Origin of the sequence: Granulicella sp. L60, assembly GCF_009765825.1 — a bacterium.
GTDB lineage: Bacteria > Acidobacteriota > Terriglobia > Terriglobales > Acidobacteriaceae > Edaphobacter.
Map to the genome: position 1 here is coordinate 437288 of NZ_LMUR01000010.1, position 57671 is coordinate 494958.

General features: G+C 53.9%; 31 protein-coding genes and 1 pseudogene (1 of these 32 cut by a window edge). 22 read left to right on the plus strand and 10 right to left on the minus strand.

Translation table 11 applies throughout. The features are described 5' to 3' along the window. The 13 genes and pseudogenes from GSQ82_RS05115 to GSQ82_RS05175 all read left to right on the plus strand — a co-directional run. Nucleotides 1–573: pseudogene (locus tag GSQ82_RS05115) on the plus strand (TonB-dependent receptor); the annotation flags it as partial. A 276-nt stretch (nucleotides 574–849) separates the two neighbouring features. After that, the gene (locus GSQ82_RS05120) at nucleotides 850–4845 is read left to right on the plus strand and encodes an IPT/TIG domain-containing protein (RefSeq protein WP_158790920.1); all 3996 of its coding nucleotides are present in this window, start codon (nucleotides 850–852) and stop codon (nucleotides 4843–4845) included. A gap of 273 nt (nucleotides 4846–5118) precedes the next feature. Then, entirely contained in the window at nucleotides 5119–7623 is a 2505-nt protein-coding gene (locus tag GSQ82_RS05125; RefSeq protein WP_254061433.1) for a glycoside hydrolase family 2 protein, read from the plus strand. 408 nt (nucleotides 7624–8031) lie between these two features. Beyond that, complete coding sequence (locus GSQ82_RS05130; protein ID WP_371417156.1) at nucleotides 8032–11658, plus strand: glycoside hydrolase family 38 C-terminal domain-containing protein; 3627 nt, start codon at nucleotides 8032–8034, stop codon at nucleotides 11656–11658. 438 nt (nucleotides 11659–12096) lie between these two features. Then, nucleotides 12097–13458 (plus strand): APC family permease, encoded by a 1362-nt coding sequence (locus GSQ82_RS05135; RefSeq protein WP_158790922.1) that lies wholly within the window; start codon nucleotides 12097–12099, stop codon nucleotides 13456–13458. Further along, nucleotides 13455–14387 carry a carbohydrate kinase family protein gene (locus GSQ82_RS05140; RefSeq protein ID WP_158790923.1) on the plus strand — a complete coding sequence of 311 codons (933 nt, stop codon included), beginning with the start codon at nucleotides 13455–13457 and terminating at the stop codon, nucleotides 14385–14387. Before GSQ82_RS05135 ends, GSQ82_RS05140 begins: the two co-directional genes overlap by 4 nt. Before the next feature lie 14 nt (nucleotides 14388–14401). Beyond that, entirely contained in the window at nucleotides 14402–15352 is a 951-nt protein-coding gene (locus tag GSQ82_RS05145) for an alpha/beta hydrolase (protein WP_158790924.1), read from the plus strand. 156 nt (nucleotides 15353–15508) lie between these two features. Next, nucleotides 15509–16663, plus strand: a complete 1155-nt coding sequence (locus GSQ82_RS05150; protein WP_158790925.1) for an ROK family transcriptional regulator — start codon at nucleotides 15509–15511, stop codon at nucleotides 16661–16663. Nucleotides 16664–17378: 715 nt separating this feature from the next. Beyond that, on the plus strand, nucleotides 17379–20774 hold the full coding sequence (locus tag GSQ82_RS05155) for a TonB-dependent receptor (protein WP_254061434.1): 3396 nt from the start codon (nucleotides 17379–17381) through the stop codon (nucleotides 20772–20774). Between the two features lie 45 nt (nucleotides 20775–20819). Next, on the plus strand, nucleotides 20820–21692 hold the full coding sequence (locus tag GSQ82_RS05160; protein WP_158790927.1) for a GntR family transcriptional regulator: 873 nt from the start codon (nucleotides 20820–20822) through the stop codon (nucleotides 21690–21692). A gap of 14 nt (nucleotides 21693–21706) precedes the next feature. Then, a complete protein-coding gene (locus tag GSQ82_RS05165) occupies nucleotides 21707–23758 on the plus strand; it encodes a beta-N-acetylhexosaminidase (RefSeq protein WP_158790928.1) in 2052 nt (683 codons plus the stop codon). Between the two features lie 420 nt (nucleotides 23759–24178). Further along, on the plus strand, nucleotides 24179–24397 hold the full coding sequence (locus tag GSQ82_RS24945; protein WP_254061435.1) for a tetratricopeptide repeat protein: 219 nt from the start codon (nucleotides 24179–24181) through the stop codon (nucleotides 24395–24397). Between the two features lie 13 nt (nucleotides 24398–24410). Next, nucleotides 24411–24758: a tetratricopeptide repeat protein gene (locus GSQ82_RS05175; protein ID WP_158790930.1), complete on the plus strand. Its 348-nt coding sequence runs from the start codon at nucleotides 24411–24413 to the stop codon at nucleotides 24756–24758. A gap of 134 nt (nucleotides 24759–24892) precedes the next feature. Here the strand turns inward: GSQ82_RS05175 and GSQ82_RS05180 are convergent, their stop codons facing one another. The 3 genes from GSQ82_RS05180 to GSQ82_RS05190 form a co-directional block, all read right to left on the minus strand. Then, the gene (locus tag GSQ82_RS05180; protein ID WP_158790931.1) at nucleotides 24893–26143 is read right to left on the minus strand and encodes a threonine/serine exporter ThrE family protein; all 1251 of its coding nucleotides are present in this window, start codon (nucleotides 26141–26143) and stop codon (nucleotides 24893–24895) included. Between the two features lie 48 nt (nucleotides 26144–26191). Beyond that, complete coding sequence (gene fumC / locus GSQ82_RS05185; protein WP_158790932.1) at nucleotides 26192–27610, minus strand: class II fumarate hydratase; 1419 nt, start codon at nucleotides 27608–27610, stop codon at nucleotides 26192–26194. Between the two features lie 80 nt (nucleotides 27611–27690). After that, a complete protein-coding gene (locus tag GSQ82_RS05190; protein ID WP_158790933.1) occupies nucleotides 27691–29391 on the minus strand; it encodes an NAD-dependent malic enzyme in 1701 nt (566 codons plus the stop codon). 259 nt (nucleotides 29392–29650) lie between these two features. Here GSQ82_RS05190 and GSQ82_RS05195 point away from each other — a divergent pair, with 259 nt between their 5' ends. Then, entirely contained in the window at nucleotides 29651–29875 is a 225-nt protein-coding gene (locus GSQ82_RS05195) for a hypothetical protein (protein WP_158790934.1), read from the plus strand. A gap of 252 nt (nucleotides 29876–30127) precedes the next feature. Next, nucleotides 30128–31759, plus strand: coding sequence for a glycoside hydrolase family 28 protein (locus GSQ82_RS05200; RefSeq protein ID WP_158790935.1), 1632 nt, complete (start codon nucleotides 30128–30130; stop codon nucleotides 31757–31759). 239 nt (nucleotides 31760–31998) lie between these two features. Here the strand turns inward: GSQ82_RS05200 and GSQ82_RS05205 are convergent, their stop codons facing one another. Further along, nucleotides 31999–35049 (minus strand): beta-galactosidase, encoded by a 3051-nt coding sequence (locus GSQ82_RS05205; protein WP_158790936.1) that lies wholly within the window; start codon nucleotides 35047–35049, stop codon nucleotides 31999–32001. Between the two features lie 410 nt (nucleotides 35050–35459). On the opposite strand from GSQ82_RS05205, the gene GSQ82_RS05210 reads away from it, so the two are divergent. Together GSQ82_RS05210 and GSQ82_RS05215 are read left to right on the plus strand one after the other, a co-directional pair. Further along, a complete protein-coding gene (locus GSQ82_RS05210) occupies nucleotides 35460–36485 on the plus strand; it encodes a LacI family DNA-binding transcriptional regulator (protein ID WP_158790937.1) in 1026 nt (341 codons plus the stop codon). A gap of 187 nt (nucleotides 36486–36672) precedes the next feature. Further along, nucleotides 36673–40185 carry a LamG-like jellyroll fold domain-containing protein gene (locus GSQ82_RS05215; protein ID WP_158790938.1) on the plus strand — a complete coding sequence of 1171 codons (3513 nt, stop codon included), beginning with the start codon at nucleotides 36673–36675 and terminating at the stop codon, nucleotides 40183–40185. A gap of 97 nt (nucleotides 40186–40282) precedes the next feature. Here the strand turns inward: GSQ82_RS05215 and GSQ82_RS05220 are convergent, their stop codons facing one another. The 3 genes from GSQ82_RS05220 to GSQ82_RS05230 form a co-directional block, all read right to left on the minus strand. Then, nucleotides 40283–41806 (minus strand): PD40 domain-containing protein, encoded by a 1524-nt coding sequence (locus GSQ82_RS05220; protein ID WP_158790939.1) that lies wholly within the window; start codon nucleotides 41804–41806, stop codon nucleotides 40283–40285. Nucleotides 41807–41899: 93 nt separating this feature from the next. Next, nucleotides 41900–42808, minus strand: a complete 909-nt coding sequence (locus GSQ82_RS05225; protein ID WP_158790940.1) for a sugar phosphate isomerase/epimerase — start codon at nucleotides 42806–42808, stop codon at nucleotides 41900–41902. Between the two features lie 286 nt (nucleotides 42809–43094). Then, the gene (locus GSQ82_RS05230; RefSeq protein ID WP_256370043.1) at nucleotides 43095–46592 is read right to left on the minus strand and encodes a TonB-dependent receptor; all 3498 of its coding nucleotides are present in this window, start codon (nucleotides 46590–46592) and stop codon (nucleotides 43095–43097) included. A 1125-nt stretch (nucleotides 46593–47717) separates the two neighbouring features. On the opposite strand from GSQ82_RS05230, the gene GSQ82_RS05235 reads away from it, so the two are divergent. The 4 genes from GSQ82_RS05235 to GSQ82_RS05250 all read left to right on the plus strand — a co-directional run bounded on the left by GSQ82_RS05235 (nucleotide 47718) and on the right by GSQ82_RS05250 (nucleotide 55294). Next, nucleotides 47718–47945 (plus strand): hypothetical protein, encoded by a 228-nt coding sequence (locus GSQ82_RS05235; RefSeq protein ID WP_158790942.1) that lies wholly within the window; start codon nucleotides 47718–47720, stop codon nucleotides 47943–47945. 911 nt (nucleotides 47946–48856) lie between these two features. Next, entirely contained in the window at nucleotides 48857–52090 is a 3234-nt protein-coding gene (locus GSQ82_RS05240; RefSeq protein ID WP_158790943.1) for a TonB-dependent receptor, read from the plus strand. 222 nt (nucleotides 52091–52312) lie between these two features. Further along, the gene (locus GSQ82_RS05245; protein WP_254061436.1) at nucleotides 52313–53863 is read left to right on the plus strand and encodes a sialate O-acetylesterase; all 1551 of its coding nucleotides are present in this window, start codon (nucleotides 52313–52315) and stop codon (nucleotides 53861–53863) included. A 150-nt stretch (nucleotides 53864–54013) separates the two neighbouring features. Next, nucleotides 54014–55294, plus strand: a complete 1281-nt coding sequence (locus GSQ82_RS05250; RefSeq protein WP_216847020.1) for a glycoside hydrolase family 27 protein — start codon at nucleotides 54014–54016, stop codon at nucleotides 55292–55294. A gap of 192 nt (nucleotides 55295–55486) precedes the next feature. Here the strand turns inward: GSQ82_RS05250 and GSQ82_RS25575 are convergent, their stop codons facing one another. Beyond that, on the minus strand, nucleotides 55487–55675 hold the full coding sequence (locus GSQ82_RS25575; RefSeq protein WP_158790944.1) for a hypothetical protein: 189 nt from the start codon (nucleotides 55673–55675) through the stop codon (nucleotides 55487–55489). Nucleotides 55676–55887: 212 nt separating this feature from the next. On the opposite strand from GSQ82_RS25575, the gene GSQ82_RS05260 reads away from it, so the two are divergent. Next, complete coding sequence (locus GSQ82_RS05260; protein ID WP_158790945.1) at nucleotides 55888–56079, plus strand: hypothetical protein; 192 nt, start codon at nucleotides 55888–55890, stop codon at nucleotides 56077–56079. Between the two features lie 650 nt (nucleotides 56080–56729). On the opposite strand, the gene GSQ82_RS05265 is transcribed toward GSQ82_RS05260, so the two are convergent. Further along, a complete protein-coding gene (locus GSQ82_RS05265) occupies nucleotides 56730–56885 on the minus strand; it encodes a hypothetical protein (protein ID WP_158790946.1) in 156 nt (51 codons plus the stop codon). Between the two features lie 184 nt (nucleotides 56886–57069). Then, nucleotides 57070–57671 carry the end of a DNA topoisomerase (ATP-hydrolyzing) subunit B gene (gyrB, locus tag GSQ82_RS05270; protein ID WP_158790947.1) on the minus strand. The gene runs 2065 nt beyond the window's last position, so the window shows 602 of its 2667 coding nt (coding positions 2066–2667); its start codon lies off the right edge, out of view — the gene reads right to left on this strand; its stop codon occupies nucleotides 57070–57072.

Consider the following 57671-nt stretch of genomic DNA (forward strand, 5'->3'; position numbering starts at 1 on the left):
CTGCCTGTGGGAAGGGGACGCCAGTTTCTCGGTCACGTAAACCGCCTCGTAGATGCAGCTATCGGTGGCTGGGAGGTGTCGACGATCGCCAGTTGGCAGACGGGCATGCCGTGGCAGCTTAACGGGAGCACAGACTTCACTGGCAATGTTCGAATCGACCGCAAGGTTACTCCCACAACGGTCGCTGGTGTGAATACTTCATGCGTGGCGCAGTGGGTGCAGCAAACAAATGGAACATACGCACTACAGTCCAAAGGAACCAGCAACAGTTGCGGAGGCGCCTACAACTTCATCGTGGCGCCATCGTACGGGATTCAACCGAATGTCAACTACACGGGAATCCGCAATCCTGGCACCGAAGATGTGGATGCAAGTCTATCGAAGAACTTCGAAATCTACGAACGGCTGCGCGCGCAGTTTCGGGTCGATGCATTCAATCTGCCGAATCATCCTACCTTCTCGGGGAACTATGACAATGGCCCGACAGACGGAACCTTTGGCCAGATCGTAAAGTCTTCCGGGCAAAGCAATCAACCACGCAACGTGCAGCTCACCTTCAAGGTTAGTTGGTGAGAGGCAGGTTGCGTCGGAAGCGCCGTGGTCTCTTGCCTTACCTGAAAGGTTGAGGTGAGGCAGGAGACAGCTATTTGAATGGATAGAATCCATCTCTGCCACTGTAGTTGCAACTACAGGTTCTGATCTGATTTGAAGGAGAGTGCCATGGGTCGCATACAAGAAACAGAAATATGCACATCAGAAAATATTAGGCAACGCCGTCTGTGCGTCAGCCTCTGCTTGTTCGCGCTCATGGTCGTCGCGTCTCTGACGGGTTGCAGCGGAGGATCCGCAGTGCCAGCGCCGATGACGATTACCTCCATGACACCAAATACCGTATACACAACCGGTGGTCAGGTCGTATTCGCAGGCACGAACTTCACTCCGGACATGAACGTCACGTTTGGCGGCGTCGCTGCTCAGAAGATGTATTTCCAGAGTTCGACTCTTGTGACGGCGATCACTCCAGTTGTTACAGCGGCTGCTACCGTCGACGTAGCTGTCAGCTCCTCCAATGGCGGTGCAATCACTCTGCCGAAGGCTCTGACTTATACTGTGCCTCCACCACCTGTACAGCCCGGGCAGTGTTCGACTCTGCCTTGTACCTACCAGGCAGCAAATCCCGCTAATACTCTACTGGGTACCGCAACTCAAGCGGTATGTGCCGGGTGCACAAATGGCGAAAAGGTTGGGAGTCTTGGATTTGGCGGATGGGTCATCATTAATAACATCTATGTCCCGGCTGACGGTAACTACACCTTAACGATTATTGGTTGTGAAGGTGCGGGTACCCAAACTTACAAAGTGCTCGTCAATGGCGGGACCGCTATCAGCGTTCCACTCTCAGGCAATAACTGGTTCGCGAATGCTGCCCCTGTTTCGATCACGGTTCCTCTTAAGGCAGGAGGGGCAAACACAATACAGCTGGGAAATGATACGGATTGGTCTCCTGATGTCGTCTCTATAACAATCGGTGGCGGTAGCTCAATCGGCCTGACCTCCCTCGCGCCGAATCAGGTTCTCCTGACAGGTGGACAAGTTGTACTTACCGGCACAAACTTCACCTCCGACGCCGCCGTTACGTTCGGCAGTGTAGCGGCCACATCGAGCTCATTCCAGAGCTCGACACAGATAACAGCGACGACGCCTGCGGTCAAATCAGGAGGAGCCGTCGACGTTGTAGTGAGCTCTGCTGCAGGTGGAATGGCCACCCTTTCAAAGGGATTGACGTACGTGCAGTGTCAGAGCGTACCGTGTACGTATCAGGCTGCTGATGGGGGCAATACGCTGGTAGGCAATGCAGCGGTCGGAACGTGTACCGGCTGTGCACAAGGGGTCAAGGTCGGAAGTCTTGGCAATGGAAGCGACGTCATTTTCAACAATGTATACGCTCCTTCTGCCGGGAACTACACTCTTACGATTATCGGATGTGAAGGTGCAGGAACCCAAAACTACCAGGTTATCGTAAACGGCGGGACACCTATCACGATTCCTCTTACGGGGACGAACTGGAACGCCCCTGCAGCACCGGTATCAATTACGATTGATCTCACCGCTGGAGGCAATAATACGATTGAGCTCGGCAATGCGAGCGATTACTCTCCGGACGTTGTCTCGATTGCATTAAGCGCCGCGAATCCGGCGACGGTTCCAACTATCGCCTCGGTTACTCCAAACCAGCTGCCAATAACCGGGGGTCAAGTCGTTATTACCGGAACTAACTTTACTCCGAGTACAACGGTTACGTTCGGTGGCGTCGCAGCTCATCCTGTCTCATCCCAAAGCGCAACCCAGTTCACGGTCATAGCCCCTGCGAGTGCGACTCTCGGAGCCGCAGACGTTGTGGTCACCTCACCGACAGAAGGTACAGCCACCCTCTCCAAAGGGATTACTTACACTGAGCCCGTAGCGTGCACGAGTAGTACATGTGTGTATCAGGCATGGGATCCGCAGAACAAGTTGAATGGGGGAGCTGCGGTTGCGGCATGTGTGGGTTGCCCCTCAGGGCTTAAGGTTGGGAGTATGGGCTACAACAACGGAGTGACGTTCAACAACGTGTACGCTCCTGTTGCCGGCAACTACATCGTCACACTCGTCGGTTGCGAAGGTGGTGGTACGCAAACCTATCAGGTCTCGGCGAATGGAGGGGCGGCGAATAACGTTCCGCTCTATGGGAACAACTGGTATGTTTCCACCCCGCCTGTGTCAACCGTAGTCGCCTTGAATGCTGGAAGCGCAAATACAATCACGGTTACAAATACTCAAACGTATTCTCCGGACATTGTCTATATCGCGGTCAATCCGGCGAACATCGGAACCTCGTCTTCGCCGCAGCCAGTAACCATGTCCAGTGGGCAAAACCTGGTCACTTACGATCTTAGCACTGGGTTCGCCACGTTTGCGAGTGGTGGTCTCAATAAGATCACAGGATTTTATAGCGAGGCGTACGTCGGCTCCACCCTCTATCGCAGCACTTCGTCCTCATACGCCCGTACCGCTTCGAGCGGGGCGAATGGCGAAACCGATATCACTCTGACAGCGACCGACGGCTCACCAACCATGATTCAGCGGTTCATCATGAGTGCCAATCACTTCACGGTTCAGGTGGAGATTGATGGCGCCAGTGCGGGTAGCAGCGAGATGTCGCCTTTGGTGGTCAATCAGGCAGGAGCTGTTGACGCTGGGAGCTATACTGATCCGCGGTTCCTTGTTGTTCCTTACGACAATAATGCTTACTACAACTACAACGCCGAGACGCCGAACGGACTGTCCGATACCGGCTACGAGGTTGGAGCGTTCTATGACAACACTAGTCGTAATGGCCTGGTTGTCGGCTCGGTAACGCACGACACCTGGAAGACCGGTATTCAGTTCACTGGCAACGCGAACAAGCTGGACTTCCTTTGGGCCTATGGCGGAGCCAACAGTACAGAAGATCAATTGCCTCAAAGTGCAGTGTCTGGTGCCAAGATACTGTCTCCTGTTGTGATGGTGGGTTACTACGACGATTGGCGTCAGGGTATGGAAGACTTTGCCAACACCAACGCACAGTATGCCCCGATGCTCACCTGGACCGGTCCTGCCCCCATGGGCTGGAACAGCTGGGGCAAGATTCAAAATAATCTGAGCTACACGAACGCTACGGCTGTGGAGGATTACTTTCACACACAGTTGCCGAATTACAACAACAACGGTGTCGTCTACATCAACCTCGATAACTACTGGACCAATCTGACGGACAGTCAGCTACAGAGTTTCGTCACGCACGCACACAGTCAGGGCCAGAAGGCTGGTATCTACTGGACTCCGTTCATCATCTGGAACTGGACGGATCTGACAACTGCTGTCGATGGTGCCCCGAACTATAAGTTTGGCGACATCGTCATGAAGTATTCAAACGGAACGCCTATGGGGGCGGTCGACAGTGCCTGGGGTGCGGATCCAACGCATCCTGGCACACAGCAGAGAATTGACTACTACATTAATAAGTTCAAGACGATAGGGTTCGACTACATCAAGCTCGACTTCTTGATTCACGGAGCCCTGGAAGGAGGCTCGAATAACGGAGTGTTCTACGACACTACGATTCACACCGGTACACAGGCATACAGCCAGGCGATGAATCGTCTTTACACAGATGTGGGCACGTCGATGCTTATCGATGAGTCGATAGCTCCACTGTTCCCCTATCAATACGCCCACACCCGCAGGGTTGCAGGCGATACTTATGGCTCGATCGAAGACACCAAACGCGAGATGGCTTCGGCCAGTTACGGTTGGTGGATGGCAGGCAGAATCTATAACTGGAATGATCCGGATGAGATGCTGCTTGAGGGAACGGAGACCCCTTCAGGTGGAACGACACCGGTTCCCTTTACAGCTAACGAGAACAAGAGCCGTGTTACGTCTGGCGCGATTGCGGGCTTCATGCTGAATGGGGATGACGTAACCGACGCTGGCGCGCCGCCGCTTGTTCAAACGTGGCTCACTAACACCAGCATCAACGGACTACCAGCTCTCGGGTTGAACTTCAGGCCTGTTGAAGGCAATACTGGGACTGCGCCCGTCAATGTGCTCGTTGCACAACAAAGCAACGTCTACTACGTCGCTGTCTTCAACTATGACATCGCCAATCCACTCAACACAACAATCGACCTGGGTCGTGCTGGTTTGAACAGCTCGACGGCTTACTCTGTTACGGATCTGTGGACTGGCAAGACTTCCTCCGCAACCGGCAGCCTCCTAGTAAGTCTTGGTGCTGCCGAAAGTACAATCTTGAAGTTGCAGTAGAGCGATTGGCTTGAAAGCGGGATCAGCACGCTAACCCAGGTGCTGATCCTTTACTCGTATCTTGATATACAGGCGCAGCTATCTGTGGAGTTGGTTTCCGCTAAGGCTTGCTGCTACGCATCTCAGTTAGATCATTTGTAACGAAGGGAAATATTCATGGGTCTCGGTCAGTTGCTTCGTTGGTTTTTCGTATGTGTCATTGCGGCTCCTCTGCCTTCTCTTGCAGCAGGCGTAAGCCATCTCGAACGGGTTCCGCTAAACGTAGGATGGACTGTGCGGCAGCTTCCAGATGACGGAATGGCTGAGAGCCAGAGCGCGACACCGCCGAGCCTCGATGGAGGATGGTTTCCTGCGACTGTACCTGGTGATGTGCATCTGGACCTGCTCAAGAATGGCAAGATTCCTGATCCGTTCTATCGGGACAACGAAGCAAAGCTACAGTGGATCGAGAAAGCAGGATGGGAGTATCGCACGACAATCGACGCAACCAAGGCGACTCTGGCCCGCGAAAATGTGGAGCTGGTCTTTGATGGATTGGATACAGCTTGCACGGTCTTCCTCAATGGGCAGCGCATTGCTTCGCCTGACAGCATGTTTCAGCAGTGGCGATTCGACGTTAAAGCTCGGCTTCATGAGGGCGGTAACGACCTACGTATTGTATTCCCGGCGCCGATGAAAGCTGCAGAAGCCGTCGCTGAAAAAGATCCCTGGCACTCCCGAACACACACAGATCCAAAGGGGTACATTCGGAAGGCTGTCTATGAGTTCGGTTGGGACTGGGGGCCGCGTTTTGGAACAAGCGGCGTATTTCGGCCTGCTTATTTAGACGTATGGGATAGTGCGCGCATTAAAGACATCTTCGTCGAACAGGAAGGTGTAACTGCCACCTCCGCACATCTCGATGTGCATACAGATTTGCTTGCTTCGAAAGAGACCAAAGCCAACGTGAGCGTAACCTACGGACTTGGTGCGGAGCAGTTGCACATGGATCGTGTTGTCACTCTTGCTCCTGGAAGCAACCGTATTTCGTTCCCGATCGAGATTGCACATCCCCAGCTTTGGTTCCCGTCTGGCTACGGTGCTCAGCCCATCTATCATTTCCATATTTCAGTGAAAGAAGACGGTCACGAACTCGACGCGAAGGACGCGAAGACCGGACTAAGATCTGTTGTCTTAAGAAGGGAATTGGATAAGTGGGGACGATCCTTCGAGTTTGTCGTGAATGGAATTCCGGTCTTCGCCAAGGGTGCGGATGTAATCCCGTTCGACAGCTTTCCGAACCGTGTGACGAGCGAAAAATATCGGCACATTCTGCAATCGGCGAAGGATGCGAATATGAACATGGTCCGGCTGTGGGGCGGAGGCTATTACGAAACGGAGGAGTTCTACGACATATGCGATGAGCTTGGATTGATGGTCTTCCATGACCTCATGTTTGGGAACAACTGGCAGCCTGGCACCTACGACTTCAAACAAAATATCGAGCGCGAAGCAGAGTATCAGATGACACGTCTCCGCAACCATCCGAGCATCGTTCTCTGGGATGGCAACAACGAAACCGAGGATCTCAGAGACTGGAACGGCAATGGTCAGCTTCCTCCAAACGTCCACGAGCGGATTTGGGAGGACTATCTTACCGAGTTCAGCGGTATTCTTGCGCGGACCGAAGCAAGGGTCGATCCCGAGATTCCATACTGGCCAAGCACACCCAGCGCTGATTATGAAGAGCTAACCGACGCCTACCAGAGCGGCGATAACCATGATTGGACTGTCTGGCACGGAGGAGCTGATTTTGCCGAATATGAGAAGCGTCCCTGGCGTTTCGTATCCGAGTATGGCTTCCAGTCTTTCCCTGAGATGAAGACAATCGAGTCTTTCACTTTGCCGGAAGACCGGGCAAATATCTTCACCCCGGTGATGAAAGCCCATCAGAAAAATGGAGATGGGAACAGGCTCATTCAGGAGTACATGAAACGCTACTTCGGCGAACCTAAGGACTTTGCATCCTTCCTATATGCCAGCCAGGTTCTACAGGCAGAGGGCATCAAGGTGGGTGCGGAGAGTTTCCGTCGAAAGAGACCAGAGACCATGGGGTCCCTCTTCTGGCAGCTCAACGACTGCTGGCCGGTAGCCTCATGGTCGAGCATCGACTACTACGGACGCTGGAAGGCTTTGCAATATTACGCAAGGAGATTTTATGCTCCTGTGCTGGTTTCACCTCATGTAGAAGGGGGAACACTTGCAATCTATGTTGTGTCAGATAAGACTGCAGCAGTGGACGGTACTCTCCGTCTGCGGATCATGAACTTCTCTGGCCAGATAATTAAAGAGACAAGTCAGGCAGTCAAGATTGACCCGCTAGCCTCGAAGGTATACCAGCAGTTACCGCTGATTGAGTTGTCGGGCGCCAACGCCGCCGATTGGTCTGGTCTTGTCGGAGTTACAGATCTGGTCGTCGATGGAGAGAAGATATCCACCAATCTGGTCTACTTTGTTCCTTCCAAACAGATCAAACTGCCGCATGCTTCGGTAACAACAAGCCTTACTAAAGTTGGAGACGGATATAACGTCACTCTTCAGGCACCAGTTCTGGCGCGTAGTGTGTATCTCTCATTCGGAGAACTGGACGCGGAGTTCTCGGACAACTATGTAGACCTTCTTCCTGGAGAGACTAAGACGATACATGTCACCAGTAAGGCGAAGATGGAGGATCTCAAGGCCCAAATGAAGGTTACTTCACTAGCGGACGCCTTCTCGGCTAATGTCGCTGCAAACTAACACGTCGATTTGACGTTCATGAGTTGAACGAGCGTCGAGTTCTAGCGGCGGCATGCGGGAAAGACTGCATGCCGCTTTTCTGCGCCTGCTAAACATCAGCAAATGTGGCTTGAAGTACAGGGAAGCGAGCGTGACGACCCCACGGAGTGGCGGCTCAAAAGGCAGAGGACGGGTAACTTTGTTCTGATTCTGCGCGTCAGAGGTGATTTTTCATCGCGTATCCTTTTAGAAAAATCGAAGACGGAAGTGATGTGTTTCAGCCAGATCGTTGGCTGGTAACGTTGCCATTTTTGTAAGATGGCAATTATATTGAACTCCGCGATTCAACTGCGCATCCAGCGGTCGCGAATTTGGTGGGCGTCGTGCCGTGAGCTGCTACCAACGTCTTCAAAGAGTCGAGATTACTAAATGGGAAAGTATTTTCATGGCATCTCTGCCACGATGAAGTATGGACGACAGCGGACTCGTTTTGGCGTTCTCGTTCTAGCGACGACCTCGATCTTGCTGCATGTCTGCAATGGTCAGACCATGAAGGCTCCGGACATCAAGCAGGTTCCGACTCTCTATGTCGTCCCTTATGCGCACCTTGATACGCAATGGCGCTGGGAGTTTCCGCAGGTGATCAGCGAGTACTTGCTGAAGACGATGCGAGTCAACTTCGACTACATGGATAAATATCCTCACTATGTATTCAACTGGACGGGGTCGAATCGCTACCGTTTGATGGAGGAGTACTTCCCGGATGACTACGCTCGAATGAAGCAGTATGCAGCACGAGGTCAGTGGTTTCCGGCCGGATCTTCGGTTGAGGAAGGAGACGTCAATCTTCCGGGCGCAGAGGGGATCTTCCGCCAGATTCTATATGGCAATGCATACTTCCGTCATGGCTTCGGCAAGGCAAGCAACGAGTTCATGCTGCCGGACTGCTTTGGTTTTCCAGCTTCCCTCCCAAGCATTCTGGCGCATGCCGGTGTTAAAGGATTCTCAACTCAGAAGCTCAATGCAACCTGGCAACCGTCTCCAAAAGTTGGGGGGCCGGACTCTCCGGAAAAGACTCCTGAGGGCATTCCATTCAATGTAGGTATCTGGACCGGCCCGGACGGCAGCACGGTTCTTGCGGCACTGAATCCTGGTGGCTATACAGGCACAACTTACACCGATATAAGCAAGGAGCCCGGCCCTCCCGCGCCCATGCCGCAACTGACCGATGAACAGAAGTCTCATCTCACGCCGCAGCAACTGAGATTTCTGCAGCGCTCAAGGCAGCCGGAAGAAGATTGGGTGAAGCGAATCGCTTTAGACGGTAAAGTGACTGGGGTCTTCGCGGACTATCACTACGTGGGGACAGGCGACATCGGCGGTGCCGCGCCGGAATCGACTATCAAACTACTGGAAGCGATCATTACCAAGAGCGAGACCGTACTGCCTCCGCCGCCGCAGTTCAACTTCCTCCGGAATGCAGGCATCGCTGAACCATCTTCCGGCGCCGAAGTCAGAGTAGGGGATGGGCCCGTCCACGTCATTGAGGCAGCAGCAGACCAGATGTTTAACGACATCAAGCCAGACATGATGTCACGCATGCCTCAATACAAAGGTGATCTAGAGCTGATTAACCACTCCGCCGGATCGTTGACCTCGCAGGCGTACCACAAGCGGTGGGTTATTAAGAATGAAAACCTGGCGGATGCAGCGGAAAAAGCCTCGATCGCCGCAGCCTGGATGGGCGGACAGTCTTACCCGCAGCGCCGCCTCAATGACGCATGGACACTGGAACTTGCGGGTCATTTTCACGACAGCGCCGCTGGTACCGCGACTCCACGTGCCTATGAGTACATCTGGAACGACGACACGATCGCCGCGAATCAATTCGCAACGGTGCTGACCGCTGCCAGCACCGCGATCGCCTCAGGCCTCAATACGGAGGGCAAAGGAACAACCGTCGTCGTCTATAACTCTCTCAATATTGATCGACAGGATGTCGTCGAGGCCGGCATCAGTTTCCAGGGCGGCACTCCGAAGGCCGTGCGCGTCTTCGGTCCCGATGGTAATGAGGCACCGGCGCAGCTTGAAGACGGAAGAGTCCTATTCCTGGCCAAAGTACCGTCGGTTGGATACGCCGTATATAACGTGGTAGCGGCAGAGAAGCAAGCTCCCGCCGCGGAGTTAAAGGTCACGGAGTCGTCGCTTGAAAATGCGCGTTACCATGTTCAACTCAACAGAGAGGGAGACGTCTCCAGTATTTATGACAAAGCTCTGAAAAAAGACTTGCTTTCGGCGCCGATGCGGCTAGCGATTTCTAACGATGCGCCGACTGTCTATCCTGCTTGGAATATGGATTTCGATCAGGAACAGGCTGCACCGCGTGCGTATGTTGGCGGGCCGGCACAGATTCGCATCGTCGAAAACGGACCAGTCCGTGTGTCTATTGAGGTAACGCGCGAAACGGAACACTCTAAGTTTGTCCAGACTATCCGTCTCGCTGCAGGGGATGCGGGTAATCGGGTCGAGTTCGCGAATGCTATCGATTGGAGAACTCTGTCCGCGAATCTCAAGGAGTCTATCCCTCTGGCCGCGTCGAATTCGGATGCCACTTATAACTGGGACATCGGCACCATTCAACGGGCTAACGCGCAGGAGCGACAGTTCGAAGTAGCCTCTCATCGTTGGATTGATCTGACCGACAAGAGTGGTATCTTCGGAACGACCATTCTGACAGATTATAAGAATGGTTCGGACAAGCCGGCCGACAATACTATCCGACTGACGCTTATGCGCTCGCCGGGTGTTCTTCCGGAGAATGGACGTCCGTCGCCATACACCGATCAGGCGAACCAGGACTGGGGGCACCATGAGTTTATATTTGGCCTGACTGGTCACGCTGATGACTGGCGCAAGAGCCAGACAGACTGGCAGGCGTATCGCCTCAACGATCCTCTAATGGCATTCGGAGCCACAAAACATCCAGGCCCGCTCGGCAAGAGTTTTTCTTTTCTGCGTTTGAATAATTCTCGAATTCGCGTATTAGCTGTGAAGAAGGCGGAAGAGAGCGACGAGATCGTCCTGCGCATGGTGGAGCTCGACGGCAAACCGGCGTCGGGTGTGCGTATATCCTTCTCTGGGCTTGTTACAGAGGCTCGTGAAGTCAACGCACAAGAGCAACCAGTTGGAGCTGCGAATGTGAACGGAGGTGCGCTGGTCGCATCCTTCAATCCATATCAGCCGCGCACTTTTGCGCTGCGGCTAGGTTCGCCTGCCGTACATCTCGCATCGCCGCATTCGCAACCAGTCGCGCTGAACTATGATCTTGCTGTCGCGAGCAACGACGACACCAAAACAGAAGGCCCCGGCATTGATGGGAAAGGCAACGCGCTGCCGGCCGAGATGCTCCCCACCCAGATTGATTACGATGACGTGCAGTTTCAACTAGCCGCTGCCGGAACGGGGAAGGCAAACGCGGTCATCGCAAAGGGCCAGAATATCGCTCTGCCTGCGGGCATGTTCAATCGCATTTTCATCCTTGCGGCATCTTCCGATGAAGATCAGAAGGCGGTGTTCCGCGCTGGAGGGCGGAGCGCGGAATTGAACATACAGGCCTGGAATGGATTCGTCGGCCAGTGGGACACGCGTCTTTGGAGCAATCAGACAGAGCGAGACTGGGCAATATCCGCACATCATGCAGTATGGCCTCCAGCCGACCTGGAGAAACAGGAGTCGCATCCCCCATCGCCACGCTATCCCGAGGACTATGCGGGACTCAGAGCAGGTTATGTGAAACCGGCTAGCCTCGCATGGTATGTCTCGCATCATCACACGGCTAATGGGATCAATGAACCTTATCAATACTCCTATCTCTTCGCGTATTCCATCGATGTTCCCACAGGTACGCGAACGTTGACACTGCCAGATAACGATAAGATTCGGGTTCTCGCTATCTCTGTAGCTGATGACAATCCATCGCTGAGACCTGCTGTCCCGCTCATTGACACGTTAGGCCGCACGGGGCCGTCGCAAACCATCGAGCCAACAGCCTATTGAGACAATCCGTCGACGCGTGAATTGTGCTACTGCTGTAAAACTTATCAGCTGGACAACGGCGATTTGGTTGGAGATGTCACCCTCTCTGAGGTTCCTCGCATTATAGAGTTCCTTCTCTGTATGAGAGACATCCCGTAGTTATCTCGGCCTTGCCCTCGTCTTCTTCCTTCTACGCACGTGCCTTACGTCAGGCACGACTACTCAAAATTCAGGATGCGATGGTCAGTGCAACGGAGTAACGCGGGTTTGTAAAGTGAAGCTGCTCTGTCAGACTGAGCGATTTGCTTGGAAGATCAATTTGAACGTCATTGGCCAGTTGACCCATCGTGACTCAAAGCTCAGCAAACTCCAGGGAGGCAAATCTTATTAACGATTATTGACAAAGAACTTTACCCACCTCTATACTCTTTTCATTGTCATGGACATCCGGAGCCTCTCATGCAGGCCAATCTAGTAGGTGCAGAGGAAGACTCGAGTCGCCGGATGGGGATACTTGGAGCTTGTACCTCCAACATGCTCAACATGATAGGTGTCGGTCCCTTTCTGAGCATTCCCCTTGTTCTGATTGCAATGCATGGTTCTCATATTTTGCTCGTGTGGATTCTAGGCGCGATCATTTCGTTGTGTGACGGTCTCGTGTGGGCAGAGCTGGGATCAGCCATGCCGTACTCTGGCGGGCCTTACTTCTACTTGCGTGAGGCCTTCGGCGCCCAGACCTATGGGAAGGCGGCAAGCTTTCTTGTACTCTGGTCAACCGTACTTACTGCTCCATTTCTTATCGCCTCGGGCGCAGTTGGATTCTCGCAGTACCTTCATTATTTATGGCCAGCCATTAATGATACTGGGCTCTCCGCGCTGGCGATGGCGGTCTGTCTGATCAACGTCGTGTTGCTCTATCGTAGAATCACAACGATCGGCGCAATCTCTATTGGCCTCTGGGTACTAGTGGTCGGAACGATTCTGTGGATCATCGTAGGTGGTGCTGAGCACATTCCCGCCGCTCTGAGAGTGCAGATCAACGGTGGCTTTCCGTTGAGGGATGGCGTTTTTTGGAAGGGTGTTGGCGCTGCCACATTGATAGCTGTCTACGACTATGCTGGCTATTACAACGTCTGCCTGATCGGTGGCGAGCTGAAGCGCCCGGAACAGACAATCCCGTACTCCATCATCTTGTCTATCGTCTTGGTCGCTATTCTCTACATCGCTATGAACCTTGCCATCCTTGGTGCACTCCCGGTTCAGCAAAGCATGCATTCGACTGCCATCGTGGCGGATTACATGCAAGCGGTTTACAGCATCCAGAGTGCAAGAGTGGCTGACCTGCTCATTCTAGTTGCATCATTCGCTTCTGTGTTCGCGATTCTGCTCGGCTACTCACGCATACCATTCGCTGCTGCAAGTCAGGGAGAGTTCTTTAGCATCTTTGGACGGGTACATCCGACGAAAGGCATTCCCCACGTTTCGCTTGTGATTCTTGGCGTTCTCTCTGCGTGCGCCTGCATCCTCAGCCTCGACACACTGATCAGTCTGGTCATTGTGATCCAAACCATGGTTCAGTTTCTTGCTCAGTGTGTCGCTGTGATTCTACTGCGCGGGCGTCACGCGAAGGAAAAATCAGTCAGATTTTTAATGCCTCTCTATCCCTTACCAGCCGTCATTGCTTTTATAGGTTGGCTCCTCATTCTTATTTCTAGCGGTGCAAAAAACATACTCATCGCTTTTGCCGTCACCCTGGCTGGCGTAGCCGCCTTTCTTTATAAATCGCGCCAAGAGCAGAGATGGCCTTTCGAGACAATATGATGAAACGCTGGGATATCGCCATAGCTGGCGAAGTATACGTAGATCACATCTTTACTAACTTTGATCATGTCCCATTACCAGGGGAAGAGGTCTTCGCAGAGCAGTATCGTCGTGAGGCTGGAGGCGGTACTGTCAACACTGCTTGTGCACTGGCACGCCTTGGCCATCACACCTCTCTTTTTGGGGTGTTCGGGAAAGACGAAGAAGCATGGATTCGATCGAGACTCAACTCTTTCGGAGTTCATGCTGAGGATGCGCGCTCTTCTGAGTTGCCGAATGCACTTACTGTTAGTATGTCCACGAGATCGGATCGCAGCTTTCTAAGTTATGCCGGAGCAAATAGAGCTCTTGAAGCATACGTGGCTCTGCCTGAAACGATTGCGGCTTTGTCTAAGTCGCAGCATATTCACTTTGCCATGCCGCTTGAGCTTGAGCTCGCGAAGCTATTGCTGCCTGCCCTTCGGTCCGCTGGTTGCACTTTTTCCATCGATCCTGGGTGGCGTAAAGATTGGTTTCTGAACCCAGACAGTCTTGATGTGTTACGCATGGTCGACCTGTTCTTCCCAAACGAAGGCGAAGGGCAACTGCTTACCGGAAGTAAGGATCCAGAGCAGGTGCTGCGCGTATGTGCGGCTATGGGATTGGAGCACACGGTAATCAAACTGGGTCCGCGCGGAGCAATCACTTTGCGACAAAATCATTTTTACAAAATGCACCCCCCCGATGTCGAGGTTGTAGATACTACAGGTGCGGGCGATGCGTTCGATGCTGGATTTATTGATGCATGGCTATCTGGCGCTGACATCGAAGAGCAGCTACGAAGGGCGTGTATTTGCGGCTCCCTTTCGACGCGTGCCCGTGGCGCTCTTACCGCACTGCCTTCCCGACAAGAGATATTGGATGTAGTACAAGAGAACTCAATCGTCTGATCTTGGAGACCGAAGTGTCGAATCTGTGGATTGACCCCGTGTTCTTATCGCTCGTGAAGCATCCACGAGAAGGCTTTAACGACATAAAGGCCCTGCGTGAAGCCACCGCTGCTGCACGGCAAGACGTCTCGTCATTGCTCTCAGATGTCGACCTCGAGATTAAAGACCATGGTGTTTCCTCCCCTGACGAAGATAAGACCGTAATACCGGTCAGGATCTATCGCAGGAGAGATGCCGAGGGCGCATCTCCCGTATTGCTTTACCTTCATGGTGGTGGTTTCTTCTGTGGAGATCTCTTCTCTGAGCAACTGCAATGTATCCGTTACGCTCTGAATGCACGGTGTGTCGTCGTAGGTGTCGCCTACCGGTTAGCGCCCGAAGATCCTTTCCCCGCCGGTCTTAGAGATTGCTACCAAGTGCTCGAATTTCTCTGGGAGCATAGTCAGGAACTCAAGCTCGATCGGGATTTTATAGCCGTCGGAGGCTCAAGTGCGGGCGCGAATCTCGCCGCCTCAGTCGCTCTGCTTGCACGTGATCGCATGGGGCCGAAGATATGCTTTCAGCTATTGCTGATACCGGCACTGGATGATCGACTGGAGACAGACTCGGCCATGCAATTCACCGATACGCCGGAATTTGCCAGGTCTGAGGCAGAGATTATGTGGCGCTGGTATCTAGGCGAAGACCCTCAGGATGTTTCTCCCTATGCGGCGCCGGCACGAGCAAAAGATTTGGCTAATCTCCCGGCGTCCTACATCCTCTGCGCAGGCCTCGATCCATTGCGAGATGAAGGGCTTAGTTATGCAAATCGGCTGACTAAATCGGGAGTGGCTGTAGAGCTCCACTTAGTGCCGTCTATTCCTCATGGCTTTGCTAGTATTCCATCTGCGGCGATCTCGGAGCGCCTGTTGAACGAGCAAGTTGACGTGTTGCGTAGTGCGTTCGCACGAGAGAGCAGCTTGTGATCCGCGTAGCGAATCATAATATGGCACTGGACACCGTTTTCTAAAAGGGTGCCAGGCAAACGGTGCACGAATCAATGTAGAGAAACAAGAACGGATTGATACCAGTCGAGGCGCAGGATGAGTAAAAAGGGAGTACTAATCGGGAGTCCAGCACTCATGCGACGCACAAATGCGCGCACGATTCTACGATCCTTGAAAGAGCTAGGTAGCTGCTCGCGTGCAGATCTCGTTCGCGCGACAGGAATGAGCGCTCCTACGGTCGCAAATGTCGTCTCCGATCTCGACGATCTTGGCCTCATTCATTGGATTGGAGAGGGCGTATCAGGTGGGGGGCGTCCGCCGGAGAATCTTCGCTTTAATGCTGATCATGGCTGTCTCGCTGGAGTCGACGTTACGGCAGACGCACTTCGAATTCTGCTGACTGACCTCAACGGAACTCTTCTTGAGGAACAAAGCGAAGCATTACCGAAGGAGGTACGCAGCCCTGATGCAGTCATCGAAGTGCTGCGTGCCTTGCTGAAGGCAATGATGCAGAGACGCAATCTGCCATCAAAGAAGTTAGTTGCGATGACAGTCGGCGTAGCTGGGATTACGAATGCAAGAGACGGCATTGTAGTGTCTGTAAGCGGTTCAAGCACTTGGAGAGATATCTCGCTGCGGGATCTGCTGAGGCCGCATTTCGCATGTTCCCTCTTCATCGAAAACGACACAAACCTCGCCGCGATTGGAGAACACTTTTGCGGTGTAGCTCAAGCAGAGGACAGCTTCGTCTTCATAGGGATCGGAGCAGGTGTCGGCGCGGGTATATTTCTCAACGGACAGATAGTGCACGGCGCGAGCTGGTCGGCTGGAGAAATTGGTTATCTTCGAATCCCAAATATCTCTAGCATGCAGCCATCGTTATATGAATTCGGGGCGCTTGAGCAGGTATTAGGAGGACCCGGTATTCTGAGAAGCTGGAATGCAGTTAGTAACAAGTCTGGACAAACAATCAAGCTACGAAAAGCCAACAAAGTCCTTGATCTCGCGCTCGAAGGCAACGCAGCGGCGCAAAAAATTGTTCTACAACGTGCTAGCTTGCTCAAAGATGTAATTCTGAATCTCTCCCTTATTCTGAATCCAAATCTCTTTGTGGTTGGAGGGGATATAGGTGCTCACGCAGCCTTATTGCAGCTAACTGTGGAGATGCTACAAGAAAGTGAAGTAGCAGTGGCCAATGTGCTTCCAAGCAGTCTGGGAAATTCAGCAGTTGTATGGGGCGGCATCGCGGTTTCTATGCAGAATTCAGAGCAAACGCTCCTGGGGAACTAACCTCAGCACGGAGATCAAGCCAACCTGCAAGATCAAGTTACCTTGTTTTATCGAGGTGCCAGCAGCTTCCGCCCATCGTTGCGGGCTTGCGAGGATTTGATCGTCACTAAGTGAAAGCGTGTGCATAGCAGCGAAGGCTAATGCGTCGCGGCTCTGCTCTCAGACAGGCATGCCTCGACTTAGAACCTCTTCAGATGAGATGGACGCAGTGGGGAAGACGATTGGGGAGAGCTGAGCCAAATTAGCGCATAAAAACTAATATTTGTGTTGACGATGCTACATATTAACGATAGGTTCCTAAGTATCTTTTCAAGATATAAATTTGCGTTTCTGGATCACCGTTGCGCGCAGTGCTCAATCCGTAGAGATTTTCACTATTGACTAGGGGCGTCCCTACCAGGCTAAAAGAATAGGACACCTCCCAACATCAAGCTTCTTCTCAGAAGCCCAACTGACCCAGCTAGAAATGATATGACCAGCGGGACCGAACACGCAGAACTTTAAGGAGAGGCTCATGAGAGAGACAAGTTCTTCGAATTGCCAGACAAAAACAAGGATTGCAAACGTTGTTTCAGAAGCTACGCTGCTTCCGGCTGTTATTGCAAAGGCGAGGAGTCTCGTGAAAGGTGTTTCACCTGTTCTTTTGGTGCTGGCCTTGCTAGCGTTTCCTTTCCGGGCAAGCGCGCAAGAGCTGGCGGGAACATTTGCGGGCACAGTGACCGATCCAAGCGGCGCCGTGATTCCGCATGCCACCATCACGATCACGCTTAACGGAGTAAGCGGCGCCTCCCGTGTCGTGCAGTCAAATGAGTCCGGCAACTACACCGCAACGAATCTTCCCACAGGTACATACACGATTACCGTCTCGAACCCGGGCTTCGAAAAATTCTCCGATCGCAACGTAGTGCTGAATGTCGCGCAAAAGCGCACGCTAAATGCGCAACTAAAGGTCGGGTCCCAAGGCCAGACTGTAACAGTGGAAGATAACCCGGTAGCTGTCGATACCGAAAGCAGCTCCCAGGCTGGAACCATCTCTGGAACCCAGGTGCGTGAACTGGAGTTGGTCAACCGCAACTTTCAACAGTTGGTTACGCTGCAGCCAGGCGTTGTGAACATACTCGGCGACGAGCCCGGGTTTGGCGGGCTTAATAGCACGGCTTTCATCTCGGTCAACGGCGCGCGCGCTACGGCCAATAACTGGACGGTAGACGGAGCGGACATCAATGACAGCGGCGCGAATTCTTCACTGCTCAACGTTCCCAGTGTTGATGCCATAGAGGAGTTTACTCTGGAGCGCAGCTCCTACGACGCGAGCTTCGGACGCAGCGGGGGCGGCCAGATTCTGGTAGCCACCCGCTCCGGCACCAGTTCGTTTCACGGCTCAGCCTATGAGTTTGTGCGTACGGCGGACACCAACGCAAACTACTACTTCAACAATCAGCAAGGTATTCCGCGCACTCCTGATCACTATAATAACTTCGGCTTTACCCTTGGCGGTCCGATCTTTATTCCACACCTTTACAACTCGGAGAAGAAGAAGACCTTCTTTTTCTGGTCGGAAGAATGGCGCAAGATCACGAGCCCAACATCGAACAATGTGCCGGCGCCTAGCGCGGCTGAGCTTGCGGGTTCGTTTTTTGCCGCAAATGAACCGAGCGCGCCAGCTGGATGCATAACAGGATGGACCCCGAACCCGAATGTACAGGTGGGTGGTGGCACAGGCACTATCAATCCTTTCTGTTACAGCGCGAACGCCAAAGTGTACCTGTCCCAGATTTTAGACAAAAATCAAGCTAATTTCACTACCTTCAATGCGCAAAATAACTTCAACTACGGTACCCAGATCTCGTCTTTCCCGACGCTGAATAACTTCCGCCAGGACCTCGTCCGGATAGACCACTACTTCAACGACAAGCTACATTTCTTTGCGCGTGGCATGCAGGACGATGCTCCTAGCAATCTTCCAACCGGTCAATGGGGTGGCGCCAATTATCCGGGAGCGGTGAATGTCGGCATCGACGCTCCTGGCAAGAATGTAGTAGCTAACCTCACCTGGACGATCTCTCCGAAGATGGTGAACGAGGTGGAGTTCGCCTACTCGCAGGGAACCATCAATAGTGTGCTCTCGGGGCCCGCAAACTCTCCCAGTGTTCTTTCCTCGCTTACCAACAACCTGGCCTACCTTGACCCCTATGGGCGCATTCCGAGTGCAACCATCCTGGACGGATCGGTCACTGTCGTGTCACAGGGAGCGGCTCCGTACAACGAACGCAACTTAGACCGGAACATCTTTGACAACTTCACGGTGACATTGGGGAATCACACTTTGCACGCAGGCGTTACGGCCCAGCAGATGTTGAAGACCGAGAACGCCGGCAACGGTAATGCGAATTTCAACTTCAATACTTGGGGAGATTTCTTGTTGGGCAATGCTGTCCAGTATCAGCAGGCCAACCGGGATACTATTCCAGATCTGCGATTCTGGAATACGGAAGCCTATGTCCAGGACGATTGGAAGGCGACCCACAGATTGGCTGTAAATCTGGGCCTTCGCTGGACTCGATTCCCCGCACCCACGGACGCGAAGAATACGCTAACCAACTTTGACCCATCATTATACCAACCGACTCAGGCTGCGGCCCTCGACGGCAACGGAAATTTTGTCGCAGGTCAGGTCTTCACGCCGGCGACATACGCCAATGGACTAATCTTCCCCAAGGGCGCTGCCTGTTCAGCCGCTCAGGCCATCTCTTCTCAAGTCACCTGCTCTCCTTATGGCAGCACGGTAAACCCCAACAACAACTGGAACTTTGGACCTCGTGTCGGTTTTGCCTACAATCTTTACGGAGATAATAAGACCGTTCTGCGCGGCGGGTTCGGTATATTCTTCGACCGCACGAGTGACGGCATCTGGGAGCAGAACGCATTCAGCGATCCACCGCTGGTCCAGACGACGACGATCACCAATACGACGTTTGACAATCCGGTGGGAGCTGGGAGTGTTACACCTGCATCCGGACCGAATCCACTGACAACCACAGGCGCTCCCACCTTCAAGGTTCCCTCGTATGCGGCCTTCAACCTTTCTCTGCAACAGCAATTGGCCCCTACAACCGTACTTGAAATTGCGTATGTTGGCTCAGTCTCCCGGCACCTGCAGGGCGAGATGGATACGAACATCCCAACGCTGGCTACACGCGAAGCAAATCCGGATGCGCCTCTCAACAACGTTCGCCCCTACCTAGGTTATTCGGACTTCAAGACCAGGCTGCCGGTCTTTACTGCCAACTATAACTCGCTGCAGGTATCGCTGAATCACCGCACGACGCGCGACCTAACGCTAGGTCTCTCCTACACCTGGTCTAAGAATCTGACGGATTCGTGGAACGATCGCGGCACTGCCGCCACTGGCAGCGCTCTCAGTGGACCTCCGGGCACCGCCAGTACCTATGCATATGATCCGAAGCTCGACTACGGTGCATCCGGACTGAATCAGCCGCAGAGCTTCATTAGCAACTTCGTCTATAAGGAGCCGTTTTTCCGTGAGCAGCATGGCTTGGTCGGACATACGCTTGGCGGCTGGGAACTCTCGGGTATTGTCACTCTAAACTCCGGATTATCTACAAACGCCTATCAGAAGGTTGACCCATTTGCCTGCACTCCCCCAAACCCTCCGAGCGCTCCTGCAAGTCCTACCAATCCTCTCTGCGCCGCGGACAGCCCGGTAGGTACCTATGCTGGCGGTCTGGGCATGGTAAACCCGAACGCAGATATCTCTCCTCGTCCTGATCAGGTGTCTACAATTCATCTGACCAAAACTCAGAGTCAATGGTTCACTACCAGCTCCTTCGCTACAGCCCAGGGACACTTTGGCAGTAGTGCAGTTGGAAACATCCTGAGTCCTGGCATGGAAAAGATCGATCTGGGTTTGCTGAAGAACTTCAGGTTCACCGAAAATATCAATCTTCAGATGCGTGCAGAGGCTTTCAATCTCTTCAATCACACTAACTTTTGGCTCATAGATACAGGTCTTGGAGACGGCACCTTTGGACAAGCCACAAGCGCTCATGCGCCACGCCTCATGCAGTTCAGCGCAAAGCTGTATTTCTGACACTGGCTTCCACTAACGAACCCAAACCTACTTACGATGGTGACGATGATCCCGACTGCCCGAGCAGAAACTAGTGAACGTGTGCCGACAGGTTCGTCTCAGATCGCATCCGCTGAGCGACTTCTCAACAGAAACGGATTCGTTCCCCTGTACTTTCAGATTCAACGTGCACTGGTCGATAAAATTAATTCAGGAGAACTACGGGAAGGAGATCTTCTATCCTCTGAGTGGAACTTGGCCCGCGCCTATCGCGTCAGCCGGATGACAGCACGCGAAGCTCTACACGGATTGAAAGCGAGTGGTTACGCCTGCAGTCTGAGAGGGCGCGGTACCTTCGTCACGAAACCAAAACTCGACAAGCCTCAGGCGCAGCTAAGGGGCTTTACTGAAGAGATCACACGACGTGGTATGGTGCCAGCTTCGCGCCTGCTGGAGCAGGCAGTGATCGATGCGGATGTTGAGCTGGCGGAGAGCCTAGAAGTCCAGGTTGGAACGCCAGTGATGAGGCTCTATCGCCTACGGCTGGCTGATGGTATACCGATGGCAGTTCAGAAAGCCTATCTCTCACTTAGCCGCTTTTCTGGTATCGAACGAATCAACTTTACTGAACAGTCGCTCTACCAAACGCTTCGCGAAGAATTTAGTGTTCAGGCAGCCTGGGCTGCTGAGACAATCGAAATCCTGCCGGCAACACGCGAAGAGTCTAGACTGTTGGAGATTCCTACAAGGACAGGCATCTTGTCCATATCGCGAAATACCATCACCGAAGACCGTGTACCAATCGAGATTACAGTCTCGCGATACCGTGCAGACCGATATCGCGCGCTGGTTTATATCCCTGCCACGGCAATACCCGTAGATGCGACGATCTATAAGAATAATAGTCTGCGCCTTCAAAACAACTCGGAGGCGCTCTGACAAAAGAAGGCGTCATGCTTAATTACTGTTTGCTGCGCGCCTGCTGCGCGATCCTAGCGCTTTGTCCTACGCTGCCCTTCGCTCATCGGTCCGCGCAGGCACAGACACCACTGGCGATCATTCCTCTTCCTGCGAACACGGTGCAGTACTCCGGCAGCCTGCTCGTCGACCCCGGTTTGCAGATAGTTTTTGAAGGCTATACAGAGCCACGCCTCACGCGAGCTCGTGATCGATTTCTCGACACCTTGAGCCGCGAAACCGGGACCGCCCACATACCCGCCGGGCCTGATCAAACAGCCAAGCTTGTCATACGTACCGCAGGCCCGAGTGCTACCGTGCAGCAACTTGGAGAAGATGAGTCTTATCATCTGGAGGTTACGGCGACCGGAGTATTGCTGACGGCGCCCAATCCCCTCGGTGTGCTTCATGGACTGCAGACTTTTCTTCAATTGGTAGGCACGACACCTGCAGGCTTTGAAGTCGCAGCAGTAACGATCGATGATAAGCCTCGTTTTCCCTGGCGCGGTCTCATGATCGACGCAGGCCGCCACTTTATGCCGCTGGAAGCAATCCGGCAGAATCTCGACGGAATGGAAGCGGTAAAGATGAATGTCTTTCATTGGCATCTCTCTGATGACCAAGGCTTCCGCATTGAGAGCAAAGCTTTCCCCATGCTGCAGGAAAAAGGTTCTGACGGTCTCTACTACACGCAGGATCAGGTCCGAGCCATTATTGAATACGCCCGTGACCGTGGCATTCGCGTCGTTCCGGAGTTCGATATGCCCGGTCATGCAACATCCTGGTTTGTCGGCTACCCTGCTCTGGCCAGTGGCAACGGGCCTTACCATATCGAACGCCACTGGGGAGTCTTCGATCCCGCGATGGATCCTACGCGAGAGAGTACCTATCACTTCCTCGATGAGTTCATCGGAGAGATGACAGAGCTCTTCCCCGACGCTTACTTTCACATCGGTGGAGATGAGTGTAACGGCAAAGAATGGGATGCTAATCTGTCTGTCAAACGGTACATGCAAGTCCATCACATTGCGGACAACGCAGCGCTGCAGGCATATTTCACGAGCAGAGTGCAGAAGCTCGTCACCAAGCGCCACAAAACTACGGTAGGGTGGGACGAGGTGTTACAGCCTGATACGCCTAAAGACGTCGTCATTCAGTCATGGCGTGGTCAGGAGTCGCTGGCACAGGCGGCACAGAGAGGCTATCGCGGAATCTTATCTGCCGGCTACTACGTCGATTTGAATCAGTCGGCAGCCGATCATTACAACATCGATCCACTTGGGAACGGCAAGATCGTATTGTCCCCGGAGCAAACCGCCAACATACTTGGCGGCGAAGCGACCATGTGGACCGAATATGTCACCCCGGAGACGATTGATGGCCGAATCTGGCCGCGAACCGCCGCAGTCGCCGAACGGCTCTGGTCAGCGCAGGATGCAAAAGATGTTGACTCTATGTACGAGCGTCTTGATATCTTCTCGCAGAAGCTCGCGTACTATGGTCTTCCTTTCCAAAGCGTTCGGGAGCAGGCTATTCGACGGCTCAGCAACTACGCCGACACAACTCCCCTTCAGGTTCTTGCTAGTGTGGTACAGCCGCCCAGGGACTACGCGCGAGAAAGTTTGAAGCAGTATGATGCCTTTTCTCCTCTCAACCAACTGGTCGATACTGTCCCACCCGAAAGCGACACCGCACGAGAGTTCAAGCAAATTGTTGTGCGAATCTCAACGGGAAAAGCGGTCTCGGGAGATTGGCAGAAGGCCCGACAATGGCTGGTGCTGTGGAGAGATAACGATGCGGTCCTTCAGCCTTCGCTCGCTCGATCTGCATTGACCGTTGAACTGGAACCGCTATCCCGTAATCTTTCTAAGACCGCCGCGATCGGACTAGTAGCCCTAGACAGCTTACAAAACAATCTGCCAGTAACAATCGAGATTCAGAAGGAACAGATGTCTCAATTGAAAGATCTTGAAAAGCCTGAGGCGGTTCTGATCGATATGATTGTCCCAAGCGTGGAGGTGTTGGTGCAGACTGCCGGGACGAAATAGCGCTGAAGCCAGGACTCTGGTGCTTCTTTAGCCGTCTATTCGCCCAGACGATTGCGCGACCTGCCTAGTAGAGAGAAAATCGAACCGATGTGAAGGGGAGGACTTTGAGCTACAGATTAGCTATCTGCCTGACACTCGGAATCTCCGGCTTGGGCCTCAGCCTGTATTCACAGGAAGCTATAACGCAGGTGGCAACTCCACTACAGATCAATCAACGCGAGAATAGGACCTAATCTGAAGCTGGTCTGAATGCCTTATCCAAAGCTCATCCGACCGATCCGGTGTCTCTCGCCCGATTGGGCCTCCTCGAAGCCTGCCAAGGGCGTCTTCCGCAGGCGATTATCTTCTATCGCAGAGCCATGGCGCTCAACCCCGATATGTCAGGCTTACGCTTAAACTTGGGATTGGCCTTATTCAAGGATGGCCAATACAAAGAAGCTATTCAGCTCTTCACTTGTTGGCGAAGCATTGGACGAGATGAAAGACCCCAACGGAGCAACACTGGAGTTTCGCGCCGCAGTTCAGGCGAATCCCAAGGAGCCGAATGCGCACTTCGGTCTGGGTTATCTGTTGTGGACGCAGCGCCAGTATCAGGAAGCTTCACAGGAGGTTCAAGCCGAGGTTAGAGAATACCCCTAACTACTCCAAGGCGATGCTCTACCTCGCCGATTCAGATATTAAATTGAACAAGAGTGAAGATGCCAAGCCCCTATTGGAAAGGGTGGTAGTGATCGACCCCACCAACTCGATGAGCCATCTCAATCTTGGTATTGTCTTTGCAGAGGCTGATCACAAAGAGAATGCGTTGAGCGAATTCAAAGCGGCCGCCGCGCTTACTCCTCACGATGTGAACGTTCACATGTGGATGGGCCGTCTCTACCGATCCCTGGGCAAGGCCAGTGAAGCAAAAATGGAGTTCGACAAAGCCAAGAATCTAAACCAGGCCTCCCACGACGCGCTCATTACGGTCATGTCCGCCCCTCCTGAAAAGGTCAAATAGTTAGAGATCTTCGAGTCTTGGACCGGCTTCGCTACTTTCGCCATGAAATAAGGACGCGTAGAGCGTTCTCGCATTGCTGAACGATCTTCAAGGATACCGAAGTCCGAAACTTACAATGCTATATGTCTCTTTCCTTAGGGCTTCGTCTGTATCGATCTGTCTCCAATACGATCAATGACCATCTTCGGAGCGATAAGGCCTACGCTCATAGCCAAAACGATAGATACGGCGGTCATGCCATCGGCTGTTGTCTCGGTAATGAGCGGTAAGGTTGTATTTTGGCCGACAGCGAGTTGGACAAAGCCGCTGGCCATTCTGAAAAGAAAGACACCTGGGATCATCGAGACTACGGAGGCAAAGGCGATAGCTGCGAACGGCATGTGCCGGCGACGTGCGACCGGGGTGAGGATAAGTCCCACGAAGAGACAAGCGACCAGGGCACCGACCGCAGCGTTGGAGCCAGGGACAGTAAGGACCTGCCACCTAAGAGCATGGGCAAGCATACCGACTGGGACTGGCCAAGCCAGCATACGCAGCGGCGTGGAGAAGAAGATGCTGTAGGCCGCGACAGCAACGCCGGCGGCTATCACGTCGAGCCACAGGGGTGCGGACCTGCTGGCCTCCTCTACAGGAAGGGAAGCCTTGAGAAGGGCAAGTCCTAGGAGCAGTCCAGCCGAGATCGCCCCAACGACGAGCCCCGCGTAGATAATGCGGGCAGTGCCGAGATGGATGCGGCCCTTGCTGAGATCCAACATCCCATTGAGTAAGGGTGGTCCGGGCACCAGGATCATGCACGGGCAAACGGCGATTAGGCGCAGCGACGAGCTAAGCTGATAACGAACCGCAAGAGCGCCAATAATGCCTGCTAGCAACGCCGCACCAAATGGTTGCACAAAGACGTTTGCGCTGTATTGTGCGAGTACGCGGCGGAGAAGGGCGCCGGCTGCTGCACTTAGTGAGATAAGTATGGCTGCGGACAGATGCTGGACGCCAAAGATCACCGCTAAGCCCGCGGCACCAGCGGCTGCAGCCAGGGTGAACAGCCAAGTCGGCATCGGCGGCGTTTGTGAGATCGTACGAATCTTCTCCTTCGCAGCTTGGGGCGCAAGTAGACCTTGGTCGAGATCCTCCATCACCTGCATCGCGGAGGACACGCGACCCATTGCCACGCCGGTTGGATCAGCTGCTACTACGAAGAATAGCTTTTGGTTGACGTCCTGAATCTGAAGTTGCAACTCTCCCCAACGTGGGAAGATCTGGGCGCATAGTCCAAGCGCGCGACCGAATCGTTCTGTGGAAGACAAAACTTGGTCTGTGGATTGACCGTTGACAAATAGGACTCGGGCAAATTCGAGGACAAGGTCAGAACGGTCCTCCAAGGTCATAGGTCTTTCCTCATAAGTTAAATATCTACCGAAATAAGGATTTCCGCGCTAATTTTCGGTCGCTTCTGCAACATGAGGCATGACCATCTGTGCCGGATCGACCACACGATCAAACTCTTCCTCGGTGACGAAACCGAGTTTCAACGAGGCTGCCTTCAGTGTAAGGTCGTTGTCCATCGCGTAGTGTGCGATTTGGGATGACTTGTCGTAACCGATGATTGGCGAGAGCGCGGTCACCAGCATCAGCGAACGTTCTACGTACTCCTTAATCTTCTTTAGGTTAGGCTTCGTACCCTGGACGAGAAATTTGCGGAAGTTTGTGCAACCATCGGTCATGAGCGTGATGGAGTGGGTGATATTGAATATGATCAGTGGCTTGTAAACATTCATCTCCAGATACCCTCCGGCGCCCCCAAAACCCACAGCGACGTCATTTGCCATAACCTGCACGGCAATCATTGTGAGTGCTTCAGCCTGAGTTGGGTTCACCTTCCCGGGCATGATCGAAGAACCGGGTTCGTTTTCGGGGATCAATAGTTCCGCAAATCCTGCGCGCGGACCACAGGACATGAGTCGGATGTCATTTGCGATTTTGTAGAGCGACACAGCCAGAGTGCGTAGAGCTCCAGAAAGTTGTACCAGCGCATCATGAGCGCCTTGCACCGCAAACTTGTTCGGTGCGGTAACGAAAGGCAGACTGGTCAGCAGGGCAATCTCGGTCGCCACCGCCTCGGCGTAACCGGGAGGAGCATTAATCCCAGTGCCGACCGCCGTGCCCCCAAGTGCGAGACGGTAGACACCCTTCAGTGCGTCTTCAATCCGTTCCACATTGTCCTGGAGCATGGCGGCATATCCCGACCACTCCTGACCGAGCGTCAGAGGCGTCGCGTCCTGCATGTGCGTGCGACCAATCTTCACGATATCTTTCCACTCAGCAGCCTTAGCATCGATAGCATCGTGCAACTGGTTTACTGCGGGAAGCAGCCGTTGCTTGACGTTGACGACTGCCGCAATGTGCATCGCGGATGGAAACGAATCGTTCGACGACTGCGACATGTTCACGTGATCGTTAGGATGAACCGGAGTTTTGCTTCCGAGAGCGGTGCCCGCTAGTTGGGAGCAGCGGTTCGAGATCACCTCATTCACGTTCATGTTGAATTGTGTGCCACTGCCCGTCATCCAAACATGGAGAGGAAACATATCCTGATGTTGCCCAGCAAGAATTTCATCACACACGCGAACGATCAACAAATGGCGCTGCTCATCCAGATGCTTGCCGGCACGATTTGCATTGGCCGCGCCTTTCTTCAAGATGGCGTACGCGGCGATCATCTCTCTCGGCATCAGGTCTGTCCCAATGCTGAAATGCTCAAGCGAGCGCTGTGTCTGCGCTCCCCAGAGTTTGCCGGCGGGGACTGCCACCTCGCCCATAGAGTCCTTCTCAAACCGGGTGTCTGCATCGTTCATAGTTATTCCCCTTATCTGTCGATTTCTAACCTAATGATGTACAGAAGGATTGTTTGCTAGGAGCTTCCTGAACCATCGTATTATTTCAGTTTGTACGGAACGTAAACAGGTTCCCAAATATTTGTCTCGAGTTCACGTCTCAATGCATTCTCGTCCGCGACCTGTGCCTGTCCATCCTTAATTGCTTGTCTTCCCACGGCCTCTCCTATGAGGCGACCAATCCTCCGCGCATCGGCAATTGGCGGCAGCAGGCCTGCGTGCCTGTCCTTCTGAGTAGGCAGCTGGCGAACCAATTCCTCAGCAGCGGCCTTTACCATCGTGTCAGTCACACGCTTCGCTTTTGATGCAATGATTCCAAGAGCCAGTCCAGGGAAGATGTACGAATTATTTGTTTGAGTAACGGGAATTTTTTTTCCGCCGACGTTGACCGGCTGAAACGGACTGCCAGTCCCGACTAGCGCCCTTCCTTCAGTCCAATCTATCAAGTCTTGGGCTGTGGCTTCGCTCCGCGAGGTGGGGTTAGAAAGCGGGAAGATGATGGGACGATCCGAATACTTTGCCATCTCCTTGACCACTTGTTCATCAAAGGCTCCTGTCTGGCCAGAGACCCCGATGAGCACGGATGGCTTTGCGTTGCGAACCACATCGAGCAGAGTGATCTCTCCATTGGGCTGCTTCCATCCCCGCACCTCCTGCTCTTTACGCGCATAGGGTAGCTGCTCCGGGCGTACATCTTTACCCTCTTCTGTCACGAGGCCGTAGCGATCGATTGCATAGAAGCGATTGCGTGCTTGCTCTTCTGTGAGGCCTTTATCCTGCAGAAACTTCGTCAATAGGTCAGCAATACCGATACCCGCGCTTCCGAAGCCGACCATCGCAATCTTTTGCTGCTCGAGTGGAACGCCAGTTACATTGATGGCCGAGAGCAATGTTGAAGTAGCTACAGCTGCCGTGCCCTGAATGTCATCATTGAAGGTGCATAGCTGGTCTCTGTAGCGGGCTAGAAGCCGCGCAGCGTTAGAGCCTGCAAAATCCTCCCACTGCAAAAGGACATGTGGCCAGCGCTTCTTCACGCTTTGCACAAAGACGTCGACGAAATCATCGTAGGCCTGGCCGCGGATCCGGTGATTCCTCCATCCGATGTAGAGCGGGTTCTTCAGCCGGTCTTCGTTATCCGTTCCAACATCGAGCAGAATCGGAAGACAGTTCTCCGGATGAATTCCGCCAAGTGCAGTGTAAAGAGCCATCTTCCCGATAGGGATTCCCATCCCTCCTGCACCTTGATCTCCCAGTCCCAGGATTCGTTCCCCATCACTGACGACGATGCATTTCACATCGTCATACCTTGAATGACTCAGTATCTGGTCGATGCGCTCCTTATTCGGATAACTGAGAAACAAGCCGCGAGGCTTTCTCCATATCTCACTGAAGCGCTGACAGCCTTCACCCACAGTTGGTGTGTAGACCAGAGGGAGCATCTCCTCGATATTTCGAGCAAGAAGCGCATAAAATACTGTCTCGTTCGTGTCTTGCAGGTCTCGAAGAAAGCTGTATTTACTGAAGGAATTCGGCTGAGCTTGCAGAGCTTCGAGGCGGCGCTTAATCTGTTCATCGAGACTTCCCACATGCGGTGGCAATAGCCCGTGTAGGTCAAATACATCGCGCTCGTGATCGGTGAACGCGGTTCCTTTGTTAAGACGCGGGGAATTGACCAGGTCAAATCCAGAAAGAGAGATCCGAAGGCTCTTTTCATCAGTTGGTGATTGCAATTGATCGTTCATTTCGTCCCTCCGAGATTTGGGTTAGATTGTCAGCGCATAAGCTTCGCCTGGCAAGGTCGATCACTTTATCACCACGTCCGCAGCACCTCGCGAGAAGCGACGTGAACGTCCTGCGGAACGTGCTGTAAGTCCGTAGAACAACGCCATCAAAATCCATCGACATCGATGACAGTCTAAGCAAAAGCTTGCGAAGCTTCTTTAAGCAGATTTGTGTCCGACGCCGGAGGTTACATCTAGAAAAGTGACGGTGCCCGTAGTCATGGATCCTCTATTCAATAGGGTCGCCGTTAAGCTGCCACTACCTGTGACGACCAGTGATGCGCCAGAGAGAATGCATCGCGGTGTAGCCAGCATCGACACAGTCCGAGAGAAGGACGGCATTGCAGAGTTATCTCGACAGCTTGGAGAAACAGAAATAGAACTGGAGGCGAAGATCGATCAATCTGCCCTGAAATCTGCACTCGATTACCGTGTAGAGCTGTGAGAGACGTGTCAGTTACCAAAATCAATGTGACGCGATTGACCAGTTTGGATGGCCTGTTTTCCTGCATCGGCCGATAGATAAAAGAAACAAACCACACGAGTGCGGCTGCCGCTGGATGGCGCGCACGTCCCGCCAAGTGTATCCGGAATGATATCACTGAAATGGTGCTCTTTCCCTTATCGCGGGTAAGGCAGATTTCTCATCGTTTGGGCGAAGCGATCTCTTTACTCGGGGCTTGGTAAGCTTATTTGAATGAATGACCAGCGCCGTAGCATGCTCAAAATCGTGCCTTTCGCCCTTGCGGGCCTCGCCACCAAGCCTGTCTTTGCTCAGAGCGACTCGACCACCCCTGTGACGACTCCCTTGTTCTTCGATGTGCGTGTTTATGGAGCGACCGGATCGGGCAGAACTTTAGATTCCGCGGGCATCAATGCAGCGATTGACGCTGCAGCGGGTGCTGGTGGGGGAACGGTCGTGGTTCCAGCTGGGACCTATCTATGTTTTTCCATACGCCTTCGCAGCCAAGTGCACCTCTATCTTTCGCAGGGCGCGACGATCCTTGCCGCCTCCTCTCCGTTGCCAGGTCAGACGACAGGTGAAATGGGAGGGAAGTACGATGCCGCAGAGCCGAAGACCGCATACGACACCTATCAGGATTACGGTCACAATCACTGGCACAATTCACTAATTTGGGGAGAGGATCTCCATAACGTTGGAATTAGCGGTCCGGGGCTTATCTACGGTAAGGGGCTTTCGTTCGGCGGTTGGATCAAGGGTGAGCGCCGTGGCGACTACCCGATCTACGACGCAGAACAACCGGGCGTTGGTAACAAAGCCATCGCATTGAAGAACTGCCGCAACGTCATTTTTCGGGATTTCAGTATTCTCAAAGGCGGACACTTCGGCCTGTTACTTACAGGGGTGGACAATCTAACGATCGACAACCTCACGATCGACACGGATCGCGACGGAATAGATCTCGATTGTTGCAAGAACGTTCACGTCTCGAATTGTACTGTGAACTCGCCCTGGGATGACGGAATCTGCCCCAAATCGAGCTATGCGCTTGGTTATGCGCGAGCAACTGAGAATGTCACCATCACAGGATGCACTGTCACCGGCTACTACCAATTAGGCACTGTACTCGACGGTAGCTATAAGAATTTCCCGGCAGGCGAAAACATCTACCGGACCGGACGCATTAAATGCGGGACCGAATCGAATGGTGGGTTTAGGAACATTACCATTACCAACTGCGTCTTCGAAGGTTGCAACAGCCTCTCGCTTGAGAGTGAAGATGGAGCCTTGTGCGAAGACATTACCATCTCCAACATCAGCATGCGCAATCTTATCTACGGGCCATTATTCTTTCGGCTCGGTGCGCGCCTACGTGGACCGAAAGATTCGACCAGAGTAGGCGCCCTACGCCGCATTTTGGTCTCCAACATCGTGTCCTATAATTCGGATGCAAACATCGGCAACATCCTCTCCGGGATTCCAGGTTATCCAATCGAAGACATCAAGATCGCAAATTTCTACATGCAGCACAAGGGAGGCATGAGTACAGAACAAGCAAAGATCGTTCCACCTGAAGATGCCGACAAGTACCCTGACCCCGGCGTATTCGGTCCGATGCCTGCACAAGGGTTTTTCCTGCGACACTTGCGCCATCTTGAGATGAGTCACGTGGAGATCGCTCCTATGGCAAAGGATGGGCGGCCCTCGTTCGTTCTCGACGATGTAGAACGTGCGGACTTTTTAGCGATTACTGCTCCGACTTCCCCGGATGCTTTCGCATTCCGTCACGCTAGAGACATTCGGGTCAGCCTGAGCCGTGCTGCCAAGGACGCAATCCTCGACACGGCTGTGAATCAAACACTGTAGTCGTGGATCTCTTAGCCATTTCCGGTTGCTATGGGTTAAATATGCACATGTTCCTCACGGCAGTTGAACACAATTATGAAGACTCGGCCGTAACAAACTTTCGCAGAGCTCCAAAAGTTCAATAACAGAATATGGACGAGTCGCCGAGGGAATGCGAATTGAGCGTGCCGAGTTGTGAACATTCATCACCGCCCAGAGTGTAGGAAGCAGCCATCCAGTCATGCGTGTCCCCCAATCGGTTACTCCCGATTCCAGTGATAGTTCGCGAGCATCCGGCCGTCTTTGCTGATCAGCACAATGGCAGCGTGTCCCGGCGATAGTGGGCTCGAAAACTCTTTCTTGCTGCGCCCGTCGCGGAAGGTCACCGTCTGTTGCTTTGTCTCCGAGGTCACCACGTAAAGCGTGGCGTCTGGATAAGTCGTGGCGCAGATGAGAATTCCCGGATCTACCTGTGACGTCGTATAGGCAGAACTCACTCCCGCCTCCTGCATCGCATACCGGTAGACCCGGCCTAACGCCTGCAGATCGTCGCTCATCTCCAGCGGCAGCGCGGCAAAAAAAATGTGTCCCTGCCCCAGAGATATCTCCTCCCATTGTTTGCCGTCTGTCATCTTTGCGGTCGAGAGTACCGTTGTCTTCTTCTCCCCGAACAGGAAGAGGTCATCGCCTCCGGGCCACACCATGTGCTCGTGACGAATGTTCAGTGCCTCCGTGGTGTACGGCAGGCCCACCTTGTTCTGCCTTCCCGTGGAATGCAGATGTGCATCTCCGTCAAATGGTCCAGTCACCAACAGCGTCGCGCCAGCTCTCACCCTCTGTTCGATGGCCTGCCATGCAGTTTCGGTCAATCCCATTGGCGAAGGAAGCAGGATCAACTTCGGTGTTCCAAGTAGATCGATCTGGTACTCGCCGACAGCGTAAGCCTCGCCCCTCGCATACTGGTAGAGAGCGCGGACGGCATTCTGCTGCGCGCTGAGCGCATATCCATTGAGTGTTGACATCTGTAGCGACTGAGGCAGCACTATCGCAACCTGCGGTGCCACAAAGCCAGTCGCATACGGAGCCGCAGCCTGGGCAAATCGCCCGAGATCGCGCATCATGTTCTCCCACAACTTCGCGGACCCATCGCTGCGCTGCATACCAAAGTCCACCTCGCGCGCCCAGTCCCACTGCATGGCACCACTACTGCCGGCCGCAAATCCCAGGGCCCATTTTCGCTCTGTCAGGCCCAGGCCCGTAAGTTCGTCGTAACGCCACGCTCCATCCGGCGCCCACACCGGTTGGTAGCCTGTCTCGCCTGTGATGTTGGGCATGCCCGGACGCTTGGCAGCCACCGAGTCCCACAGCAGCGCATCATCCTGCCAATAAGTATGGTTTGTCGTGAATGAAACTCCTGCCTCGCCATAAAACTGGTTCAAGACGCGGTCCGTCACGCCACCTTCATCCTGACCCACATTAACGAGCTGCGTGCTGCCGGTAGCGCGGATCGTCGACACCATCGTTCGCACCCAGCCGGAGAACATATCCTGTGCAAAGAGGTTATAGTCCAGTGCACGCACCTGCATCGCATTCCCATAGCGCGTGTAGTTCAGGTCTGTAATGGATGGCAGCGGAACAGCATCCATGCTTCCAAGTTGCTCCGGCGTGACCGACCACGCGTCGGCGAGAGCGGACAGTGAGTTGTAGTGCTGTCGAAGCCATACGTGCCACGCTGCAACCTCAGCGGGGTCGGCGTTGGGATAGTTGCCTTTGAAGATCTGCCGTGGGTTCGAGAAGCTCGGTTCGTTGATCAGGTCCCAACACAGCCAGGGAACTTTCTTGAACCGTTCCACGACCGAACGAACGTAGGCCTGCTCCGCGCGAATCGCATCATCATCCAGGTAGGGATTCGGTAAAGGTGCAGTTCCTTCAGCCTGCCGAATATTGCCCGACTTCGGCGAGAAGGCGAAAAAGGTAAAGTTGATCGCGATATGATGTCGGTGAGCTGACAGCAGAAAAGCCTCCAGATTACGCATAAAGCGCTCGTTCGCGCCGGCAAGATCCCCATCGATAAAGCGGGCGTTTGGCATCCAAACGCCCGTACGTACAAAGCTCACCCCATGGCTCTCCATCTCGGTGAAGTCTTTCTCCCAGATCGCCGCGTTTCTCGGACTCGAAAAGTCCCAGCCATTCTCCTCCGTCGTAAAGTAGTTTGTTCCGACTGGAAAGAAGGGAACTCCATTCTTGGTGATGTAATCCGCGTGCACTCCCAGCTCAGGGCCGTCATGCAAAGCCTCAGGCGCGGAGACCCAGAAGCCATTCCGATAAAATTCGCGAGGTTCGCCATGCTGGCTATACGCCGCGGTCACTTGATAGAACCCTGGCACGAGGGGTTTGTGGAAGGGAATCGCAATCTCTGCGCTATCGCTTGCCGGCGCTTTGAGCGTCGCCGAATCAACGACGTTCTCTCCGAAGAGGAGCTTGACCTTAACCTCGCCCTCCGACACGTTTGATACTTGCCGATGTTGGACATGCACGCTCAGCTGCGGGCTCTCCGCTGGCCTCAGTACCGAAAACAGGGTCTCCACCGAGAACACCGTGGCACCCTGGTGCGCATACAAGGCCGCCCTGCGAATCAGCGAGGTGCCATCGCCGCTCGCCCAGTAGCCAGGCATGGGATCAAAGTCGAGCGCAACAAAGCGCCCGCCAGCCATGCTCGTTCCATTGTGGTCCGCGACGATTACGGGTGCTGCTACCAGTAGCCCGCTCGAATCGCTCATATAGCCAAGACCGTTCAATCGGCCTTCCACTGTAAAGAAATGCTTACCCCTCACTTTAGGCGCGGAACCGCTTTCATACCCCGGTTTCCAGAGAAAGGATGCATCCGGTGGCACCGGCACCTCGTAGGTGTGCCTCATTCCCAGCACTTTCGCATAACTGTCCTGTGGCCTTTCGGGCTGGTAGCTGCCATGGTTCAAACTCACTGGCACACGCAACGGCTGTCCGCCAAGAATCAGCAGGTTCCCTCCCGCATCCAAATAGCGCTCAATACTCTTCCATGCATCGGTCGAAATTGCTGAACCGTACGGCAGCACAAGTAGCTCCGCATCCTTCAGCGTCGCATCATCGTTCAATTTTGCTACGTCGGCGAACACCGGATTCAATCCGTCCAGGGCTCGACTCAACGTCGCCTGTTCGATCGGCTCGCTCTCCAATGTGGGAAACCCTGGCTGCCAAAATACAATGGTCTTCGCGAATGACACGACAGGAACGAACACAAGAAAGGCTATGATGCTGCGCAACGCGGACATAAGACCTCGTAAACACCGTAAGAGAAGAAACAGCTTTGCCTGACTCGCACTGGAGGTGGTTCGACCTCTTGTACGACCGGAAAAGCACGAACCGTTGTAACACGGTCTTCTAATCGGAATCTACATAATTTGATATCGTTATCACACCCTAAATCTGAGATGAATTGGCCTGCCTTCGCACTTGCTGAAGTCAATCCTAAAGACTTCCTTTTCAGCTATCCTGGAGTGCGTTTTCTAGAGTATGCTCAAATGTTCGAAGGAGCCCGTCGCTTCGGACCCCGTTAGATCAATCGTTTAATGAGGAGTTTTCGTAACTTTGGACACGGCTAGTTTAGGACCGAGCCGGTTAGCCCGTTACTCTGAACTCCGCAACTGTTAGGAAGGTTCGTTTGCTGCCACGCAAAGCAAGGATGAGCGACGTCGCAGAGTTGGCCGGGGTGGCCACCATGACTGTCTCACGCGTTCTCAACGACAGCGCCCCAGTCAACGAAGAGACCAGGGACCGCGTCCATCAGGCGATCCAGCAGCTTAACTACCACCCCAATCCTGTAGCGCGTGCGCTCCGCCAGGCCAAGTCGAAGTCCATAGGTATCATCGTCCCCAATTTCTACGATCCGTTCTTCGCCAACTGCGCGCACGCCATCAGTCTCGTCGCGAAGAAGTATCAGTACAGCGTCAACGTCACCACCTCGGATGAAGACGCCGGTATGGAGTTCATCGAAGCCAACCTCATGGTTTTGAATCACGTCGAAGGTCTCGCCGTCATTCCCGCCTCCATAGGCAAGTCTCGCTTTGACCGCCCGGAGTTCTATTCGACCCACATCGTCATGCTCGATCGCCCTGTCAAAGGGCATCGCTTCAACAGCGTGCTGGTAGAAAATCAAAAAGGTGCGACGACCGCCGTCAAACATCTCATCGAACACGGCCACAAGCGAATCGACTACTTAGGCCTCTCCGAAAAGCTTTATACACTCACCGAGCGATACGAAGGCTACTCTAAGGCCATGCGGGAGGCTGGACTCACCCCCAGCCAGCACTTCGTCTGCAGCACCCTGGAAGAGACCTTCGCTCTCATCCAGAAGGCGCTCACTGGGCGCAGGCCTCCCACTGCTTTTTTCATGGGGAACAACCTCGTCATGCGTAATGCACTGCATGCACTGTCCCGTCTCAACGTCAGCGTGCCCGACGACGTGGCCATCATAGGTTTTGACGACTTCGAAATGGCAGACATCTTCAATCCAGCAGTCACCGTCGTACGCCAGCCCTCGCTCGAGCTGGGTCGAGTCGCAGCGGAGCTTCTCTTTGCGAGGTTCGAACAAAAAGACGTCTCTCTCTCTGGCCAGCAGATTATTCTTCCGGTTGAACTGATCATCCGGGAGTCCTGCGGCTGTACTGCTCGAAAGGTGTTGAAGTCCTTCAACTCGAAGCGGGCATAATCCCAGTCTTCATCCTTCCATCGTTCGCCATAGGAACGGACGCGGCATTATGCCCCTTGTCTTTTGTCATGATATCGTTATCGCGGTTCAAGGAGAAAGCTCGTCCATGCCGCCTATCGATCAATACACCTCAACCCAGCGTGACTCGCCCCGAAAAAGATCACTAGTCTTATCACTGGTCTTAACGATGACGACCGGGCTTGCTACCTGCTCTTCATTCGCCGCGGCCCAGCTCTCGCCCACGAGCGAGCCACCGCAGTACGGTCCCTACAGCGGCGTCTTCCTTCCCGACGGCATCGGGCTCCGCATGCCTCTTCCCAACGTGCACGCCCCCGTTCTACTGGCCGACTCCCCTTGGTCGCTCTTCTGCTGGATTAATACCAGCGAGCCCATCAGCGGACGCGAGTTGGTCGCAGGCCTGGGCAGCACCACGGCAGAGTACCCTCGCTATCTCAGCCTCGAAGCAGGCAAAGTCACCCTGTGGCTAGGTGAAGGCAATGAGCTTTCCGGTCCCGCCGCAATGAAACCAGGCGCATGGCACCTTCTTGCAGCGACCTTCGACGGCACCCGTTTTCATCTCTATAGCGACGGGCAGCCCATAGCTAGCGGCCCCCTCGTGCTGGGCAGTACCAACGCTCTTCTCCAAATGGCGCCCCCTGATCCGTCCAGCACGGGAAAACACTTCGGTGGCCAAATTGCCGACTTTACCCTGCTGCGTCGTGCGATGTCGGACGCTGACGTCCATGCCCTCCATCAGTCTCCTCCCGACTTCGCGGTCATCCAGTTTGAGGAGGCCTCAAAACCATGGCCGTTCCAGACCCGCGGCCAGGCTGGTTATCGCGCCCCTCAGGAGCCATCTACCCTGCCCAAGAGCCGCGCCTCCTTCTCGCGTCCAATTGTGATGAAACGTCCACCCATGGGTGAATCTCTTGCCCAGACCGGCCCAGGGGAGTGGTCCTTCGTCGATGGCTGGAGTCTCCGCGAAGCCCCGAAGGTTGAAGCCGATGGCGCACTGCTGAGCGCATCTGGTTACAGCTCGAAAGACTGGATGCGCGCAACCGTTCCCGGAACTGTTCTTACGACCATGATCGATGACGGCATGTATCCCGATCCTGATTTTGGCCTCAACAACCTGGCCATCCCCGAGTCTCTCAACAAACAGGACTATTGGTACAGAAACGAGTTCCTCCTTCCCGTTTCCATGCCGCCGGCATCTGGCAATCACGTCGAGCTCACCTTTCAGGGCATCAACTATAAGGCGTCTGTGTGGCTCAACGGAACTCTTCTAGGCACGATTAAAGGAGCCTTTCAGCGAGGAACTTTCGATGTCACCGCTCTGCTCAAGCCTGGCCAGAAAAATATTATCGCTGTCCGTATATCTCCTCCGCCACACCCTGGCATACCGCAGGAGCAATCCGTCCTTGGCGGCCCCGGGGAGAACGGTGGCACTATGGAGCTCGACGGTCCAACCTTCCTCGCCACCGAAGGCTGGGACTGGATTCCCGCCATCCGCGATCGCAACAGCGGCATCTGGCAGCCTGTCCTCCTCAAGGTCACTCATCGCCTCAAACTCGGCGACACACAGGTCATTACCTCCTTTCCCCATCACGACACCACCCAAGCATCTATCGACATCAATGTGCCGGTCACTAACTTCTCCAGCCAACCAATCCAATCAACCCTCGAAGCCACCATCGAACAGACCACACTTCGAAAGACAATCACCCTTCCACCAGGCGAAAGCGTTGTCAGGCTCACCCCTGCCGAGTTCGCGCAACTCAACTTGCAGCACCCCCGCCTCTGGTGGCCCAACGGTTATGGCAGCCCGGAGCTTTACCACCTCAAGCTAACCGTCAACGATGGACTCTCTATCTCTGACACTAAAGACGTTCGCTTTGGCGTTCGCGAGATTAGCTACGAGCTCAGCCTTCTCGACAGCACTGGCCACCTCCGCCGCGTCGAGTTCTCCCCCACTGATGCCCGAGGCTCCTCGCAGCCCGTCGTCGACATCAGCCACGAGGGTATGCGCGAGATTCCGTCCGCCGATGCCATCGCGCTCAACATTCCCGATGTTCCCGAGGCCCAGCGCGAACGCTATCACTCCCATGTAGCCTCACTCGCTGCAGGCGGCGAAAACTCTCCCTCCATTCGCATCCTGGACGATACGCGCGCCGCCCCGTACCTGGTCATCAAGGTCAACGGCGTTCGCATCGCAGCGCGCGGTGGCAACTGGGGGATGGACGACTCTCGCAAGCGCGTCTCTCGCGCTCATCTTGAGCCTTACTTCCGCCTCAACCGCGACGCGAACCTCAACATCATCCGCAACTGGGTCGGTCAAAGCACCGAAGAGACCTTCTTCGATCTCGCCGACGAGTATGGCATGCTTGTCTGGAACGACTTCTGGGAATCCACTCAGAACTACAACATCGAAGCTGAAGATCCCGCTCTCTTCCTCGCCAACGCCAGCGACACCATCAAGCACTTCCGCAATCATCCCTCGATCGTCCTATGGTGCGGCCGCAACGAAGGTGTCCCTCAACCCATCATCAGCATGGGGCTCGACAACCTGGTGCGTACCTTGGACGGCACCCGCTACTACTCGCCCAGCTCTAATCAGGTCAACCTGCAGGGAAGCGGCCCTTATCGCTATCAGGATCCCGCACATTACTACACCACGCTCAACCGCGGCTTCTCCGTCGAGACCGGGACCCCCTCCATGTCCACGCTCGAATCCTTCCAGAGCACCACGCCCAAGGAAGACCAGTGGCCAATCGACGACGTCTGGGCCTATCACGACTGGCACCAGAGCGGAAACGGCGATGTCGCTCCTTTCATGGATGAGATCCAGGCCGAATTCGGCGCACCCACTGGCCTCGCAGACTTTGAGCGCAAAGCTCAAATGCTCAATTACGTCGATCACAGAGCCATCTTCGAGGGCATGAACGCCAACCTGTGGTCCCCCAACAGTGGACGTATGTTGTGGATGACCCAGCCCGCATGGCCTAGCACTATGTGGCAGATTCTCAGCGCAGACTATGACACTCAGGCATCGTTCTATGGCACCCGCAAAGCCTGCGAGCCAGTCCATATCCAGCTCAACCTCGCCACCCATCAGGTCGATGTCATCAACACCACAACCATCGCTCGTACCGGCCTTACAGTAAGCGCCAGAATATATTCACTTGCCAACGCACTCCTCTTTCAGGCCAAAGAGCAAAAGGATATTGCCGCAGACTCTCCGGCCAGCAGCTTCAAACTCGATCTGGCTCCCTACCTCGCCAAAGGCATGGTCATCGTAAAACTTGAGCTGCTGGACGCCACCGGCAACATCGTCTCGCAAAACCTCTACTGGCTTGGAGCTAAACCCGCTTCCTACCGTGAACTCAACCAGCTCGCTCCAACGCTTTTGAAGGCGGCAGCCGCCTCTGTTGCCTCTGGCGACACCGTCAAGGTCAAGGTTCAACTGACCAACTCCACGGCCGTAGTAAGTCTCGCAAACAAGCTCACCCTGCTCGACTCCAAAGATAAGACACGCATCCTGCCGGCCTACTTCTCGGACAACTACATCTCGTTGCTGCCGGGCGAAACCCGCGAAATTGAGATCGAATACCCCATTAGCGCAGCCAAGGGTAACCCTGAGATTGCAGTTCGTGGCTGGAATGCAACGCCTCAGTCGATTACCGTCAACAAGCAGAGATAGTTGTCTCACGACTATCAGGAAAGCAAAACGATGCCTGTGTGATCACTTCTGATCGCACAGGCATCGTTTTGCTCCGGAAGCATGCGCTTTGCAGAGATTACTCGATCGGAACCTCCGGCTGAGCGATCAATTCATAGCTAACGAATGCCAGTTTCTTACTATCTGGAGACCAGGACGCTACGTTCATCGTTCCTTGACCGCCAAACAGTTTGGCCAGCACGTGCACCTTCTTGTCGCTCAGCGACATCAGTCGCAACTCCACATCTTGATTCGCCGGATGTCCCTGCACGCCCTTGTCATACGCGAGAAAAACCAACCACCGTCCGTCCGGCGAAATGTGCGAAAACCAGTCATTGCTTTCATCGGCTAGGACCTGTTCTTGCGCGCTGCCATCCGTGCGCATTCGCCAGATCTGCATGGTCCCTGACCGTCCGGAGTTGAAGTAAATGTACGCGCCATCTGGAGAGTACTCCGGCCCGTCATTCAACCCAGTCGCCTCTGTGAGGCGCCTCTCCTGTCCGCCCGTCACCGGAATCGCGTAGATATCGAACTTGCCATTCCGCTCTCTTGTAAATACCAGCGTACTTCCGTCCGGAGACCATCCATGAAAGTAAGACGGAGCTTTCGGCGTCACCTGCTGTGGCGTTCCACCTGCTATCGGCACCACATAGATATGCGATATCCTGTCGCCCGCTGATTGATCGCTGAGGGCGAGCCTGCTGCCATCAGGCGAGATCCCATGATCGTTATTGCACTGTGTCCTGTCTCCAGTCTGAACAAGCGCAGGATCATCGCCCCCGACAGCGAGACGTCGAATTGTTCCTTCCTGATTGAAGATCAAAAACGCGCCGTCCCGCGACCAGTTCGGCGCTTCGAAATGCTTCGGCGCTACGTAAGCGACGCGACGGTCAGTTGAAGCTACCGTCACCGTCTCCAGTGTGCTGTAGAGAACGGGCTCTCCTTTGCCGGGAGGTAAGGGAGTGAGCCGCACCTTCGAAAAGACCGCCGTCTCCGTGACGTCCTTGTCATGCGAGCAAACACCCAAACCCACATAAAAGTCACCGCCAAACTTCAGTTTGATCGAAGCACCCGCCGGTCGCAGCCTACCGTTTACATCCGCCACATAGGCATAAACATAGTCGCCTCGCTTCTCGATCCGCACGCGGGTAGGCGCAGAGAGGTTCGACTCCACCTCGTGCATGTCATCGCTCCTGCTCGTGCGGAACTGCAACGATGTCAACCCGTCGCCATGTCGCGCAATATCCACTGCCTGTGAGACACCATCCAAACTCTGACGAATCATCAGAACGGCCTTCCGGTGGTCGTTTCCCTTATTGCCCACGAACGCAATATCGGCGGACAGAGCGACATCGCCACTCATCTTCTTCCAGACAAAGTGGAAGTCATCCACACCGAACCACATGTTTTCCCCGCTGCCGCTTATCGTGTAGTTCTGCTGCCCGGCGTCATAGTGTGCACTACCCGGATGCAGCACCGTTCCAACATCGCTCTGTCCTTCAAAGATGCCGAGCGGTCCGTCAGCGATCGACGCATGCAAGAGGGCCGGCGAAGCTACCGCAAGCCAAAGTGAACAAAGGAGTGGAAATCTACGAAGATGCATTGAATGCTCCTTGGTATTTTGGAACGCGTTGTATTAGAGGCCATTAATAATGGCTTTCGGCGCAAAGTAAATACATAGCAACAAGTAGCAATCTCAAACACTAAAATTCTTCATATAATCCGCATCGATCTTCAACGCATCCATGGGTGGCCGGTCGAATGCCTCCTGCTCGACGAAGTAGTGCTTGATATTCGCTTTCTTGGCCGCGGCAAAGATCGGATGATAGTCAGCTGTGCCGAGTCCCAACTCGGCCGCTGGCGGAGGCTCTAAAACCGAGGCTGGCTTATCTGTCTTCTTGAAATCCTTAACGTGCAGCATCGAAATTCGTGCAGGATAGCGATTCAAGTAATCGACTGCGCTCCCACCTCCTACCATCACCCATCCGCAATCCAGTTCGATCGTAACCAGCGCCGGGTCGGTCAGTCGCAGCAGTTCATCGAACGGAACCACGGAATCTTGTGCACGAAACTCCATCGTATGGTTGTGGTAGCCGAACTGCATTCCGGCTTTCTTGATCTTCTCCCCCATATGATTGAACTCCTCCGCATTCCAGCGCCAGTCGTCTAGCGTGAATGACTGCACCTGCGTCGCCATGGATCTATCCTTCAGCCGTGAGGGATCTTTGATTCCAGGAAACGAACAGATGATGTAATGGACGCCGAGCTCCTGGTTGAAGGCCACGATCTTGTCGAAATCACGGTGCAGATCGTTATACGAGTAGTGAGCGCTCGGACAACGTAGTCCTGCATCATGCAGCGCCTGTTTCACCTCCACCACACTGTGATTGAAGTATCCTGCAGCCTCGACCTCGCCATACCCGAGCCCCGCGATCTGCTTCAGCGTGCCTGCATAGTCCTTCGGCAAAAGCTCGCGTACCGAATAAAGTTGCAGGCCTATCGGCAACCCAAACGGAGAGGCGTGTAGCTCCCGTTCGCGTGAAAATATAGTGCTATAGGCCAAAGAGGCGAAAGCAGATTGAATGAAATTGCGACGCGTCAACATTTGTGTGTCCTCTTTCGCATTGGTTCGGTTGGAACTGAGTCAGAATCGTCCTCGAATGCGATCAGCTACCTGCCAATCTTTCATCGATTTTGCTCATTCACCGTATCGTAGGGAGAGACGGGGCGTGTAATTATCTCCGTAGTCACTATCCTGGATAAAGCTTACAAGATACTTTCTCCGTACGATTGGCTCTGCTATTGCTTACAAAGGACATTGAGAGGAATCGTAGACAAACCATTCCTTGAAAAACCAGGAGTCCATACGGGCATCTCCTGGCTTTCTCAGGTTAGTAGATAAACTTCACCGCGAGCTGAATCTGTCTCGGGGTATTTGACTGTGATGTGATAACGCCGAAGTTGGCATCTGTCTGCCCCACGTCCGGCCCGCTGAATACTGGATGATTGAGCGCGTTGAATGCCTCGAGGCGAAGTTGGATGTTGTATCGGTCGTTGGCTCCGATGTAGTTGTTTTTGAAGATCGACATGTCTGCATCGACATAGCTTGGCACGCGCACATTCGGTAGTACGCGTGGAGCGTTGCCAAAGGTGAAAGGCGCCGGCTGAGTAAATAATGCGGTGTTGAACCACTTGGCAAGCGTAGGATGCGCGAGATGTGGGTCACCGGACGCCTCCGCGAGACGATTCGTGAAACCTAGTAAGCCGTCCGAGTTCTGAGCGCCGCCCAGCACAATAGGGGTTCCTGTGTTCCACTGAACAATCCCGTTTGTCTGCCATCCGGCGACAAGTTCATTTACCAGATGGTTTCCGTTGTTCAGGAAGAGTTTGCCGCGGCCAAAGGGAAGATCGTACACATAGGCAGCCGCGAACGTCCTGGAGATATCCTGCGATGAAAGACCAAACTCAGCCTTCGGATTGTACTGATTGACGTACGTTTGACTCGTCGGTCCCAGGTAGTTGACAACGCTTGCAGCGTTATCCATCAGCTTGGATGCGGTAAACGAGATGAGGACCGATAGCCCGTTCGACAACCGCTTATTAAGCTTGGCCGTAAACGCGTTGTAATGCGAGCCGGAGTCAGGTTTGCGGTAGCTCGAAACTCCGTTGTACTGTGGAAACGCCCGTAACAAGAAATTCATCGGGACGGTCGAAGATGCGAGTGGAGATCCTGGGGTGGTGATGATGCCAAAGAAGGGATTTGGCACGTTATTGATTAGTTGCGAACCGAGTGAGAGAAAGGACGGATTTACCTGCGAGAAAGGAACTCCCGGGTCACCGTTGATAAGGAAGTTCCCCCGATTGTAGAGATAACCTACCTCAATGACGGATTGCAAAGGCAGCGAGCGCTGAATGGTCAGGTTGCCCTGGATGGTGTAAGGATTTCTATAGGAATCGAAGAACGTATCGGAGATGCCTTCGCCCAGAAATGTTCCCGCACCGCCAGCGACCCCTTGTGGAAGATTGAAGCCGGTCGGGGCAGGGTTATCGAAGGTCGTGTTGACAGTCTGCTGATTGTTAAGAGTGAAGTTAAAGCCAGTCGAACTGGTAAACCCGTCCGTACCAGCGCCGCCACTTGTGCCTGCGGCCTGCAATGCGGAGGCCTGAAAGACCAGACCGTACCCGGCACGAATCACCGTCTTGTCGTCGGCGCTCCAAGCCAGGCCGATCCGAGGAGCAAAGTCTTTCCACTGAATTGGACCCTGGTGACGTCCGTACTTGCTGTTAGGCGTTCCTACAAAAACCATCTGGCCCATAAGGTTGGCGCAAGTGATGCATGCGCTAGCGGGAACGAGGCCCGCAAGTGGTGACGGAAGCGTCGGGTCAAAATAATCCAACTTGTTATGACGCTCTGTACGCGGCACTTCGACGTCCCATCGCAGGCCGACGTTGACAGTTAGGTTCTTCCTTATCTGGTAGTCATCCTGGATGTAGATGGCGTTGTACGCGCTTGCCGTTGCGAGTGACGTATCGTGAGTTATCTGGCCGCCGGTTCCGATCCCCAGAAGCATGGTCGCAAGCGGGTTGCCACCATTAACCGTCGGTTGGCCGGTGATGGCTGGTTCGTTCGGCACCTGGCTCTCGGTAAATGTGTTATCGATGTTGAACTGACCGGAAGGAAAACCAAATTGGTGAAAGTTCAGGAAAAGCTTGCGGAACTCTCCTCCCATCGTGATTGAATGTCCGTGCAGAACCTTCACGATGCTGGGATTGAAATCAAAAGCCGAAGGATTCTCCAACAATGGAACGTATCCGTTAGACCCAAGACTTGCATAGCCGTTTCCTACGGAGAAGTTCGGAAAGATTGCGGCATTCGCTGAAGCGGTTGCGACATATGAGCCAGGAAGATTGAGCGACGAAAGATTGAAGTTATCGCCGCCGAAGGCCGTACGGGTTACCGCCGAACGTGTAAATCCGGCGCGAAGATCCATCACAAGGCTAGACGACAGCGTAATCGCGTTGTCAAAAGAAGCGTTATACGCCGTGCTGGTAGAAGGGCCGTTGCCCCCTTGAGAAGCAGGCAGACTGGCGCCAGGATAGTCGGCAAAGGGCACCGACGGATTGTTAATATGGGAGAAGCGTACGAAGCTATGCCATCTCGGTCCGAAGTCATGATCAAGCCGCAGATCGAAGTGGTAATAGTTATTCACTGACGGACCTGTAACCACGTAGTTATTGGTTAGGCCGGTATTGGTAGGCAGCGGATAATAAGCGAAAGCAGCTAACGCGACAGCGCTAAGCCGAGCCTTCGGAATCACATTTAAAGCCCCGTTGCTCTGAAACTGGGTCCGGTAAAAACCGTTCGCTGCGGTTGCGGTATTAGGGTCGTAGATATTTGTAGGTAGGTCGCTGAAGTTACCTGGGTTGTTATGTTCGAACAGGGTCGGCACGGTGTCTGTCTCGGTGGTATTCGAAGACTGCTTCGAGTCTTCGAAGGCAAAGAAGAAGAACGTATTATTATGGCCGTTGAAGACATGAGGAATCCAAATCGGGCCGCCGATGGTGCCTCCATACTGGTACAGATGTGAATCTGGGACGGGTCCAGACGAGAAATAGTTCTTCGCGTACAAGGCATTCGTCTGCGTAAAGTCGAACAGTGTTCCGTGAAGCTGATTCGTACCAGAGCGAGTTACCAGACTGATGACGCCGCCTGAGAATCGGCCATACTGCGCAGGAAGCACGCTTGTTTGTACGCTAAATTCTTGCACCGAGTCGACGATCGGCGTCAACGCCGTCGAGTTATTCCCAACGTTATTCTCAGGCAGAATATTCGTTTGGCCATCAATCTGTTCTTCGTTATTGGCGTTTCGTGATCCTGCAATGTGCGGTGTCGAAGCGCCGCCCGTGGTATTGACGCCAGGAACAAGAACCTCTAGCGACGTTGGGTTTCGGCCGTTCAGCGGTAGATCGGAGATCTGCTGTGCCGTGACCACAGTATCGACGGTGGACGTGCTGGTCTCCAGTGGAGGCGTAGTCGTGCTGACCTCGACGTGGGCCGTCACCCTCGCGATCGACATATTGAAGTCGACAGAGCGACTGATGGAGACCTCCACAAGAATGTTCTCCTGTTTCTGGGTTGCGAATCCTTTCGCCGTTGCTACGGCGAAGTACGTCGCCGGCTGTACGAAGTTGATGATGTAACGACCTTCGTTATCTGACGTTGATGATTTTGTCTCGTTCGTCTGAACGTTGGTGATGGCGACGGTCGCTCCAGGCACCACTGCGCCTGACGTGTCGGATACCGTCCCACGAATAGTCCCAGTTGGGCTCTGTGCGAACCCTACATTAAGAAGAAGGAAAAAACAGGATACGAAGAGGATCTTTCTCATGTTGCCTCGCTTTGAGAGATTACGTTTACTTCAATTTGTTTTTTATTCATGGCAACAACAGAGCTTTTTGGTCCGCTCTCTCGCTTCTCTAAATGTTATCGATACCATTCGGAGCAAGCTTATATAAGATCCAATTCATGAGTGTCAATAAAAAATTGCCAATCGCTTTTCCTGCGCGTAATTCAACTAACTCTGCCACTCTCCTGCACTATCGGACATTCGCACTTCGAAGAATCCATCCTCAAACCGATCGCTGAGCAGGCGTGAGGAAGACGGCGACACAAACTGAGAGGGACGACACGGCAAAAGCCATGGCTAGAGAGTTGGTTGCAGATCCCTGAAACTTGACCCATCATTTCTATGTGCAATAACGACTGCCATTGAGCAGAATCCTGTAATCACCGGAGATGGCCATAGTGTTTGTGATCGCTGCTGTATCGTGGGTCACCCCATCTACCCTTCGTCTCGGAGTTCATCACGCTTACCCCGGCATCCCGAAATTGGCCAGCGCTGTAGATGCAGTCGACGCTTCAATTTCTCCGCGTGCAATCCGCCAGAGAGATGTCTAGGTCTCGATGTAGATAGTGGACAAGACTAAATATCTCCAGAATCGCAGCGAGTTGATTGTTGTGTGGAGGAGTTCGATAAAACAGCCTCTATGCATCCAACACCTTCGAGGTAAGTCGACGCCAGCGTAGAAATATACGGCGATCAGTTGCCGATTAATGCTTCGTGCTTGCCAGGGCACTAGATACCGGAGGGGCCGCGGGCTATATCGCTCGCTAATTATCCCTGAATCAGGAATACATTCACTTCATCGCCGCCAAAGCGAATCGCCTTAAAACGACCTTTAAGCTTTCCAACTTTGAACTCTGCTTGTCGTGCTGCGGAGAATATTGTGGAAGTTGGTTATAAAGCTCGGTTAGTGGCAGCGATAGCTTCGCGATCCAACGCAGTCATCGCGGGTACCACAAACAAGGAGACTGGATCTGCCGAGAGCTAATTCGGTGCTGGAGAATTGCAGAGACTCGACAACCTTAGATTCTTCAGCTTGCTTTGGTGGATGCGATTGGGTACAAGGGATGCGTTACAGCGGGAAGACCCCTGCTAGGAGATCGACTTCGAATGAAACGCTTGCTGGTAGCTCTCGCCGTCTTTTTTGTGCTTGTACAACCTGCGATCGGACGAGCACAGATTACAGCCTCTGTGATGCCGACAGCTGAACCAGTTAATACGCATGCGACGCCCGAGGCGCGCGCACTGCTACACGAACTCGACTCGATCTCCGGACGAGCGACGCTTACTGGACAGCATAACTTTCCGAATCAAGTCTCGCGCTGGACCCGCGCATAGTCTCACGCGAGATGGCGACAGGTCATTCCTAGCAGTTGGCTCTGGGGTGGGCGTGCGCTGACACGAGTGACTTGATTGTCTGAAGCAATCTCCGGAGGGTTCCGTATGCTTTTCTTTGAAGCGTAAGGTGCTGCCAGCGAGCAAGGTTGCCGGTGCCTTCGCTTCGTTGGAGTGGTTACGCGGACCTTTCGTGGCTGGGCAGGGGTTTGAGCGAATCTGCAGTGAAATTCGTCCCACCGCGAGGACTGCCCTCATCGAGATGATGTCTGCGCAAAACGTATGAGTCGCGATACATCGGTTCCAGCTTAGCCGCTAATGAAACTAATTGTTAGCGGCAGAGGTCCGGACGGACTGACTATAGAAAGTTCATGATCATTCAAGATTGGGATTATGAGAAAAGAAAGTAAGCGGATGATCAAATCTTTCGTATTCAAGTTTTCGCGTTAGTTGACAACTGTTGCTCGGCATCTCTATATTTTTTCAGACGCGATGATAACGATATCACGTTGACCGAATATTCAATTAGAGAAGCGAGAGGATGCATGGTCACTCATCTATCCAGCCTTGAACTATCACTCAATATCGCTCAAGTCATAGCTCACAGTTCGAGTCGAGATCAACTGGAGAAGTTTTGACAAGATGTCATCGTCGTTCCAAGGAAGAGTGAAAGCTCAATGAATCGTGTGTTTGCGACGGCATAGCTTTTGATTTCAGGCTGATCGGGTTCAATTCATGATTTTTTATCTGAGGTAAACGTTTCCGGTCAATAAATTTAGTCTTCAGCCGTATTAAAAACAGAATCACAACCAGAAATGCCAATGGTCTTGCATGGCGTTTCGAGATGTTGAGGCCCCGAAATGATAAAGATTCAAATAAGGAAGTTTTTTGTATTCAGCAGCTTTATCACTATTTTGCTGCTTGTATCAGACCTTGCCAAGGCTCAAAACATCACGGCAGACATTCTCGGAACAGTAACGGATAGTACTGGCGCCATCGTCCCAAATGCGGAAGTTGCGATTGAGAACTCTGGAACACACGAAACCCGAAAAACCGTCACTAATTCTGCGGGCGAATACACCTTCACGCTGTTGCCGATTGGCACCTACGGGCTGCGGATTTCGGCGCCAGGCTTTTCCATCTTTAGCGAGCCTACAATACCGGTCTCCGCAGGAGACCGACGGCGCATTGATGCAAGATTGCAGCTGGGCTCTTTGAATGAGCGCATCGTCGTAACTGACGCGCCACCCGTGCTCCAGACGGATGATTCAACCGTCGGCACTACCATCAGCGGAGATGCGGTTCAGAATCTTCCGACAAACGGACGAAACTTCATCAACCTCGCACAGCTCGTGCCCGGTGCAAATTCGGGAACAGCGAACTCCATCGCGAGCGGCTCGCGCCCTGACGATCGACGCGAAACCTCCGCGGTCTCCGTAAACGGCCAGAGCACGATGGTCAATACGGAGCAGATTGATGGGCTGGACAACAACGAGCGCATTATCGGCACCATCGGCATCCGCCCATCAATCGATGCAATTCAAGAGTTCCGCGTTGAGACAAACCAGTACACCGCGGAGGTAGGGCGGACCGCTGCAGCTGTCATCAACATTTTGACCAAGTCGGGCACAAACACCTTCCACGGCTCGGTGTATGAATTCCTGCGCAACGACAAGCTTGACGCGCGTGACTACTTCGCCACCACAGGCTCGAAGCCAGAGTTTCGCCAAAACCAATTTGGGGGCTCCATCGGCGGCCCGATCATTCGCGATAAGAGCTTCTTCTTCGCTGATTTTGAAGGGCTGCGCCGTGTGCAAGGCACGACCAGTACCGTTACTGTTCCTACCCTCTTCGAAGAACAAAATCCAGGAAACTTTTCCGATGCAGGTGGTCCGGTCTTGACGCAAGCTCAGCTCAATCCGATCGCGCTCAACTATTACAAGCTGTACCCAGCACCAAACAAAGCAGGCTTCTCAAACAACTTCGTGAGCTCTCCGAACGACACGCAGAACGCGGAACTGGCTGATATACGTTTCGACGAGCATTTCAATCAGAACAATCTCTTCTTTGTCCGCTACTCCATCAATAGAACCAACACGAACACTCCAGGACCTTTTCCTGCCGTCAATGGCATTCAACCGGGCGGCAATGTCTATGGTGAAGACGGGACGTCGAACCAGCAGGAGCAGAACGTCGCCCTCAATTTCGTTCACGTCTTTACGCCATCCGTCCTACTCGAGCTAAAAGCTGGTTACACCCGTATTAACAATGCTTCGTTGCCGCTGAACTTCGGTAACTCTGTTTCGTCGCAGTTCGGACTGACAGGGGCAAATTATGCGGATCCGACATCTCATTTCCTGACGCCCTTTGTGCCGAGCGGATATGGATCTGTAGGCGATGGCGAGTATCTGCCGCTGCAGGATCTTGATAATACCTTTCAATACAATGGCTCGCTCTCGGTCAACAAGGGCAACCACAGTATGAAGATAGGAGCTACGCTGATTCGGCGCCAGGCGACCAATATTCAGAGTGCATTTGCTGCCGGAGCTTTCACCTTCAATGACAACTTTGCGGCGAACCAAGTAGCCGCAGGTCTGTTGGCCCCGTGCAATAACCAACAGGCAGATACCTGCACTCTCATCTCCATGCTTCAAGGAACAGCTTTTTCGGCTCAGCGGAGCAATCAGTTGTTTCCCATCTCCTATCGCACGTGGGAGCCGAGCGTTTACTTCCAGGACAACTGGCATGCTCTGCCGTGGCTGACGCTGAATTTAGGCGTTCGTTACGACGTTTTCACGCCCTATACAGAAAAGCACAATCGGCTATCCAATCTCGACCCGGCGACCGGCACACTGATTCTCGCGGGCGTAAACGGCGTGAATGACGCGGCTGGTGTCAAAACCGACTACAGTAACTTGGCTCCTCGTTTCGGATTTGCGGCTACGCTGCCTCATAAGGCAGTTCTGCGCGGCGGCTTCGGAATAAGCTTCTTTCCAGACAACTATGGCACCTCGGGTGATCGGCAGAATCAGCCCTTCGTCTATAACTTTCAGCCCGCTCCCGAGTACAACATCTCGCAAGGCCTTCCCGTCCCGGTTCTCGACAACGGTCAAATCACAAACCCGCAGGGCGCCATTGCAAACGCTATGGACCTGAACTTCCGCAACGCTTACATGTACCAGACCAGTCTGACGTACGAACAGCAAATCGGTTCTAATGTACTCACCGTTACTTATGTCAGCGATATCGGCCGCCATCTGGCACAGTTCATTCCAAACATCGATGTGCCGCTACCCTCAGCGCAAGCCTACCAGGACAACTGTGCTCCAGCTGGCAGCAGTGCCTGCCTCGCGCTGCCGACGCTCCAATCAGTTCGTCCGTTCAACAACACATTGCCGAACATAACCAGCATCACGCAGACCTACAGCCATGGCGTCTCTTATTACAACGCCGCCGAGGTTGCCTTTCAGCGCCGCATTAATCGTGGGCTTACCTTCAATGTGAACTACACCCTCGCCCATATGTTGGACAACGCCGCGGATTTGAACCAGGACAATCAGGCGGGTTACGGCCTGATTCCCTCGCAGATCTCCACCTACGATTACGGCAACAGCGACGCAGATGTGCGAAACCGCCTCGCCGGCTCTTTCAACTACCAGCTCCCCTTCGGCCAGAGTCTGACTGGCTATAAGAGGATCATCGCTGGAGGATGGAGCACAAACGGCATTCTGGTCTGGCAGTCAGGTTTGCCCTTCACCGTGCAAAACAATGTGCCACAGATCAATACAGGCGCGGGAGATGACCGGCCCAACCTGATCGGAAATCCCACGCTGAGTCACCCAACCAACGCGCAGTACTTCAATGTGGCAGCCTTCCAACCGCAGGCGTTTGGAACCGCGGGTAGCGCACCGCGCAATCCGCTGCATGGACCGCACTATCGCCACTTTGACTTCTCAGCCTTCAAGCAGTTTCCAGTGCATGAGAATGTCCACCTGGAGTTCCGAACAGAGATCTTCAATCTAACCAACACGGCTAGTTTTGCCGTTCCGAACTCCGCCCTCGGTACGAACGGCGTAGGTTCGGTTAGTGGTGACGCACCGTATTACACCCCTCGAGAAATTCAGTTCGCCCTCAAGCTGCTTTTCTAAAGAACGGGTCATGTACTTCATTTCGATACTGCACCTCGCTGGCAAGCCGAGGTGCAGTGTTGCCATCATCCCTAACTAGTAAGCCGTGGAAATCTATGACAGGCCAAGTCGCTTGTGCTCGCGTGAAGGCGCGATGCGCGCTCACTGCCGCGTTGTAATCTGGACTCGATGAAAGCATCGCCGGTTCGAACGAAATGTCGTGCAGAAAGAGAGAATTCTCTGATGGGTAAACGCTTTCAATCTTCTATCGTTGGGTGGATGTTCTTCGCAGCCGTTGGCGCGTGCCAAGTATCCGCGGAGGTTCGTCTTCCTCAGATCATCAGCGATCACGCCGTCTTGCAGCGGCAGGTTCCAATTCACATCTGGGGTTGGGCCGCCTCTGAAGAGCGCGTTAGCGTAACCCTTCATTCGCAATCGCGATCAGTAAATGCAAATAGCTATGGTGAGTGGAGCGTGTGGCTTCAGCCGGAAGAGGCTGGCGGCCCTTACACCCTTACGGTGAATGGCACAGCGCCGAGCAGTCATCCGCTCATCTTCTCCGACATCCTCATTGGTGATGTGTGGCTCGCGTCCGGCCAATCGAATATGGAAATGCCACTGCGTGGGTTTCCTGGCTCCGCTGTTGTAAATAATGCCGAGACGGAGATAGCAGCTGCCAATCATCCACAGATCCGGCTGCTGCGGGTTGAGCATAAAGTCTCCGACATACCTGTCAATGATATTGGCAGCCACTGGACACTTTGCACGCCGCAGACTGCATCCGAATTTTCCGCAGTGGCTTATTTCTTCGGACGTGGAGTTAGCGACTCTGAGCACGTTCCCATCGGCCTCATCGACTCCACCTGGGGCGGCACTCCGATCGAGTCTTGGATGAGCCTCGATGCTCTTAGCAGTGATGCCTCGCTCATGCCGGCCTTCGCGACCCGCGCCCGTTTTGCCGACGAACAGACCCGGTTGGAGCAGGTTGAAGCGGCTGAAAAACGAGAGGACGAGGCCGCTTTACAGGCACATCAACCGAAGCCGAAACATCCCTGGCATCCCCTAGAAGGCTCCTGGTTGCCAGCAGGCCTTTATAACGGCATGATTGCGCCACTCACGCCCTACTCGCTGAAAGGATTCCTTTGGTACCAAGGCGAGACCAACAGCGCGCCAGAGCGGGCACCGCTTTATGCCAAACTGTTTCCCGCGATGATCGCTGACTGGCGAACCCAATGGCGACAGGGCAACCTGCCTTTTCTCTACGTCCAGATCTCTAGCTTTCATTCAGATGGAGAGATCTGGGGCGTGATCCGCGATGCGCAGAGACGTACACTGGCCGTTGCCAACACAGCCATGGCCGTCTCGCTAGACGTAGGCGATCCTGCCAACGTACATCCACCAGACAAGCAGACCGTAGGGGCACGTCTGGCACTGACTGCAAATGGGATGGTCTACCACCACGCCTCCAGCTACGCAGGGCCGCTCTTCCGCCAAGCGACAGCGGAGGCCCAAGGCATGCGTGTTTGGTTCGATAATGCTTCCGGCGGCCTTCACGTTGGTGGACTGTCACCGACCGGCGTTTCTTCATCGAGCAGCTTCCAGTCAGCCTTCGAGCTTGCGGGAGACGACCACCGATTCTATCCCGCTCATGCTGTGGTGCAAGACGAGACGGTACTCGTCACCAGCCCTGCAGTGCCCGATCCACGCTACGTTCGGTACGCCTGGGACAATGAATCTAGGGGCGGTCTGTACAACCAATCCGATCTGCCGGCCTCGACCTTCACTTCTGAGTAGTACCCACTATATTTTGCTGCAAAGGCGGTTGGAAGAAGGGGAGGCAGGACTTCAATTCCCGCACCACCGAAGTCCCCAGCGCCTCCTAAGTCGGCAACTCTAGTGCAGTTGCCCGATCAGTTGTGTAGAGCGCTCTTCTCGAAAGTAGTGATGCTAACCGACGCAAGAGTCGTTAGGCTTTCCAAGCCGGCTTTATCCGGTGGTAGACGATACCGGCAATATTTAGGATATTGGAGATATTTTGTGAATAACCGAGGTTTCCTTGCAGTCTGTCTCTTTTTCTTCCTGCCGGTCGCACACGCGCAAGAGAAGCCCGAGCCACCGCGCACGGCCAATGGTCTTAGCCTGACGCCTCCGATGGGCTGGAATAGCTGGAACAAGTTTGCATGCAATATCAGTGAGGATAAGGTTCGCCAGGCGGCAGACCAGATGGTTTCAAGCGGACTCAAGACCGCCGGCTACGAGTACATCGTCATCGATGACTGTTGGCAAGGGGAGCGCGATGCCGACGGACAAACCACCGCCGATAAGTCCAAGTTTCCGACTGGGATCAAGGCGCTCGCGGATTACGTTCATGCGCGAGGACTGAAGTTCGGAATTTACTCCGATGCCGGTACGAAAACCTGTGGTGGGCGCCCTGGTAGCCGGGGCCATGAGTATCAGGACGCTCTTCAATATGCCGCCTGGGGAGTTGACTACCTGAAGTATGACTGGTGCAACGTGGGCACCCAGGACGCGAAGTCCTCTTACCTGACCATGAGCGACGCACTACGCGCCACGGGCAGGCCAATCGTTTTCAGCATGTGCGAGTGGGGCACGGCGAAGCCCTGGCTCTGGGCCTCGAACGTTGGCAATCTATGGCGGACCACCGGGGACATCTGGGATCACTGGCAGGGGCACAAAACCTACAGCCTCGGAATGATGGACATAGTGGATCTTCAGGTCGGACTTTCCTCCTTCTCAGGACCAGGTCATTGGAACGATCCCGACATGCTCGAGGTCGGCAATGGCGGTATGACAACGGAAGAATACCGCTCCCATTTCAGCCTGTGGGCAGAGCTGGCAGCACCGCTCATGGCGGGAAACGACTTGAGCGCGATGTCTCCGGAGACGAAGGAAATTCTTACCAATGCCGAAGTGATTGCAGTGGACCAAGACGCCCTCGGCAAACAAGGCGACCGTGTCAAGAAGGATGGCGATCTCGAGGTCTGGTCCCGTCCTCTCAAGGATGGCGGCCGAGCTGTCGTCCTACTCAATCGCAGCGAGACATCGAGAAAAGTCGCAGTGTCTTGGGAAGACCTTGGATACCCCCATTCCTTGAAGCTTCACGTTCGTGACCTCTGGCAGCACAAGGATCTGCCGCCAAGCGCCGGGGAATTTGAGACTCCAGTCGCCTCACATGGCGTAGTGATGCTCAGGCTCGGATTCTGATCCGAGACGCAACCAGGACACGATGTCAATCTTTAAAAGCGCGATCTTCGTCGTAGCGATTACCTGCGCCGGATTTACGGCGACAGATCCTTCAGCCACAGCTCAACATGTATCGGCAGATATTGCGTGGGGACGTGCGCAGAGTCTTCAGCACGGGATCGATGCAAGTTTGTGGTTTGCTCAGTCACGCGACTACACGGTTGAGCGCCTTCGTTCCTTCACAACAGAAGACGACATTACCCTCATGGAGAAGCTCGGTTTCGACCATGTCCGTCTGAGCCCGAAGATCTCCGCCCAGAATCTGGCATCCTTGTTGTATTCTTCGTCCCGAGTCTTGGATGCGCGCCATTTCCAGTAAACCAAGAACCATGCCAGCCCCATCGTGAGTTGCGGGAAGAGGTAGTAATGATGGTGAAGACAAACTGGAAGTGCTGCAAAATTCGGGATCTGACAAGCTTGTGTCCATTGTATTTCTTTGAAGTACAGCTTGTTTCGGTGATCATCATCACTCGTCTGCCGGATAGGGACCGAGAACGCTCACCGACGTGGCGTCGAAGTAATCTAGCCATCGGCGACAGAGGCCCCAACCAACCGTGTGGGTTGGTGGGGCTGGGGCTGGAACTGTCTATGCGAGCAATATCGTAGGCAGCACCTATTCCTTTTCGGCAGTCGCCATCGCCGGACAGCTCAACGTCGCCGGACAGACAAACGGCAAGTACGCCATCTTCCTCATAGGCAAGGACTCCACACAGCCCTGGGCCATCTATCTCCTGCAATCGAATTGAGGTGGAGCATGTTCGAACAAGGATTTCTCTTTTCGTTAGGGTTTGCGTCCGGTTTGCTTTGTCTTCTCCTTCCTCTTCGTCGGGACGGTTGTATTGTTTGAGCAATTCCATAAGTTCCTTCAGAAGCCGAAGAAGAGGAACGGAGCGATCGATATTCGCCAATGGCAGCGGCGGGCACCCGCGACGAGAGACGCTGGAGGATTTCCGGCCTGCGGGTTAGTGGTCCGGCGATTTACCAAGAGCAACGAAAAGGGTCGTTTAGGATGGGTGATTTGAAACAGCGAATCGCAAAAGGAGCCGTGTCTGATGCACAAGGAGGAACGCCAACGAAATATCTTCAAGCTGACCGAAGCAATCGACGAGGACAGCAAGGCTGTTTGCAGGGCTTCTGAAGGCGTGTGGGCCGAACAAGGCGTTTGCATTGGAGCAGGCCACTCTGTTCGAAGCACTCATTAGCCGCAGACAAAAACTCCTGGTCCTGCTGGCAGACTTGCGCGGCAGGATCCGACACACCGATAAACTTGAAGTTAATCGTGTTGAGCAATGAGGCGTCTATTTCTCTCGCCTCTGAACAGAACGTGATGGCGAATCCAACCAGGCCATCGAAACGAACTGGGTGTGGAGTGTACGAGTAAGTTGTTCACGGGGACCTATCCTCCAGTCCGCCCGACTGCTTGGGCGTGAACCGCCGTGACGTTCAGGAGTTCCACCGTTCTCGCAGGTAGTGGCGCGGTATTGCAGCCGGAGTTGTCCAGTCCTACGGCATAACCGAACGGATTGCCGGCGGTGAGGGTCACTGCTGGCAATCCGTTCGCTCTGTAGCCACCTTACCAATGCTCACTTCGCGCTATATCTCTGCTATATGCCTTGCCATAGCCTCAGCATTTGTAAACAAGGTGCTTGGCATGCAAACAGCAGCGTCAGCAGCGGGGAACTTACAGCGACCGCCATATTTCAGCTTATGCTTCCAGCTACACCACCACTTGGCGATTAGATATCCAGGTTCTTCACATCCAGCGCATTCTCTTCGATGAACTTCCGTCGGCTCTCCACATCTTCGCCCATCAGAGTTGTAAAGATCTCCTCACAGGCTGCAATGTCTTCGAGCTTCACCTGCAGCAGCGTGCGTCGCTCCGGATCCATCGTCGTGTCCCACAGCTGCGGAGCCGTCATCTCGCCCAGACCCTTGTACCGCTGCACCTGGTACTCTTTGCGTCCCTGTTCGATGACGTATTCAAACACCTCACGCGCCGTGTTCTTCTCCACCGGATCATGCGAAGCCTTGCTCAAACGCTTGCCCGGTTTGGCCTCAGCCGCCGTTCCATGAGCAGCTGCATTCTCAGCCACGCCCTCTTCGGACGCAATCTCTTCAGCCTCTTCCTCAGCAGCAGCAGCCTTGGTCTTGGCCGCATACTCGATCAGAAACGGAGCCACCAGCTGCTCCTTGATCTGTGCATGCTTCGCCAGTAGCTGCCTGCTCTCCGGAGCCGACGCCAGCGTCCAGTCGATCGTCCGCACCGCACCCTGCGCATCGGTGTAGTTCACCGAATAGCTTCTGTGCTCCTCGTCCATCACCACATCGCCAACGTTCT

Bases quoted from the DNA above. Each gene is read 5' to 3' on its own strand.
- GSQ82_RS05130 (WP_371417156.1), top strand. From the start codon at position 8,032: ATGGGAAAGTATTTTCATGGCATCTCTGCCACGATGAAGTATGGACGA.
- GSQ82_RS05135 (WP_158790922.1), top strand. From the start codon at position 12,097: ATGCAGGCCAATCTAGTAGGTGCAGAGGAAGACTCGAGTCGCCGGATG.
- GSQ82_RS05140 (WP_158790923.1), top strand. From the start codon at position 13,455: ATGATGAAACGCTGGGATATCGCCATAGCTGGCGAAGTATACGTAGAT.
- GSQ82_RS05150 (WP_158790925.1), top strand. From the start codon at position 15,509: ATGCGACGCACAAATGCGCGCACGATTCTACGATCCTTGAAAGAGCTA.
- GSQ82_RS05160 (WP_158790927.1), top strand. From the start codon at position 20,820: ATGATCCCGACTGCCCGAGCAGAAACTAGTGAACGTGTGCCGACAGGT.
- GSQ82_RS05165 (WP_158790928.1), top strand. From the start codon at position 21,707: ATGCTTAATTACTGTTTGCTGCGCGCCTGCTGCGCGATCCTAGCGCTT.
- GSQ82_RS24945 (WP_254061435.1), top strand. From the start codon at position 24,179: ATGGCCAATACAAAGAAGCTATTCAGCTCTTCACTTGTTGGCGAAGCA.
- GSQ82_RS05175 (WP_158790930.1), top strand. From the start codon at position 24,411: ATGCTCTACCTCGCCGATTCAGATATTAAATTGAACAAGAGTGAAGAT.
- GSQ82_RS05180 (WP_158790931.1), bottom strand. From the start codon at position 26,143: ATGACCTTGGAGGACCGTTCTGACCTTGTCCTCGAATTTGCCCGAGTC.
- fumC (WP_158790932.1), bottom strand. From the start codon at position 27,610: ATGAACGATGCAGACACCCGGTTTGAGAAGGACTCTATGGGCGAGGTG.
- GSQ82_RS05190 (WP_158790933.1), bottom strand. From the start codon at position 29,391: ATGAACGATCAATTGCAATCACCAACTGATGAAAAGAGCCTTCGGATC.
- GSQ82_RS05195 (WP_158790934.1), top strand. From the start codon at position 29,651: ATGGATCCTCTATTCAATAGGGTCGCCGTTAAGCTGCCACTACCTGTG.
- GSQ82_RS05200 (WP_158790935.1), top strand. From the start codon at position 30,128: ATGAATGACCAGCGCCGTAGCATGCTCAAAATCGTGCCTTTCGCCCTT.
- GSQ82_RS05205 (WP_158790936.1), bottom strand. From the start codon at position 35,049: ATGTCCGCGTTGCGCAGCATCATAGCCTTTCTTGTGTTCGTTCCTGTC.
- GSQ82_RS05210 (WP_158790937.1), top strand. From the start codon at position 35,460: ATGAGCGACGTCGCAGAGTTGGCCGGGGTGGCCACCATGACTGTCTCA.
- GSQ82_RS05215 (WP_158790938.1), top strand. From the start codon at position 36,673: ATGACGACCGGGCTTGCTACCTGCTCTTCATTCGCCGCGGCCCAGCTC.
- GSQ82_RS05220 (WP_158790939.1), bottom strand. From the start codon at position 41,806: ATGCATCTTCGTAGATTTCCACTCCTTTGTTCACTTTGGCTTGCGGTA.
- GSQ82_RS05225 (WP_158790940.1), bottom strand. From the start codon at position 42,808: ATGTTGACGCGTCGCAATTTCATTCAATCTGCTTTCGCCTCTTTGGCC.
- GSQ82_RS05230 (WP_256370043.1), bottom strand. From the start codon at position 46,592: ATGAGAAAGATCCTCTTCGTATCCTGTTTTTTCCTTCTTCTTAATGTA.
- GSQ82_RS05235 (WP_158790942.1), top strand. From the start codon at position 47,718: ATGAAACGCTTGCTGGTAGCTCTCGCCGTCTTTTTTGTGCTTGTACAA.
- GSQ82_RS05245 (WP_254061436.1), top strand. From the start codon at position 52,313: ATGGGTAAACGCTTTCAATCTTCTATCGTTGGGTGGATGTTCTTCGCA.
- GSQ82_RS05250 (WP_216847020.1), top strand. From the start codon at position 54,014: ATGCTAACCGACGCAAGAGTCGTTAGGCTTTCCAAGCCGGCTTTATCC.
- GSQ82_RS25575 (WP_158790944.1), bottom strand. From the start codon at position 55,675: ATGGGGCTGGCATGGTTCTTGGTTTACTGGAAATGGCGCGCATCCAAG.